The organism is Dokdonella sp., from assembly GCF_041395345.1.
Classification (GTDB): domain Bacteria; phylum Pseudomonadota; class Gammaproteobacteria; order Xanthomonadales; family Rhodanobacteraceae; genus Dokdonella.
In genome coordinates this window covers 1-57671 of the sequence record NZ_JAWLAR010000022.1, presented here as the reverse complement: position 1 = coordinate 57671, position 57671 = coordinate 1, and the positions used below count along the sequence as shown (strand labels likewise).

Genomic DNA, 57671 nt, shown 5'->3' with positions numbered 1-57671 from the left:
ACTGACCCATCAGGGACGAAACTGCTTCCATGCGACTGACTACGATAAAACTGGCCGGATTCAAGTCATTTGTCGATCCGACCACTTTGCACCTGCCCACCAACATGTCGGCCGTGGTTGGCCCGAACGGTTGCGGCAAGTCCAATATCATCGACGCAATTCGCTGGGTCATGGGTGAGAGCGCGGCCAGTCGGTTGCGCGGTGACTCACTCACCGACGTGATCTTTTCCGGTTCAAGTGCACGCAAGCCTGTCGGTCAGGCGGTTGTCGAACTCGTCTTCGACAATTCGGATGGCACGGTGACCGGTGAGTATGCGCAGTACAACGAAATATCGGTCAAGCGCCTGGTCAGTCGCGACGGACAATCGCAGTATTTCCTGAATGGCACGCGCTGCCGACGGCGCGATATTACCGATTTGTTCCTCGGGACCGGCCTGGGGCCACGCAGCTACTCCATCATTGAACAGGGCATGATCAGCCAGATCGTCGAGTCCGATCCGGAACAGCTGCGCGTACACCTGGAGGAAGCGGCCGGCATCTCGCGCTACAAGGAGCGGCGCAAGGAAACCGAGAGCCGAATCAAGGCGACGCGCGAAAATCTCGATCGCGTCACCGACGTACGCGACGAAGTCGACAAGCAGCTTGAGCACCTGAAACGGCAGGCGCGCGCGGCCGAACGCTGGCAGGCATTCCAGGCCGAGCACAAGCGCAAGGAAGCCGAGCTGAAGGCGGTCAATCTGCGCGAGGCCAGGACAGAGCTGGATTCCCAGTCCGGCAGCCTGCGTCAGGCCGAGTTGGCCATCGAGCAGAAACTGGCCGAGCAGCGTCAGCGCGAGGCGCAAATCGAGACGGGTCGCGAAGCCCATCACGCAGCCACCGAGCATCTCAATGCGGTGCAGGGAGATGTTTACAAGGTCGGCGCAGAAATCGCCCGCGTCGAGCAGCAGATACAGCACAGTAGAGTGCTTGCCGAGCAACTGCAGCGTGCGCGCGAAGAAACCGAACGTGCACACGCCGAACTGGCCGAGCACATCGCCACGGACACCAGCCAGGTCGAGTCGCTGCGATTGATCCTGAGTGACTCGGCGCCCCAGCGCGAAGCCCTTCACGAAGCGGTCGAAAAGGCGGCTGAAGTACTGAGCGTCGCCGAGGCCAGTCTGGCCGAATGGCAGGAGAAGTGGGATGCCTACGCCAGGTCCAGCTCCGAAGCGGGTCAGGCAGCCGAGGTTGAGAGAACCCGTCTCGACTATCTGGATCGCCAGTGCGCCGAAGCCGATCGCCGACGCGAAGCGCTGCTGGCCGAAAAACAGGCCGTGGACCTGACCGAGCTAGCCAGGGCACTGGAAACGCTCGATTCGGAGCAGGAGACCTTGCGCGAGCAGGTCGAGGCCCTGGCTGCGACACTCGATGAGCGCCGGCTCTCCCACGAACAAATCGTCGAAAGCGAGCAAGGCTTGCAGACCTTGCTGAGCACGAGTCGCGGAGAACTTGAAAAATCACGCGGCAGGCTGGCCTCGCTTGAAGCGCTTCAGCATGCCGCGCTGGGCGAAGGCGATGATTCCGCCCACGCGTGGCTTGAGCGTGTGGGCCTGTCCGGCTCGCGCCGTCTCGGTGAAGTGCTTGAGGTGGACAATGGCTGGGAGGCTGCGGTCGAGACCGTGCTCCAGGGCTGGCTCGATGCCGTGCTGGTCGATTCGCCCGGAAGTCTCGTGCAGGAACTTGCAGGGCTGGTCGAGGCAGACCTGACCTTGCTGGCTGCGGCTACCTCCGACTCCGGTTCTGCCGACGGAACACTGGCGGCGCATGTTCGCGGACCGAAGCCCATCCAGGACATGCTGGCGAGGATCCGCACGGCGGATTCGATGGACGACTTGCGCGCGGTTTCCGCGGATTTGCCGGTCGGCCATTCGGTCATCACGGCGCAGGGCGACTGGATGGGTGCCGGGTTTGCGCGCATCGCACGCGCCCAGGGTTCCCAGGTCGGTGTGCTCGCCCGCGAACGTGAGATCACCCATCTCGGCAAGCGTATCGAGGAGCTCGAAGCCGCCATCGAAGAGCATGCGGCCCGGCTTGAGCAGTCGCGGCTTGCCCGGATCGAAGCGGAGCGCGCGCGCGACGAAGCACAGCGCGAGGCGCACGCTGCCCACCGTCGACTGGCCGAGAATTCCGGTCAGCTGCAAAGCCATCGAGGACGCATGGACAGCGCTCGCGAGCGCCTGGTCCGGATCGACGGCGAGCTTGAAGAATTGATCACCCGCCTGGATACGGAGCACGGCCAGATACGCGAGGCACGCGGCCGCCTCGACAAGGCTGTCGAGCGCATGGGAGAACTGGAGCAGCAGCGCCAGCAACTGGACGCGGGACGTCGACAGTTGCTGGAGTCGCGCGAAGAGGCACGCATGAATGCGCGCGAAGCGCGCGACGTTGCGCACCAGGCCGCACTGTCGATCGAGTCGAAACGATCCGCACTGACATCACTCGAGCAATCGCTGCAGCGCATGCAGTCGCAGTTGGCCCAGCTTGAGTCGCGTCGTGGCGAGATTGCGGAACAGCTTTCCTCCAGCGACGATCCGCTGATCGCGCTGGAGTCGGAGCGGCAATCCTGCCTGAATCAGAGATTGCTCGTCGACAAGCAGCTCGTGGAAGCGCGCAAGGCGCTCGAGGAGCGCGACGCAGAAATGCGCAGGTACGAAGTCGAACGCAACGTGATCGCGGAAGCGCTGACCGAACGCCGCGAGGCGCTGGCGAATCTTCGCCTGAACGCGCAGGAGCGACGCCTGCATGCCGAAGCGCTTGCCGAGGCGATCGTCGAGGCCGGCTTCGAGGTTGACCGGTTGATCTCGGAGTTGCCGGAAGACATCGAAGCCGAACGCTGGAAGAGCGAACTGGAAGGTCTTGAGCAGAAGATCCGGCGTCTGGAGCCTGTCAATCTGGCCGCAATTCAGGAATATGAAGAGCAATCCCAGCGCAAGGTCTATCTCGATGCGCAGTTGACCGATCTGAGCACGGCGCTGGAAACCCTCGAGGGTGCCATCCGCAAAATCGATCGCGAAACGCGCCAGCGATTCAAGGACACGTTTGACCGCGTCAATGCAGGCGTACAGGAGCTCTTTCCGCGCCTGTTCGGTGGAGGTCAGGCCTATCTGGAACTGACCGGAGAAGATCTGCTGTCCACCGGCGTGTCGATCATGGCGCGGCCGCCTGGCAAGCGGGTCACCTCGATATCGCTGCTCTCGGGTGGCGAAAAGGCCATGACGGCCGTCGCCCTGGTGTTCTCGATCTTTCGTCTGAACCCGGCTCCATTCTGCCTTCTCGACGAGGTTGATGCGCCGCTGGACGAAGCCAACGTGGGGCGCTTCTCGGCGCTGGTGACCGAAATGAGCGAGAACGTGCAGTTCATTTTTGTTACCCACAACAAGTCGACGATGGAAGCGGCGAAACAGCTCTGCGGCGTGACCATGCGCGAGCCGGGCGTTTCGCGTCTGGTTCTCGTGGATCTCGCCGAGGCGGCCAAACTGGCAGGGGCGGCTTAACGGGCCGGCAACAGCACACCCATCCGGCAGCCGGGGGATATCATGCAATATCGGTTTCAGGAGTAGACATGGAGCAGCAAGCATTGAGCGCCACCGAGATGCGGGTGATCATTTTCGTGATCGGCTTGATCGTGCTTGCCCTGATCTACTTCTTCGGTCGGCCCAGAAAGCCGGGGCAGGGCAAGCGAACCCTGTTCCAGGGCAGGAAGGGGCAGCGAGTCGAGCCGACCCTGAGCGAAAGCAGCGATTTCGAGGAACCAGGTGAATTCGCCGACGCTCCGACGGGCGAGCAGTTCGACCTGCTTGGATCGACCCCGTCTGAAGTGGACGACGCATCGTCAGCGCCGCGCAAGAATGCCCGATCCCGGCGATCTGCCAAGCCACCCGTCGGGGCCCGACCCAGCGGCCCCATCGAGCACATTGTCACGTTGTTTGTGAGTGCTCGCGATGGAGCCACGATTTCCGGTAGCGACCTCGTCGTGGCGGCCGAGAAGGCGGGCCTGGAGTTCGGTGATCGCGGCATCTTTCACCGGATGGTGACTGGCCGCAACGAAGCCGGACCCGTCTTCAGCATGGCCAACATGCTCAAGCCCGGAAATTTCGACATGGCCCGCATCGAGACGCTGGATACGCCGGGACTCACATTGTTCATGGCCTTGCCGGGCCCGTTGCCAGCCCTTGATGCCTGGGACGCCATGTTGCCGACGGCACAGCGTCTGGCCGAGTTGCTGGACGCCAACCTGCAGGATGAAAAACACGGTGCGCTCGGACGCCAGGGAATCGCGCACATTCGCGACCAGCTGCGCGCCTGGGACCGAAAGCACGAAGGCGAATCGTTCCGCGCCAACTGGTAGGCGCGTTCGGCGGCTGGCGAATCCCGTCCCTGAATGCCGCCGTTGCCTGATCCTTGTGTAGTGTGAATGCTCGACTGCAAGCGGGGATGATGAGTCCATCGCCGGACTCTGGCGAATTCCAACCCCATGAGGAGAGGCATTGTGAGCAAGCAAATCAAGGTCAGAAAGCCTGCAAAGGCCAAGGTTGCAACGAATGCGGACAAGGCTGAGAAGCTTTGGCTTGCCGGCCTGGGTGCGGTCTCCGTCGCCCAGAAGATGGGCGCCGAGCTGGCTGAAAACATGATCAGCGAAGGCAAGGCCTTCCAGGTCCGCAGCGAAAAGTTCGCACGCAAGGTTTCGACCGATCTGCGCAAGAAGATCGAGAGCCGCGTGAAGCCGGTCAAGGCGCGTCTGCTGGAAACCCGCAAGAGCGCTGAAGCGACATTCGAGAAGGGGCTGGGTCGTGTGCTGTCGTACGCCGGCATTCCCTCCAAGGCTGACGTTGACGCACTGATCACGCGCGTCGATCGCCTGTCCAGGCAGCTGCGCGCGGCCAAGTAAGTACGACTCTCCAGCGTGCCATTGAAAACGGTCGCCTTGTGCGACCGTTTTTTTTTGCGTGTGGCTTGCTGCCCTGGAATTCGGCTAACGCAAGTAGGCGGCTGCGAGGGTATTCAGATGCAGACGCTCGGAATCGCGCAGGAACGGTGCGATCAGCATCATGACCTGATGGATGCCGCGGCCGACATCGGGCTGGCCTGATTCGCTCTTGCCGTGGCGAACGGCGTCGAAGTTGAGCCAGAACGTTGCGACCAGCACGATGTTTTCGGCGGTGGCGCGTATTTCGTCGGCACTTGCGCGAAATATCCCTGCAGCAGCCAGTCCTCGCATTACGCCCGCGGCATTTTCGGACGCGCGTTTGAGGATGCGCGAGAAATGCATGCGCAGCTTGCGGTTGCGGGAGAGAATGTCGACGAGATCGCGATAGACAAAACGAAAATCCCACATGCATTCGAAGATCTGGTGCAGCTGCAACCAGACATCTTCAAGCGTGGGCAGCCGATCGTCGGGCACCACAAGCGCTTCGTCGATGCGCTGCTCGTAGCGCGCGAACAGGTGACCTATGATGTCGTCCTTGTTGCGGTAGTGGTAGTAGAGGTTGCCCGGACTGATGCCCAGCTCGTCCGCGATGTGATTGGTCGTCACATTGGGCTCACCCTGCGTATTGAACATGGCCAGGGCGGTTTCGAGAATGAGCTCGCGAGTTTGACGCGCCATCGGGTGTCCCGTGCGGTTTGTCGCGATGGTCAGGCGCGCAGCTTTGCGACCAGATCGACATACTTCTGCTTGGCTTCGTCCTGATCGGTGCCCTTGAGCTTGGCCCAGGCCTCGTACTTGGCCGTACCGACAAAATCGAAGAATCCGGGTTTCGGCCCCGAGACATCGCCATCAGCCCCCTGCTTGTAGAGGGCATACAGCTTCAACAAGGTGTCGTTGTCTGGGCGGTCTGGCAGCTTCTTGATGTCTTCCGCGGCGTTTTCAAAGCTGGTCTGAAGCTTGGACATGTGAATTGGCCTGATTGGACGCGCCCCCTGCGCCGGAACTTTCTATCATGCACCCGGAGGGTGGTCAACGCGATTCAATCGTTCGTGGAAAGCTTGTCGACGGGCGACTATGCTGTATGCCGCCGGTGATCGTAGCCCTCGCTCCTGATGGGGTTGTCTGGGCATCCTGAAATTGGATTGGAGTGGGGATATGACATATTTCGTGACGGGCGCGACCGGATTCATCGGCCGCCATCTGCTCGAGAAGCTGCTGCTGCGCAAAGGCAAGATCTACTGTCTCGTACGCAAGGAGTCGATTCCGAAGTTCGAGGAACTGCGTGACCGCCTCGGCGCCGACAAGGAACGCATGATTGCGGTCACCGGAGATCTCGCCAGGACCCGTCTGGGGGTAACCCCGACCGCGCTGAAGAACATGAGCGGCAAGATCACGCATTTCTTCCATCTTGCCGCGCTGTATGACCTTTCTGCCGACGAAGCGGCCCAGGTCAAGGCCAATATCGAAGGCACCCGTCACGCATTGCAGCTTGCCGAAAGCCTGAAGGCCGGTTGTTTCCACCACACCAGTTCGATTGCGGCCGCCGGACTCTATCCGGGCGTCTTCCGCGAGGACATGTTTGACGAAGCGGAAGGCCTGGACAATCCCTATTTCAAGACCAAGCACGATTCGGAAGGTCTGGTCAGGGCGGAGTGCAAGCGGCCGTTCCGCATCTATCGTCCGGGCATCGTGATCGGCAACTCCCAGACCGGAGAAATGGACAAGATCGACGGTCCCTACTATTTTTTCCGCCTGATAAAGAAGATGCGCGAAGTGTTACCTCCGTGGATGCCGACAGTCGGCCTGGAGGGCGGTCGCCTCAACCTGGTCCCGGTTGACTGGGTCGCGGCGTGCATGGACCACATCGCTCATGTCCCCAAGCTGGATGGCCAGTGCTTCCACCTGACCGACCCTGCTCCGCGCAGGATTGGCGAGGTTCTCAATATCTTTGCTCACGCCGGCCATGCGCCAAAGATGACGATGCGGCTCGATGCGCGCATGTTCGCGTTTGTGCCCGCTGCCGTGCGCCACGCCCTGGGCAACCTGCCACCGGTACGGCGCATGCTCAACTCGTTCCTGCATGATTTCGGCATTCCCGCCGAAGTGATGCGCTTCATCAACTACCCGACGCGTTTCGATTCACGGGAAACCGAGCGCGCGCTGCGGGGTTCGAAGATCAAGCTGCCCAAGCTGCAGACCTATGCCTGGCGCTTGTGGGACTACTGGGAACGTCATCTGGATCCAGCGCTTTTCATCGACCATTCCCTGTCTGGCAAGGTTAAGCGCAAGGTGGTTGTCGTCACCGGGGGCTCCTCCGGCATTGGCAAGGCCGTTGCCCTGAAAGTGGCTGCCGCGGGGGCCAAAGTGGTCATCTGTGCGCGCGGAGAAGAAGAGCTCGCTGCGGCGAAAGTCGAAATCGAAGCAGCCGGAGGATCCTGCCACAGCTACGTGGTCGATCTGGCCGATCTGGCCTCCTGCGACGCCTTCGTCAAGCAGGTCACGGCGGATCACGGTGGCGTCGACATCCTCATCAACAATGCAGGACGCTCCATTCGCCGCGCGATCGCGTCGAGCTACGACCGCTTCCACGATTTCGAGCGAACGATGCAATTGAACTATTTTGGTTCGCTGCGTCTGATCCTGGGTTTCCTGCCGAAGATGACCGAGCGTCGTCGCGGCCATATCATCAACATTTCCTCGATTGGCGTGCTGACCAACGCACCCCGGTTTTCGGCCTATGTTTCGTCCAAGGCGGCCCTCGACGCATTCTCACGCTGCGCCCAGGCGGAGTTTTCCGATCTTGGAATCAACTTCACGACAATCAACATGCCGCTGGTCAAGACGCCCATGATCGCGCCGACGAAGATGTACGATTCCGTGCCGACCCTGAGCCCGGAAGAGGCCGCGGATCTGGTTGTGGGTGCGATCATCGAGCGTCCGGTCCGGGTCGCGACGCGCACCGGAATCTTCGCCCAGCTGTTCTACTCGGTATCGCCCCGAGCCTACGAAATCGTCATGAACACGGCGTTCCGCCTGTTCCCTGATTCCTCGGCGGCCAAGGGCATCAAGGGTGTACGTGAGGAGAAGCAGCAAGGGCCGTCCTCGGAGCAGGTTGCGTTTGCAGCCCTGATGCGCGGCGTTCACTGGTAGCGGGAACTCCCGGCCTGTGAACCGGACACGCTCGCTGTTTATTGGGCTTGTTTCAGTTTCGGTGTTGCCAATAGCCAAAAAGAAAGCCCCTCTCCGCCAGCGGAGAGGGGCTCTTTTTTAAACAGGGCGGGCCTTCAGGGCTGGCTACTTCGCGCTTTTCTTCCTGGCCGCGGCTTTCTTTGCCGCCGGCTTTTTCCTTGCCGCCGGCTTCTTTGCTGCTGCCTTTTTTGCGCTGCTGGCGCTGCGCTTCGCGCCTGCCTGCTTGAGCTGGGCGGACTCGAGCTCACGCGCTACATCGGCCAGTTCGTCCTTGACCCGGGAAATGGATCGGGTGGCGCCACTTCTTGCCGCAGCGCTGCGGTCGGCGGACTTGGCTCCGGACTTGCTATTGAGCTTGCTTACCTCGCGGCCGAGTTCCTCGACGCGCTTGGTCAGCTTGTTGAGCTCGGTGCTGCCGGGAACGCCAAGGCGGTTCAGGGCGCGGGATACGCGGCTCTCGAACACTTTCTCAAGCTTGTCCCAGGTTTCCTGGCTGCGTTCCTTGACCTGGCCAACAGCAGCCTCGACGGCACCGCGCGCCTCATCGGCCTTGCCTGCGGTGAGCTTGCGGGTCTTTTGCTCGAGGGAGACTCCCTCGCGCACCAGTGCCTCGAACAGGCGGGTACCCTCGTCCTGAGCCTTGGCGAATGCGCCGAGGCCGGCGAGCCAGATGTGTTGTGCGGATTCAACGATCGACTTGCCGCCTGCGCGAGCCGTGGGCTTGCTGGTCGCTGGCGCGGCTTTGGATTTCAGCTTGGGCTTGGTCATGTCATTTCCTTCGAAGGGTCAAGGGCAGCTGCCCCGATTGGCGGGAATAATAGTAGAGATCAATAGAGCAAGTAGTCGATGCCCCGCAGGCAGGTCAGGAGTGCGCCGAGGGCGAGCGCGCAGACCTGCTTTTCGGGCGCGCCGGCGCGCGGGTTCGTTTTGGCGACTTTGCGATGGTGCGTCCGCGTTCCAGGGCGCGATCAAGATCGTCCAGCGTGCGGTGCAGCTGCGAGGTGGCCTGGGATCGCCGTGCGGGCTTGCGCTCGAGTCCACTCAGCAAAGTGCGTCCCGGCTCATCCAGGATCTCATCGCGCAAGCTCAGTCCGTGGCGCCTGAGCAACGGGCCCAGTGAATTGCGATGCTTGCGCAGGTCGCTGATGGTGGACTGGTAGGCATGCTCGGCGAGTCGCTTGCGGTGGGCGAAACTGAAGACATTGGTGAAGAACATGTCGGTGTCGTCGTCGCCGGGTTCGATGATCAGCAAATCCGAGCCGGCATACTTGCCTTCATATTTCGGAATGCTCGCCTGCATCCTGGACTGCAGCAAGGTGCGGAACATCTGCGACAGCACCGAAGGCAAGCCGCCTTCGATCAGGCTTGCCGGAGAAATCTTGCCCATCGCACTTGCGTTGGTCGTGTCGATAGGAACCAGCGGATTGATGGCAAACACCAGATCGGCTCCCGCTTCCAGCGCGACCGAGGCATGGACCGTATAGCGCAGGGCGCCATCCACGTAGTATTTCCCGTTGATGTTCACCGGCGGATAGAGGCCGGGCAGGGCCGCGCTGGCTTCGATGGCGCGCGAAATGGGTACGTCGTCGTGGCCTTCTGTTCCAAACCGGACGGCTTGTCCGGTATCGAGTTCCACGGCAACGATATAGAGCTTGCGCGCAAGCTCACGGAAGTCATTGCTGCGCCCGTGTGCGGTGAACGCCGTGCGCAGGAAGCGTTCAATGGCTTCGTTGTCGAAGATGCCGGTGGGGAGAATGCTGCCGAGTCGCAGCAGGCTGTCGGATACATTGAGCTCCAGCGGGTGCTTCGCAAATTCGGCAAGTCCGGCCAGCAACATGCGCGGCACGCCGGCGAGGCGACTGAGGTACTCGAAAATGGCCGGGCGGATGAAGTCCTCGGGTCGAAAGCGAAACTGGTCGGAGTCTCCGGTGATGAAGATCCTGCACATTTCGGCTGTGCTCAGCCGATTGGCCAGGCTCGCTGCCACGAACGCGCCGGAACTGACACCGACATAGGTGTCCAGTGCATTCAGATCGAGACCCTCGATGGCGTCATCGAGGGCGCGAACGGCGCCAATCTCGAAAATGCCGCCGATCGGGCCGCCACCGGCAACAGCCAGCGCGATGCTCGGATGTCTGCCCTTGCGACGCGGTTTCCGGGCTGCCTTGATTGCCAGCATCAGCCGATCTGCTCGTCGAGATGTCGGTGAATCTCCTGCTCGATCATGGGTTTCATGACGCCCATCAGGAAACCGAGCTGTGCATAGACGTGGACCTCGCCTTTCTCCAGGGCGATGTGGCCATCGACGCCGCTGCGGGAAAAGGCCAGCGTGTTGCCCTCCCAGCCGCAATCAAGGTCGAACTCCTTGGCAATCGACTTGGCCAGCTTGTTGACCGCCTTTTTTGCTTCAGTCGTGGAAAGGTTGTGTTTTCGGCGGATATCAATGCTCGCCATCCAGTTTCTCCGGTTTCGCCAACATGAGGACGTTGCGCGACAGACACTATGATGCCCCAGGAGCCATGTCGGCAGAAGCCTTGGGCGGAACGAAGGTTCCAGTTTCCGGCCGCGGAACAGCTCGCCCCACCCGGCAGGAACCGGGAATCGGGACAATGGGGGAAGGTCATGCCGGTGCGCCCGCTATCAAGCCGGAGTCGCCTGCCGCTCATGGCGACCTCGGTGAACCGCCGCGGGGGCAGGTGCCAGTCCTGTCGCATCCTGCTAGAGTGCCGACAATTCCGACAACCCGTGAACCGATGCGTCTGAGCTTTTCCAACGGGGAACATGCCGATGTGCTCGTCGATAGCGGAGTCACCGGTATCGGGTCGGCGCAGGGCAATACAGTCATTCTTGACGCGGGCGGCGTGAAGCCGTGGCATGCGCGTCTGCTGGTCGACCAGCGAGGCATGATTCTCGAGGTCCTCGACGCGCAGGCGCGAACCCACGTGAACGCCCGTCCTGTGGTCGAAAAGGCTCTGCTCAGGCTGGGTGACGTGATCAATTTCGACGCCGTCGCCGCTGTTCTGAAACCCGATCACGACGAGATCATCGACACGCGCGTACCTGCCAGTACGCCGCGGGGCACTACTGCTGCCGTCTCGCGGGTGGTTCTGCGCGGCGTATCGGGTGCGCAGTTCGGCAAGACCATCAGCATCGGCGAGCAGCTTGTGATCGGCAACGGCAGCAGCGGACTCGATCTGGACGAGCCCGGCATGTCGGAGCGTCATGTATCGATCAGCGTCTGCGACGACGCCATCTATCTTCGTGATCTCGACTCCAGCCAGGGAACCGAAATCAACGGCGTGCGGGTGAAGAGTGCCGTCCTCCATCCCGGCGATCAGCTTTCTTTCGGCCGCAATCGTTTCGTGCTCGAGGCACCCGGGTATCCCGCAAGGGGTCAAAGTCTGCCGACCCCTGCAGAGATGGCGCCTGCCATCACGCAAACCCTGGATGCCATCCAGATCGACGATCCCGTCGTGGCAGACGAAAAGGAAGACGACAGTTCCGGGGTCTGGTGGCTGATTGCGGCCGCAGCCCTGATTGGACTGGGAATTGCCGGCTTGCTGTGGTTCGGCAACTACTGACCGGCATCCGCCAGAGGACAGGGCAAGTCTGCGGCAACCAGACCCGCGATCTTGCAGCCGGGAGCGCTGATGGCCTTCCCGGCAAGGCCTTGCTCGCGGGGTAGCGCTTGCGGTAATGCTGCAATGCGCCATATTGTTGCGACATTGGCTGATCGCCGTGGATCGGCCCCGAACAAGGAAAACGTCGTGACTCGTGGCTGCAATTTCAGCGCCGGACCCGCCGCGCTGCCCGAAGAAGTGCTGAGGCAGGCCCAGTCCGAACTGCTTGAATGGGGAAGCGCGCGGGCCTCCGTGATGGAGATCAGCCACCGCAGTCGCGCCTTCATGGACCTGGCCGAGGAATCCGAGCAGGACCTGCGCGACCTGATGTCGATACCCGACAACTATCGGGTGCTGTTCCTGCAGGGTGGGGCGACCCAGCACTTTGCCCAGATCCCGATGAATCTCGCGCGTCCCGACCAGTCTGCGGACTACATCGTCACCGGCGCCTGGGGAGAAAAGGCGGTCCGCGAAGGATCGCCTTATGTGCAGGCGCGCATCGCAGCCAGTTCCATCGATAGCCACTACACGCGGATACCTGCACGCAGTGCATGGGATCTCGATCCGGATGCGTGCTACCTGCACTACACGCCGAACGAAACGATCCATGGCGTCGAATTCCAGGACGTCCCCGAAGTGGGCAACGTACCGCTGATTGCCGACATGTCCTCGGACATCCTGTCGCGTCCGATCGACGTTTCGCGTTTCGGGCTGATCTATGCCGGCGCGCAAAAGAACATCGGTGCCTCCGGTCTCGTCATCCTGATCATTCGTGACGATCTGCTTGAGCGATGTCCCGACTCGATGGCGCGCATTTTCAGTTATGCCGAACACGCGGCTGGACGTTCGCTGTTCAACACGCCGAACACGTACGGCTGGTACCTGGCTTCGCTGGTCTTCAAGTGGCTCAAGGCCCAGGGCGGTGTGGTCGCCATGGGTGAGCGCAACAAGTCGAAAGCGGAATTGCTGTATTCGACCATTGATCAGTCGGACTTCTATTCGAATCCGGTTGAAGCCTCGGCGCGGTCCTGGATGAACGTGCCGTTTTTCCTGGGGCGCCCCGAACTCGATGCAGCCTTTCTCGCCGAGGCCGATGCAGCCGGGTTGATCGGACTCAAGGGCCATCGCGTGCTCGGCGGCATGCGCGCATCGATCTACAACGCGATCAGCCTGGACCAGGTGCGCACGCTGGTCGACTTCATGCGCGATTTCGCCAGCCGTCATGGGTAGGCCGCCTTCACCAGAGAACCTCTGTCCGTTTTCGGCGTCGCTTCAACGATTCCGTTCGGACCGCGAGACCGGGATGTCGGCCGTGAGACTCCACCAGGAACATATGCCATGAGCAACGAAGAGCAGCGCCCGACCACTTCGCCAGATCTCGGTGAGGTGCGTCAGCGCATCGACGGGATCGATCGTGCGATCCAGGATCTGATTGCCGAGCGCGCCAGATTTGCGCACCAGGTCGGCCTGGCCAAGGGGCCGCTGGCTGCAGCTGTCGACTACTATCGTCCCGAGCGCGAGGCACAAGTGCTGCGCATGGTCGTCGACCGCAACGAGGGGCCGCTCAGCGATGAAGTGCTGGTGCACGTGTTTCGTGAAATCATGTCGGCCTGCCTTGCGCAACAGGAGCCCCTGAAGATCGGTTTCCTCGGTCCGGAAGGAACCTTCAGCCAGCAGGCGGTACTCAAGCATTTCGGCCGTTCGGCTCATGGCCTGCCGTTGGCCAGCATTGAGGAGGTGTTTCAGGAGGTGGCCAATGGAGGCGCCGATTTTGGAGTCGTGCCGGTCGAGAATTCGGGGCAAGGTACGATCCAGATCACCCTGGACATGTTCCTCACCTCCGACATCAAGATCTGCGGCGAAGTCGAATTGCGCGTACACCAGTATCTGCTTTCGCGCAGCGGCCGCATCGAGGATATCGAGCGCATCTATTCCCACCCTCAATCCTTTGCCCAGACTCAGGGCTGGTTGCGCAGCAATCTTCCCGATGTCGAAAAGCTGCCGGTCAGCAGCAACGCCGAAGGTGCGCGCCGCGCACGCAATGCCGACGATGCCGCAGCCATCGCCGGGGAGTCTGCCGGGCTGGTCTACGGCCTCAAGAAGGTCATCATGCGACCTATCGAAGACCACGCCGACAACACCACGCGATTCCTGGTCCTCGGTCGACAGATCTTCCCACCGTCTGGTCATGACCGCACTTCAGTGCTGGTCTTCATCAAGGACCAGCCGGGTGCGTTGTTCAACGTGCTGAGTCCGTTTGCCCGGCACGGCATCTCGATGAATCGCATCGAGTCGCGCCCCTCGCATCAAGCCAAATGGGAGTACGCGTTCTTCATCGATCTTGCCGGTCACGTTGAAGACGAGCAGATGCAGAAGGCACTGGCCGAGCTTTCCGCGTTCGCCGCACAGATCAAGATACTGGGCTCCTACCCGGTCGCCGTGCCGTGAATTTCGACGCCGCGGCCCTGGCCAACGCCACCACGCAGGGACTGCGTGCCTATGATCCAGGCCATGATTTGCCAGCCCTGCGTGTCAGGTTCGGTCAACAGCTGGCTGAGCTGGGCTCGAACGAGAACGTGCTCGGGCCAAGCCCGTTGGCACTCGCGGCCATGCGCGATTCCCTGGCGGAGGTATTTCGATATCCCGACCCGCAGGGTGGCGCGCTCAAGCTGGCACTGGCCAGGAGACTGGGGACAGACACAAGCCGCATCCTGCTCGGCAATGGTTCGCACGAACTGTTGATGCTGCTGGCCCAGTGTTTTGCGGATGCCAGCACATCGGTGGTGTTCTCCGAATTCGGATTCGCGGTGTTTCCGATTGCCACGGCGGCTGCCGGCGCACGGGCGATTCGCGTGCCGGCGTTGCCCGGTGACCATGCCACTGCACCGCTGGGCCACGATCTGGCGGCCCTGGCTGCCGCGGTACGCGCCGATACGCGACTCCTGTATCTGGCCAATCCGAACAATCCGACCGGAACCTGGTTTGACGACGGCCAGCTCGAGGCGCTGCTCAAGCACGTTCCGCTGACCACCCTTGTGGTGGTCGACGAGGCCTATTACGAGTATGTGGATGCACCCGGGCTGAGCACCGCACTCAGGTTTGCCGGGCAGTATCCAAACCTCGTCGTAACCCGCACGTTTTCCAAGGCATACGCGCTGGCCGGTCTTCGCGTCGGCTATCTGGTTGCCGACCCGGGCGTCGTGGGCGTCCTTGATCGCCTGCGTGAGTCATTCAATGTCAACGGTCTGGCCCTTGCCGCGGCCGAGGCGGCGCTGTCGGATCAGGCCCACCTTGAGACTGTGCTGAGCTGGACCCGGGATGAGCGCGAATGGCTGCGCACCGAGTTGGCGCAGCGGGGCTATCGGGCGCTGCCGTCGCAGACGAATTTCCTGATGGTCGATCTAGGCGTCGATGCCAGTACCCTGCAGGCCCGGCTGTTCGAGCACGGCGTGATCGTGCGGCCAATGCAGGGCTACGGGCTCGGCAACACGATACGCATCAGCCTCGGCAGCCGCTTCGAGAACGAACGCCTGCTGGCGGCCCTGCCGTGAGCGCGAGGCTGGACTGGGCCAGTACCCGAGCCGGCCCCATCCGCGGTGAACTTCGGGTGCCCGGAGACAAGTCGGTTTCGCATCGCGCGATCATGCTGGCTGGCCTGGCCGAGGGCGTTTCCGAGATCGAAGGTTTTCTGGAAGGCGAAGACACGCTTGCGACGGCAGCGGCATTCGCCAGCATGGGCGTGCACATCGAAACCCCTTCGCCCGGGCGTCGAAGGGTGCACGGTGTAGGGTTGCACGGGCTCGCCGTGCCCGCGGGGCCGATCGATTGCGGCAATGCCGGTACCGGCATGCGTCTGCTTGCGGGCTTGCTCGCCGGACAGGCGTTTGACACCACCCTGATCGGCGACGCCTCGCTGTCGGCGCGACCCATGGGTCGAGTCATCGAACCGCTGCGTGCCATGGGCGCCAGCATCGAGGCGCAACCGGGAGGTTTCCCGCCGCTGCTGGTTCACGGCGGGAGGGCGATGCGTGGTCTGGTGCATGCGCCGCAGGTGGCCAGCGCACAGGTGAAATCGGCAATCCTGCTGGCGGGACTCTACGCCCGCGGAACAACCGAAGTACGTGAAGCGCATCCGACGCGGGACTACAGCGAGCGCATGCTGGCCGCGTTTGGCTGGCCGGTGGAATTTTCGCCCGGCCGGGTCCGGCTCGAGGGCGGGCATCGGCTCGACGCGACCGATGTCGTGATTCCGGCGGATTTCTCATCGGCGGCGTTCTTTATCGTCGCTGCCAGCCTGGTGCCTGGATCGGATTTGCTCCTGCGCTCGGTGGGCGTGAATCCCCGACGTACCGGCCTGCTTGCAGCACTGCGCATGATGGGCGCCGATATCACCGAGCAGAATCCGCACGAGCAGGGCGGGGAGAGGTTGGCCGATCTGCGCATCCGGCATGCCCCCTTGCACGGCATCGATGTGCCGCAAGCCCTGGTCGCGGACATGATCGACGAGTTTCCGATCCTGTTCGTGGCGGCGGCTGCCGCGTCCGGCAGCACCCGCATCAGCGGGGCGAGCGAGCTCCGGGTCAAGGAGTCCGACCGCATTGCCAGCATGGCGCGCGGACTGGCCGCATTGGGCGTGGAAGTCAGCGAACAGGCCGATGGCGCACTTATCCGCGGGGGCACCATCGGTTCCGGACGCATCGAAGCGGCCGGAGATCATCGCGTGGCCATGAGTTTCGCCGTGGCCGGGCTTGTCGCCGACGGGGAAGTGGAAGTGGGTGATTGCGCCAATGTGGCCACCTCGTTTCCGGGCTTTTTCGATCTGGCCAATGGCAGCGGCTTTTCGATCCGGGCGGTTTGAGTGCGTCGTCCCCGTTCGACCGGGAGATGATGCAATTCCTCAGCAACATCGGCGATGCCACGACGTTACAATCAGCACCAGATTCCAATTCCTGACCGGCATGCCGAACAAACCTGTTCCCGTTTTGACCATTGACGGCCCTTCGGGCTCGGGCAAGGGCACGATCAGTCAACTGGTGGCCGAGCAACTGGGCTGGCACCTGCTGGACTCCGGTGCCCTGTACCGGGCAGTCGGCTACGCCGCAGGTGCCGAGGGGCTGGACCTGTCGGACGAAGACGCCGTCAGCCGCTGTGCCGAGACGACGAAGATCCGCTTTCGGGTCCCCGCCGAAGGGGGGGAGACGAGGGTCATCGTCAACGGCCATGACGCGACCGATGAATTGCGAACCGAAACGGCAGGCGCCGCAGCCTCCGCCATTGCCGCCTTTCCGGGCGTTCGGCGCGCCCTTTTCGAGAAGCAGAGAGGCTTTCGCAAGGCTCCTGGCCTGGTCGCGGACGGACGCGACATGGGTACCGTGATATTCCCGGATGCCGGGCACAAGGTATTCCTTACCGCGAGTGCCGAGGAAAGGGCGCGAAGGCGCTATAAGCAGTTGAAGGATAAGGGGTTGAATGTTACCCTTGCCGCCCTTTTGCGCGAGATACAGGCGCGCGACGAGCGCGATGCCTCCAGAACGGTGGCTCCGCTCAGACCTGCAGTGGATGCTCTGACGATCGATACCACAGGTATTCCGGTCGCTGGCGTAGTCGCTGCGGTGCTCTCGGTGGTTCGTCCAGCCTGAAGGCGTGCAAAAGGGAAACGGTCCGGCATTCGTGCCGGTAATTCACGGTGTGCGTGTTTGCACGCCCTCGACAGGTGGGTCGAAATCGACGTTGCGTGAGCCAGAGTGCCACGCCTTGATTGCGGCCTGTTGTCTCCTCTGGATAACTACATGAACGCAAGTGTTGCCGAAACCGCGATGACCGAAAGCTTTGCCGAGATGTTCGAGCAGAGCCAGTCGATCGCCAACCTCAAGCCGGGATCGATCGTTCTTGGCACTGTTGTGGAAATTCGTTCCGACGTCGTCGTCATCAATGCCGGTCTCAAGTCCGAAGGCATTGTTCCGATCGAGCAGTTCCGCAACGAAGAAGGTGAGCTGGAAATTGAAGTGGGTGACGAGGTCAAGGTCGCCCTCGACTCCATCGAAAACGGATTCGGCGAGACCATGCTCTCGCGCGAGAAGGCCAAGCGCTCTCTCGTCTGGGACGAACTGGAAGAAACGCATACTGCCAACGAGAGCGTCATCGGTCGCATCTCCGGCAAGGTCAAGGGCGGTTTCACCGTCGACATCAAGGACGTCCGCGCATTCCTGCCCGGTTCCCTGGTCGACGTGCGTCCGGTCCGCGATCCTTCCTACCTGGAAGGCAAGGAGCTCGAGTTCAAGATCATCAAGCTTGATCGCAAGCGCAACAACGTCGTGGTCTCGCGCCGCGCTGTTGTCGAAAGCGAATTCAGCGTCGAGCGCGAACAGCTGCTCGATCGCCTGCAGGAAAATGCCGTCGTCAAGGGCGTCGTCAAGAACCTCACCGACTACGGCGCATTCGTCGACCTCGGTGGTATCGACGGCCTGTTGCATATCACCGACATGGCCTGGAAGCGCGTGCGTCATCCGAGCGAAGTCGTCAATGTCGGCGACGAGCTGGACGTCCGCGTGCTCAAGTTCGATCGCGAGCGCAATCGCGTCAGCCTCGGCCTCAAGCAGCTCGGCGAAGATCCCTGGGTCGCCATCAGCCGCCGTTACCCGAGCGGCACCAAGGCCGTCGGCAAGGTTTCCAACGTGACCGATTACGGCTGCTTTGTCGAACTCGAAGCCGGCGTCGAAGGCCTGGTCCACGTTTCCGAAATGGACTGGACCAACAAGAACGTCAACCCGGCCAAGGTCGTGCAGGTAGGCGACGACGTTGAAGTCATGGTCCTCGACGTCGATGAAGAGCGTCGTCGCATCTCGCTCGGCATCAAGCAGACCCGCGCCAATCCGTGGGAAGCCTTTGCCGCCATCTTCAAGAAGGGCGACAAGGTGTCGGGTCAGATCAAGTCGATCACCGATTTCGGTATCTTCATCGGTCTCGATGGCGGCATCGATGGCCTGGTCCACCTGTCCGACATCTCCTGGGCAGCGGCTGGCGAAGACCTCGTGCGCAACTTCAAGAAGGGCGACGATATCGAGGCGGTCGTTCTCGCCGTCGATCCGGAGCGCGAGCGCATTTCGCTGGGCATCAAGCAGCTCGAGCAGGATCCGTTCGGTCAGTTCATGGCCAACAATCCGCGCGGCAGCATCCTCAACGGAACCGTCAGGGAAGTGGATGCCAAGGGAGTCACCGTGGATATCGGTGAAGGCATCGAAGGCTATCTGCGCGCCAACGACATCGCCAAGGAGCGCGTTGACGACGCGACCCTGCATTTCAAAGTGGGTGATCCGGTTGAAGCCAAGTTCATCGGCATGGATCGCAAGGGCCGTGTATTGCAACTGTCGATTCGCGCCAAGGACGAGGAAGAGTTGCAATCCGTACTTGACGACTATCAGGGTTCGACCGGTGCGACCACACAGCTCGGTGCCTTGCTCAAAGAGAAGTTCAACCGCGAGTAATAGCGGGATGGCAGAATCGTTGCATTGGATCTGTCATTGAATCCATGGTGCCCACCACGGAGGTGGTGGGCACTTCTTTGTTCCGACAACTGTGCGACCAGCGATGACCAAATCCGAACTGATCGAGGCACTTTCCGCGCGCCAGCAACATCTGGCGGCCAATGATGTCGAGTTGGCTGTGAAGAGCATGCTGGAACAGATGACGCACGCACTGTCCAATGGCGATCGTATCGAAATTCGCGGATTTGGCAGCTTTTCATTGCACTTTCGACCACCGCGCATGGGACGAAATCCGAAGACCGGCGACGCGGTCGCCTTGCCCGGCAAACATGTGCCACACTTCAAGCCCGGCAAGGAATTGCGTGAGCGCGTAAACGGCGGCAAGCGCCACGTTTCCACGGACAACGCCCACTGATTTTCCTCGGTACACCCTTGCAGGCTGTTGTAGTGCGCTCAGACGACCGCGAAGCAGGGCAGAAGGAGTGGAAAAGCGCAATTTGCATGCGGTAGACGAGCAGCTGAGGCTCCTTTCGCCGCCGCATCGCGCCGACTGATTGGAATTTCAGCAGCCTGATAGACTCGCCGATTGGCGAATCTCCCCTGGAGACGTTGGTCATGCGACTTGGCGTGGTGGTGATGATCCTGATTTCGGTCGCTTTTGGCGCGACCTTTGGTGCCCTGAACTCCGAGCGTATCCAGTTCGATTTCTATCTGGCCGAGCTGCAGCTGCCCAAGGGTGCGGCACTGCTGGCGGCCCTGCTGCTGGGCTGGGTGCTTGGCGGCTTGCTGGTCTGGTTCTTGCGGGTGCGGCGGCTGCGAAGCGAATTGCGTCGTTGCAAGCGCATGCTTGGCGAATCCAGGGCCGAACTGTCTACCGGCGGCAATCCTGTTGGCGACGCATGAGCGAACTCTCCCTGCTTTTCCTGTTGCTGCCTGTTGCCGCTTTCTCCGGCTGGTACGTGGCCCGGCGTGGAAGTGAGCGCACCTCGGGCGCGCGTGTCAGCGAGCTTTCCAGCAACTACTTCCGCGGCCTGAACTACCTGCTCAACGAGCAGCAGGACAAGGCCATCGAAGTCTTCCTGAAGCTCGCCGAGTACAACCGCGATACGGTTGAAACGCATCTTGCACTGGGTAACCTGTTCCGACGCCGGGGCGAGGTCGACCGGGCCATCCGCGTGCACCAGAATCTCATCGCACGGCCAAGCCTGAGTGACGAAGAAAAGACAGTGGCTCTGCTCGAGCTTGGCGAAGACTACATGCGCGCCGGCCTGCTTGATCGAGCCGAGACCCTGTTTACCGATCTGGTTTCGATGAACGCGCTTGCGCCTTCCGCATTGACCCATCTGGTGTCGATTTACCAGCATGAACGTGACTGGAACAAGGCCATCGAAAACGCCACCCGGCTGGAGGCGGCCACCGGCGAGTCCTGTGGCGCCATGATCGCCCAGTTCCATTGCGAGCTTGCCGAGCAGGCGCGCGCAGCCCGCGACTGGAAGCGCGCCAAGGAATGCCTTGCAGCAGCCCTCGATGCCGAGCCTGATTGCGTACGGGCGAGCATGATTCGTGGTCATATCGAAGCTGCCAATGACAATCTCGACGCTGCCATCAAGGCCTTCGAGCATGTCGCCGACCTCGATGTCGACTATGTGCCGGAAATCCTGTCGCCGTTGCTCGATTGCTATGCCAAGGCCCAATGCATGCAGCGAGCGGAAGAATTCCTGCTCAACATGACCGAGCGCTATCAGGGCGTTTCGCCGGTGCTGGCACTGGCCAGTCTCTACAGCAGGACCCAGGGCGAGAAGGCTGCCGTCGAATTCCTGACCCGCCAGTTGCACCAGCGTCCGTCTGTGCGAGCCCTGGTCGCCCTGATCGACGCCAATCTTCACACCGCCCGCGACGAGGCCCGGGAAAGTCTGCTGATCCAGCGCGACCTGACCCGGAAGTTGCTGGAGGGGCAGGCCATGTACCGCTGCACGCGTTGCGGTTTCGGTGCCAAGGCGCATCACTGGCAGTGTCCGAGCTGCAAGAACTGGAGCACGGTCAGGCCCATCCACAGCGTGGTTGGCGAGTAGTCGAATGCAGGGCATCGATGCTGCCTGGTTCGCCCTGCTACCGGCTTTCGTTCTGCTTTCGGCCTGTCTGACCGGGTTGAGCATCGGCTACGCACACCGTCGTCAACTGATCGATCATCCTGGCCGGAGGCGATCGCATGACCTGCCGACGCCGAGGGGTGGGGGCATCGGGATCGTGATTTCGGTAGTGGCGGGACTGGTACTCCAGGGATTTGCGCTGGACGGTTCCCTGAACTGGGGCGAGAGCCAGGTCCATTGGGGTCCCTCAGCGTTATTGATGTTGATTGCAGCGATCTCGCTGGTCGCGATCGTTGGCTGGATCGATGACCACCGTGGCCTCGGTGCGGGATTGCGCCTGGGCGCGCATTGGGCGGCCGCGGTCCTGCTCGGCTTGCCGGCACTCCTCCTGCTTGCTGCAGAATGGGCGGCGAATCCGGCCGCTGGCTGGATGGCGGCCGCCATGCTGGTTTGTTGCGTGGCCGTCGTCTGGTCGATCAACCTGCACAATTTCATGGACGGCATCAATGGCCTGCTGGCCTGCCAGGCGGTGTTCGTCCTTGTCGTGCTGGCCTGGATCTGCGCGCAGGCGGGCCGCGGTGACGCTGCATGGACGATCGCCCTGTTTGCGGCGGCCACGCTCGGATTTCTTCCTTTCAATTTCCCGCATGCGCGAATCTTCATGGGCGATGTCGGCAGCGGCGTCGTCGGACTGCTGGTCGCCGTCGCCATCGGCTGGCAAATCGCGGCCACACCCGCACTCTGGATGGCGGGACTGATAGCGGTTTCGGCCTTCATGGTCGACAGCACCTGCACGCTGCTTTCACGGATGCTCAGTGGCCGACGTTGGTATAGTGCGCACCGCGAACACCTTTATCAGTGGCTGGTGCGTTCCGGATTCAGCCACAAGGGCACGGTTGGCCTGTATATGGGCTGGAATCTGCTGGTTGTATTGCCAGCCTTGTACTGGTGTGGCGCACTGAATGCGCATGCCGGAAACTTGAGCGGGAAGGTTCAGGGAAGCCAGGCCATGCTGGCCGTCTATGCACTTGCGGTCGTGGCCTGGATTTTCGGCAAGCGCTACTGTCTCGGAAAACGACGGATCAACGGATCGTGATCAACAAAGTCATCGCCAAGATCCATCCCCGCCTCGCCGTGGTCGTCCACGATCTGACGATGGTCTGGCTGACCTGGACCGCCATCACGTCATTTCGGTGGTCGTTCGAGGCGGAGCGCCCGGAACTCGGCCTGTTCGGTCCCGAGGTCTGGCTGGTGCTGGCTGCTCAAGGTTCGATCTTCTGGATGACTGGTCTGTACAAGGGGTTGTGGCGGTTCGCCAGCCTGCCAGACCTGTGGAACATCCTTCGCGCGGCGACCCTCGGTGCGCTGGCCATCGCCATCACCCTGTTTCTCTATAATCGCCTGGCCACCGTGCCGCGTACGGTTCTGCTGGTGTATCCGCCGGTTCTCGCGGTCCTGCTGGGACTGCCGCGACTGGCCTATCGCTACTGGAAGGACAGCCGGCTCGATTTTCTCTCGCGTTCGCCGGCGATGCGCGTTCTTGTGCTCGGTGCAGGTCGCGCCGGAGACACGCTGGTGCGTGGCCTCGTACGCGAGAATCGATACCGCCTGGTGGGCATCCTCGACGACAACCAGCAGATCCGCGGCGCACGCATCCATGGTGTGCCGGTGCTGGGCAATCTCGAACAGTTGCCCGAGCTCTCGCGCGAAACCGCAGCGCAGATGCTGCTTATCGCCATGCCCTCGGCGACCAGCCCGCAGATGCAGCGCGTGGTGGGCTTGTGCGAGCAGACCGGCCTGCCATTCCGGACCATGCCCCGACTGGCTGATGTCGTGGCCGGACGCTCGAGTTTCGGTGAACTGAAGGAAGTGGCCATCGAGGACCTGCTTGGGCGCGAGCAGGTGCAGCTCGACTGGACATCGATTCGGACCGGGATCTCCGGCAAGCGCGTCCTGGTGACTGGCGGCGGAGGTTCGATCGGATCGGAATTGTGCCGTCAGGTCGCCCGCCTCGGTGCATCGGCGTTGACCATTCTTGAGTTGTCCGAATACAACCTCTATCGAATCGAGCAGGAACTGCGGCGGGAATTTCCCGATCTGCTGCTTGACGCGCGGATTGGTGACTGTGGAGACCAGCCTGGCTGCGAGCGGGTCTTCGCGGTGGCGCGGCCCCAGGTGGTCTTTCACGCCGCTGCCTACAAGCATGTCCCCTTGCTGCAGGAGCAGCTGCGCGAAGCGTTCCGCAACAACGTGCTGGGTACGCAAGTGGTCGCGCAGGCCGCCGATCGCCACGGTGCTGAAAGCGTCGTGCTGATTTCCACCGACAAGGCCGTCAATCCGAGCAGCATCATGGGTGCCTGCAAGCGCGCAGCGGAAATCTATTGCCAGAACCTTGCAACCCAGTCGAACACCCGGTTCATCACGGTAAGATTCGGAAACGTGCTTGATTCTGCCGGCTCCGTGGTTCCGCTGTTTCGCGAGCAGATACGCAAGGGCGGGCCGGTCACGGTGACTCACCCTGAGATCACGCGCTACTTCATGACCATTCCCGAAGCCTGTCAGCTGATCCTGCAGGCCAGCGTGCTCGGCAAGGGCGGCGAGATCTTCGCCCTCGACATGGGCGAGCCGGTCAAGATTTCGTACCTGGCCGAACAGATGATCCTGCTTGCCGGCAAGCAGCCCGGCCGTGACATCGAGATCGCCTATACGGGTTTGCGTGCTGGCGAGAAACTGTTCGAAGAGCTGTTCCACCCGCTCGAGAACTACCAGGCAACGACCCACGCGAAAATCTACCTGGCGCAGCCGCGCCTGATGGCGTGGAGCCTGCTCGCGATGCAGATGCAGCAAGCCGAACTCGCGGTTCGCGAATTCGATGAGCCGCAGTTGCGCCGGATACTTGATTCTCTTCTGCCGGAATTCGAGGTGCGTGACATCGAGAGTTCAGCAGAGGTCCTTCCGTTTGCAGCGCGTCCTTCCTGATTCCGGTCCTGGAGATTGATTCGATGAGTAGCGGGCGCTTGCGCAAAGTGGTCTTTCCGGTAGCCGGGTTGGGTACACGATTCCTGCCAGCAACGAAAACGGTTGCCAAGGAGATGTTGCCCGTGCTGGACCGGCCACTGATCCAGTACGCAGTCGACGAGGCCGTGGATGCCGGCGCCGACACCCTGATTTTCGTGACCAATCGCTACAAGCATGCCATCGCCGACTATTTCGACAAGGCCTACGAGCTTGAAAGCAAGCTGGCCAGATCGGGCAAGGAAGATCTGCTTGCGCTGGTGCAGGGCACCCTGCCGAGGCATGTCCGCTGCGTCTTCGTTACCCAACCGGAAGCCCTGGGCCTCGGTCATGCCGTGCTCTGTGCAAGGCCGGTTGTGGGCGACGAACCTTTCGGTGTCGTTCTTGCCGACGATCTGATCTGGAACGGAAACCCCGGATCCGGTCGCCCCGGCGCACTGCGACAGATGTCGGAAGTGGCCGCGAGGGAAGACGCGGGTGTTCTTGCGGTCGAGGAAGTGCCGCACGCGGACACGCGCAAATACGGCATTGTCGATGCGGAGCCGATCTCGGAACGTGCCGCGCGTATTCGGCTGGTCGTGGAAAAGCCGGATCCTGCGGCGGCGCCGTCCAACCTGGCCATCGTCGGACGCTACGTACTCCCGTCGAACATATTCGGATTGCTTGAGAACACCCGGCCGGGTGCCGGTGGAGAAATCCAGTTGACCGATGCCATCGAGGCGCTGCTGCACGAAAAGCCGGTTCTGGCCTACCGCTTCGAAGGCACCCGGTTCGACTGTGGCAACAAACTGGGACTGGTCCAGGCGACTTTGCACATGGCCTTGCGCGACGCCCAGATAGGCGAGGAGACCGCCAGGCTTGTAAGGAGCCTGGCGCAGTGAAAGCCGTATTGGTCGTGATCCTGCTCAGCCTGGCTCGGGCCGTGTCGGCCGACTCGAACAGTGCGCAGGCCTTCGAGCAGCTGAAGAGTATTGTCGGCCAGTGGCAAGGCGTGACCGAGCGTGGTCGCAGCCTGAGAATCGACTATGCGACAAGTGCGCGCGGCTCGGTTCTTGTCGAGACCTGGCAGCCGGGCGCATCGGGCGAGACGATTTCGGTCGTGCATCTGGATGGCAGCAGGCTCATGGCTACCCACTACTGCGGCCAGGGCAATCAGCCGCGACTCGTCATGGGTTCAAGTGACGGCAAGCGATTCGTGTTCGAGTATCTGGATGCCAGCAACCTGGCCGACCCCGATGCCTCGCATCTGCACCGGCTCGAATTTGTCCGGCAGCCCGATGGCAGCCTCGAACGCATCGAGACCTACCTCAGCGGTGCGCACTCCGAGATCAGCAAGGTCAGACTGACCCGGCTCGAACGCATCGGCGACGAGGATATCCATGGACCTTAGCTACATCCTCAACCACCTCGGCGAGGAGCGCGAGAAATATCACGGAGCGGTGGTCCCGCCGATCACCCAGTCGTCCATCTTCGCCTTCCCGAGCGTGGCCGACATGCGAACAGGGTTCTCGGATGAATTTGCCGAGCACATGTACACGCGCGGCAACAATCCCACCGTCGCGATCCTGCGCAAGAAGGTGGCGGCACTGGAGGGCGCCGAGGACTGTCTTGCATTCGGCAGCGGTGCCGCTGCGATTGCCGCGGCTGTATTTGCCAGCGTGCGCAGTGGAGACCACGTCGTCTGTGTGGCCCGACCCTACAGCTGGACGCGCAGTCTGCTGCGTGACCTGTTGCCGCGATTTGGCGTAGCCACCACCTTCGTGGATGGCACCGATACCGGCAACTTCGAGCGCGCTCTCGAGTCCGCGACGCGGCTCATCGTTCTCGAGAGTCCGAACTCGATGACCTACGAACAGCAGGATCTGGCTGCCGTCGCCGCACTGGCTCGCGAACGCGGTATCCGGACTCTCTGCGACAACAGTTACGCAACACCGCTCAACCAGTCGCCGCTTGCCGACGGTATTGATCTCGTCGTGCATTCGGCAACCAAGTATCTCAATGGCCACAGCGATGTCGTGGCCGGGATGCTGTGCGGCAGCCGGGCGATCCTGCGCGATGTGTTCAAGGGCCCGTACATGACCTTCGGGGCCATTCTTTCGCCGCACGATGCATGGCTTCTGTTGCGCGGCATGCGCACCCTGGCTGTGCGCATGGAGCGCATTGCCGCGACAACCGCGAAGGTACTGGCTTTTGCCGAGGGGCACCCCAAAATCCGGCAGGTCTACCATCCGCAAGCCTCATCGAATCCGCAACTCGGCCTGTCCGAGCGCCAGCTCCGCGGCTCCAGCGGTCTGTTGACCATCGAGCTGGATGCCGAGGACGTTGCCGGCGTGGAGCGCTTCTGCGATGCCTTGCAGCGATTCCTCATGACCGTGTCCTGGGGTGGCTACGAATCACTGGCGTTTCCGGTTTGTGCGGTGTTTCCGCCCAACGCGCCGCTGCATTCGGCATCGCCGGTATCGCTGGATCTGGTCCGACTCTCGGTGGGTCTGGAAGAGGCGGACGTGCTGATTGCCGATCTCGACCAGGCACTGTCCCGAATCTGAGCCGGTCCCTGCTGTCTCCATCCCTTCATGACTTCGACAAGGAACTCCATGTCCAGTTTTCAGCCACCCGACGTCCTCCTGCTGGGACCGGGTCCTTCACCCGTATCTTCTCGCGTGCTTGATGCCATTGCGCGTCCGACCATTGGCCACCTCGACCCCCGCTTCATCGGCATGATGGAAGAGCTGAAGGAGTTGCTGCGCTACGCGTTCCAGACCCGCAACGCGCTGACCGTTCCGATTTCTGCCCCGGGTTCGGCGGGCATGGAAGCGGCATTCGTCAACCTGATCGAACCCGGCGACAAGGTGGTCGTCTGCCAGAACGGCGTCTTTGGCGCTCGCATGCGTGAAAACGTCGTGCGCATCGGAGCGACGCCGATCATGGTCAGTGATCCTTTCGGCAAGCCGATTGACCTTGAAAAGGCGGAAGCCGCACTCAAGGCCAATCCGGGCGTCAAGGCGCTCGCCTTCGTGCATGCGGAAACCTCGACGGGTGTCGAATCGGATGCCGCGGTGCTGTGCGCGCTGGCCCGGGAGCATGGAGCCCTGAGCATTGTCGACGCGGTCACCAGCCTGGGCGGCATCCCCTTGCTTGCCGACGAATGGGGCGCGGACGCCATCTATTCCGGGTCTCAGAAGTGCTTGTCCGCCCCGCCGGGGCTGTCGCCGGTAACATTCAGCGAACGGGCGGTAGAGGCCCTGAAATCCCGGCGCACACCGGTGCAGAGCTGGTTCCTCGATCTGAGCCTGATCATGGGTTACTGGCAAGGTGGCGGCGCGCGCGCCTACCACCATACCGCTCCGATCAACATGTTGTACGGGCTGCATGAAGCCCTGCTGATCCTGCGCGAAGAGGGACTTGACGCTGCATTTGCCAGACATCGTCACAATCATCTGAGACTCAGGAAGGGTCTGGATGCCATGGGCCTCGAGTTGTTGGTCGCCGAAGAGTCGCGCTTGCCCCAGCTGAATGCAGTCGTGGTTCCCGAAGGCGTCAGCGAGATGGAAGTACGCAAGCGTCTGCTCGACGAATTCTCGATCGAGATCGGTGCAGGTCTCGGCGAACTGGCCGGCAAGATCTGGCGGATTGGCCTGATGGGCGCAGGTAGCAACGAACGAAGCGTTGATCGCGTCCTCGAGGCACTGGCCGTCTGCACTGGACGCAAGGCCGCTTGAGTGCAGCAGCGTTTGCCTGCGCCTGGCATCGGTTCGTGGGCGAATCTGCCGGCATTGCCTTAAGATCACCGGCATGAGCACTCCGGTTTCCCCTGGTCCTCCTGAAGAACAGGTCTCCACGCAGAAGCTTGTCGTGGCGATTTCTTCGCGGGCGCTGTTTGACCTTGGCGACAGCCATGAGTTGTTCGAGCGCCAGGGACTGGATGCCTACGCGCGCTACCAGATCGCGCATGAAGACGAGTTGCTCGCGCCCGGCATCGCCTTTCCGCTGGTGCAGAAGCTGTTGCGACTGAACTCGCTGGCTCCGGAGGCCCCGAGGGTCGAAGTCATCCTGCTCTCGAGAAACTCTGCCGATACGGGACTGCGCATCTTCAATGCCATCGAGCACTACGGGCTTGATATCGTCCGCGCCGCTTTCACCAACGGCGCCCCCACTGCGGCCTATGCGCACCCTTTCGGCGCCAACCTTTTCCTTTCCGCGAATGTCGATGATGTGCGGCGTGCGCTAACGGCGGGAGTGGCGGCGGCAACCATTCTTCCATCCAAGGCGCCAGAACTGCCCTCGGAACAGTTGCGTATCGCGTTTGATGGCGATGCGGTGATCTTTGGCGACGATTCCGAGCGCGTCTCCCGGGATGAAGGACTGGAAGCCTTTCATCGCAACGAGACCGAACGGGTCAATGAGCCTCTGGCAGTCGGACCCTTCCGCAGCTTTCTCGAGTTGCTGCACAGTATCCAGGCCGCCTTCCCGATAGAGAATTCTCCGATTCGCACCGCGCTTGTCACGGCGCGGTCGGCACCGGCGCACAAGCGCGTCATCCTTACCCTGCGAAACTGGGGCGTGCGCCTGGACGAGGCGCTGTTTCTCGGCGGCCGTTCGAAAGGGCCGTTCCTTGAAGCCTTTGGTGCAGACATCTTCTTCGACGACTCCATGCTCAATGTCGATTCGGCACGACAGCACGTGGCTACCGGCCACGTTCCGCATGGCGTTCACAACAGACCGGATCAGTAGGAGGTTTGTTGAAATGAGCAACATCGACGACTTCATCATCATCAACGAGGCCGAACAGGGGCCGGCATTCGCGACGGAACTGTTCCAGCGCAAATACAAGCTGCCGGTTCCGGAATTTCCGCATCATGTGGTCGCCTGTTTCCGCGAGCCTGATGGCAGGTTTTCAGTGGCCTGCTACATCCACTTCACGGATTGCGGCGACATCCTGCTGGGTGGCGGCGCCTGTGTGGATGATCGCGTCCTGCGCAGGATGAGCGCCGAGCAACGCGACTGCGTCCGGGCTTCCGGCGGGCTGTACCAGCACACGCTTGGCTGGGCCCTGCGTCACTTTGGCCCGCGTTATTCGGCTGTATTCGGTTACTGCGGCGACGCCCTGGCCGAGCGCGTGGATCGCGCGGTCGGGTTTGAGTCGACCCGCCACGATCGTCTGCTCGTCTACTGGACGCGAGAAGTCGAGCGGAGGCTGCAGGACCAGATGATAGCCAAGGCACACTCCTTTGAACCGTTCTAGTGAGCACGATCATGCATAGCGGAGAACACTTCGATGCGCGCGAAGGCCTGCCGGAAAGCCTGCGCGAATTCATCACCATCACCGAGATTGACCACGGCGACTTCCTGGTCAGCGACTTGTTCAAGCGCAAGTTCGGCCATCCGCCGCCTGGCCAACCGCGACATCTCGTGGGCCTGTATCGGGATGCCGAGGGCAGCCTGCATCTGGCCGGTTATTCGCACATGATGCCGTTTGGTGATGTCTATCTGTCCGGAGGCTCATGCACCAACGGCGATACGGTGCGGCGCATGACAGAGGCGCAGCGAAGCGCACTGCGCGATGCGGGTGGTCTCTGGTTCCACATCGTGAAGTACGCATTTCGCAAGTATGCCGATTGCTGTGATGCCTTCTTCGGCCATTGCGGGGACCCCCGCGCGCTTGAGGTTTCTCTAGCCGCCGGCTTCATCAAGACCGAACATCCGCATGTCATCGTCAACTGGCACAAGCCATTGCATCCGAATATCCAGCGCGCCCTGATCGCCAAGGTGCATGCGCTCGGAGCATTCTGAGCCGCGCTTCCGGTTAGCCCGCAAGGATGTCGCGCAGCGCCTCGGGTGTTTTCCAGTGCCAGCCACAGATGTAGCGGGGCAGGTTCCAGCGGTCACTGTCCAGCGTAACCGGCACGGCACCATCGCCCATCGCGGCAAGCATTCCGTGTTCATCAGCAAATCGCGGGAAATACTCGGCTCGGAGGTATTCGGGCACATGGCTGAACGGATAGCAGAAGATTTGCGTGCGTGAAGGCGCGATGCGCTCATTGATGTAGTCGGTTGCCGCTGCAATTTCTGCCCTGGCGCGAGGGAGACTGTCCACTTCCAGGAACGAGCCGCGCTGCATGCCCTCGAGGCCGGGCAGCTTCACGGCCGGGTGGTTGTGATCCCAGCTGTGGTTTTCTATGCCGATCAGTCCGGAGCGTTGGGCGTCCTTCCACCATGCTTCGCTCATCCAGCCGCGGCCGGCGAGGCAGCCGCGGTCGATATGTTCGCGTGCTTCGGGCGATGCGATGACAAAGCAGGTCAGATGCAGATCGGGCTGCGCATCGACACCGAATTCGGCTTCAAAATCGAGAAGGCAGTTGTACAGACTGCGCTGGGGTCCGTGAATCGGATGGTCGAGATCATTGAAGTCGAAGTTCGAGCCATCGTCGCAGGTGAGGGCGACGCAACCTTCCAGATCGCGATTGCCGCTGCCAACGACCTGCTCGACAACCCACTGCAAGGGCACGATGCGCAGGCCGAGTTCATGGATCAGGCGGAGGTCGGCGGCAAACGCCAGCGGATCGTTGCTGGCGTAGTCGTTGCCGGCAATATTGACGGCGTGGTAGGCAAGAACGGGTACGCGCATGGGTCAGGGAGCATGGAACGGGCGGCCAGCATAGAGGTCGATGCAGTCATCGCCAATAGCAGCGATTCTCGCTGATGTGCAGGTTTGTCGCACAGACGGCAGTGTTCCCGCCTCGCCGCGCCGTTTACAATAGCCTGCTTTGCCACCCCCGGATCCCAGCCATGGCCGCTACACCGCTCAATCCCGTCGATCTCTACGATGTCCGTTCGCTGCTCACCGAAGAAGAGCAGGCCGTACAGGACACGGTGGCCCGCTTTACCGACGAGCGCGTGATTCCCATCATCGGCGACTGTTTCGACAAGGCCGTGTTTCCGCACGAACTCGTTCCTGAAATGGCCGAGCTGGGTCTTCTCGGTTGCAGCTTGCCGACGGAATACGGTTGCGCCGGCCTGAACTCTGTCAGCTACGGGCTGATCTGCCAGGAACTTGAGCGCGGCGATTCCGGCATCCGCAGTTTCGCCTCGGTGCAGTCGTCCCTGTGCATGTACCCGATTTTCGCCTACGGGACCGAGGAGCAGCGCCAGCGCTGGCTGCCCGACATGGCCGCCGGAAAGGTCATCGGCTGTTTCGGGTTGACCGAACCGCAAGGCGGGTCCGATCCGGGCAGCATGAAGACCACGGCGAAAAAGGATGGCGCCGACTGGATCCTGAACGGATCGAAGATGTGGATAACCAACGGCAACCTGGCCCATATCGCCATTGTCTGGGCGCAGACCGAGGACGGCATCCAGGGCTTTGTGGTCGAGAAGGATTTCCCCGGCTTCAAGGCCCAGGAAATTCACAAGAAGATGAGCTTGCGCGCATCGGTCACCTCGGCCCTGTTCTTCGACAACGTGCGTGTCCCCGAAGCCAACCGCCTGCCGAACGTCAAGGGCCTCAAGGGTCCGCTGGGCTGCCTGACCCAGGCGCGCTACGGCATCACCTGGGGCCCGATCGGTGCCGCTATCGCGTGCTTTACCGAAGTGCTGGACTATTCCAAGAATCGCATCCTGTTCAAGCAGCCGATTGCCTCGCGCCAGGCGGTCCAGCTCAAGCTGGCCGACATGGCCCGGCGTATCACCACGGCCCAATTGCTCTCGTTGCAACTGGGCCGGCTCAAGGATGCCGGCACGATGCAGCCAACCCAGGTTTCGCTGGCAAAATGGAACAACTGCCGCATGGCGATCGACATCGCCCGCGAAGCACGCGATATCCTTGGTGGTGCCGGAATCACCACGGAGCACTGCCCGATTCGGCACGCGCTGAACCTGGAGTCGGTGATTACCTATGAAGGCACCGAGACCGTGCACCAGCTCGTGGTCGGAAGAGAGGTAACCGGCATCAATGCGTTCTGATGGCCGGATGATGTTGCGGCGATGCCCACAGTGGAGAATGGAATGCGTCAGGCGATAACGACGTTCGTTGCGGCCCTGCTCGGTGTGCTGGTTGCCCAGTTCGCATTTCATTTCTACGAGCGCTACGAGGATGAGCGCGCGGAAGCCGCCCTTGATGCCGAACTGCAGGCCAGGGTCGAACAGGGCAGGCAGTTGGCGGAGCAGACCTTGGCCGAACAGCGTGCTGCACAGGCGATCCGGGAAGCCCTGATCGCGGCTTCCGGGGCCAAGGTTTCCGTTTCCGAGTACTACATGACGACCGGGCAAATGCCGGCCAGCAATGCCGAAGTGGGTCTCGGGGAACCCGACTCCTATCGGGGGCAAAGTCTGCTTTCAATGCAGGTAGCCGACGGCGGAAGAATCGTGCTTGCCTTCGATGCGGCTTCCGGAGTCGAAGGCGGAACGATCGAGTTGACGCCCGATCTGGCCGGGCATGAATCAATGGGGGTGCAATGGCTGTGCACCACGAACGATTTTGTCAACGTGGCTCGAGCCTGGCCCGGCTCGGGCTGCGAATACACCGGACAACAAGGAAGCGGTGCCGCTTCAAGCCAGTAGAACTGTCGATGGACGCGTCGCGCAATCGCATTGAAACCGAACGCCTGATCCTGCGTCCGCCGGAAGCGCAGGATTTCGAGCCCTGGGCAGCGTTCGCGGCCGATGCCGAGGTCATGCGTCACATGGGTGGCGCACAGCCGCGCTCGTCCGCGTGGCGCGGTTTCATGACCATGGCAGGCGCCTGGCAAATGCAGGGGTTTGCGATGTTCTCGGTGATCGACAAATCATCCGGCAAATGGATCGGTCGCCTCGGCCCCTGGATGCCCGACGGCTGGCCCGGCAGCGAAGTCGGCTGGGGAATCGCTCGCGAATACTGGGGCAAGGGGTTGGCGAGGGAAGGCTCGATTGCGGCCATGGACTGGTCGTTCGAAACGCTGGGCTGGAGCGAAGTGATCCATACGATTTCGTCCGACAACACGGCGTCGAAGGCGCTCGCCAAGCGACTGGGGTCGAACTACAGGGGCATCGGGCATCTGCCGCCACCGATCGACATGGACATTGAAATCTGGGGCCAGACGCGCGCCGAGTGGCAGGCCCGAAAGTGGGCGGGAGAACGCGAATGATGACCGTGTATGGCATGAAGGTCTCGGGCAATTGCTACAAGCTGCAACTGCTGTTGGCGCGCCTGCAGAGGCGCTATCGCTGGGTCGAGGTCGACAGTGCACGTGGCGAGACCCGAAGCGCCGAATTCCTGGCTCGCAATCCGAACGGCAAGGTTCCGGTACTGGAGCTGGAAGATGGTCGGGTCCTGACCGAGTCCAATGCCATTCTGTGCTTCCTGGCCGAGGGCAGTACGCTTATGCCGGAGGATCGCTGGCAGCGCGCACTCGTCCTGCAGTGGCTGTTCTTCGAGCAGTACAGCCACGAACCGTATATTGCCGTGGCGCGCTTCATCCGCTTGTTTCTGCCCGCGGATCACCCTCGCCGGGGCGAATTGCCGCGCCTGCTCGAGCGCGGGCACCAGGCACTGGCGGTCATGGAGCAGCACCTTGCCGAGAGTCGAACCTTCTTCGTCGGAGACTCGCCGACCATCGCCGACATTGCCCTGTTCGCCTACACCCATTGCGCTGCCGAAGGCGGATTCGACCTGTCGGGCTACCCGGCCATTCTGACCTGGCTGGCATCGGTGCGGGCGCAGCCCGATTTCATCGCCATGGCCAGCGCCTGAACGTGGCCTCGGCCGATGCGGCGTCTTCATTGCCTGCATCGGCAACGGCTGCCAAGCCGGCTACAATAGTCGACTCACCGAATCCCGAATCCTCACCCATGGCTGTCGTTACTCCGGTTCCGCGTCCCGTCATCGCTGCGCGCCATCGCGGCCTCAACCGCGCCGATATCTGCGATCAGAACTTCATCGAGTTCGTACGCGACTGGGATGGTCCGGTCGGAGCCAGGCCTTCCACGCGAGCGGCTGTTGTTCCCGGCAGCGCCTGCACGGCAGCCGACTTCCTTGATCTGTTCGAATCACAACTGATTTCGCGCCACCTGGATCTGATGGCGCGCGTGCTGAGGGTGCGCAATCGCGTCTTCTACACGATCGGTTCGAGCGGGCACGAGGGCAACGCCATGGTCGCCCGGCTCAGCCGGCATACCGATCCGGCCTTCCTGCATTACCGCTCGGGTGCGTTCATGGCCGAGCGCTTTCGCAAGCTGCCGGGCATGGATCCAATCATGGATTCAGCCCTGTCGTTTGCGGCGAGCAAGGACGATCCGGCATCCGGTGGCCGCCACAAGGTCTGGGGTTCCAAGCCGCTATGGGTATTGCCGCAGACCTCGACGATTGCCTCGCACCTGCCCAAGGCACTGGGTACGGCATTGGCGATCGAGCAGGCCGGACGCATTGGCCACGCCCTGCCGATTCCCGACGACTCCATTGTCATCTGTTCCTTTGGTGATGCGTCCTCCAACCATGCCACTGCGCAAACGGCGTTCAACGCCGCAGGCTGGACGGCCTACCAGAAATTGCCGGCACCCGTGCTGTTCGTCTGCGAGGACAATGGCATCGGCATCTCGGTGAAAACACCGGGCGGCTGGATTGAACGCAACTTCAGCGAGCGCCGCGACCTCGACTACTTCTACGCCGATGGTCTGGACCTCGCCACGGGCTACGCCGATGTCGCAAGAGCGATCGAGCACTGCCGCCGCACGCGCCGGCCGACCTTCCTGCATCTGCGCACCACACGCATCATGGGTCACGCCGGTACCGACTTCGAGATCGAGTGGCGCAGCGTGGAAGAACTGGTCCAGGTCGAGGCCAGCGATCCGCTCCTGCGTTCGGCGGCGATTGCTCTCGAATCGGGCTTGCTCGACAAGGATGAGCTGCTGGCCCGCTATGAGACGGTCCGCGCCCGCTGCTTTGCCGCGGCAGACGAGGCCGACCGCAGGCCCAAGCTGTCCCAGCTCGCGGAAATCGTCGCTCCGCTTGCACCCTACACACCACACGCAGTCAAGGCCGAAGCCGATCGCAGCGACTATCAGGACAGGCGTCTCGACATCTTTGGCGGTGAACAGAAGCTGCCGGAAAACCAGCCGCCGCGCCATCTGGCCATCCAGATCAACCAGGCCCTGCACGACCTGTTCTGCAAGTATCCCGAGGCGCTGATGTTTGGCGAAGACATCGCCCAGAAGGGCGGTGTCTACACGGTGACGAAGGGACTGCACAAGGCGTTCAAGAACAAGCGCGTTTTCAACACGCTGCTGGATGAGACCATTATCCTGGGCCTGGCTCAGGGCTACGCCAACATGGGCATGCTGCCGATACCGGAAATCCAGTACCTGGCTTATTTCCACAATGCCTGCGACCAGATTCGCGGAGAAGCGGCCTCCCTGCAATTCTTCTCCAACGACCAGTACCGCAACCCGATGGTCGTGCGCATTGCCGGTCTGGGCTACCAGAAGGGCTTTGGCGGGCATTTCCACAACGACAATTCGCTGACTGCCCTGCGCGATATTCCGGGCCTGGTGGTGGGCTGTCCGAGTCGCGGCGACGATGCTGCGCTGATGCTGCGTACGCTCGCCGCACTGGCCAAGGTGGACGGTCGGGTCAGCGTATTCCTCGAGCCTATTGCCCTGTACATGACCAAGGACCTCCATGAGGCCGGCGACGGGAAATGGCTGTTTTCCTATCCTGCGTCGAATCAGTCGATGACTTTGGGCGAGGGCAGGGTGTATGCCGCCGAAGCAACGGATCTGGTCATATTCAGCTACGGAAACGGCGTGCCCATGAGCCTGCGCGCGGCCCGCGAGATCGAATCCCGGCGAGGCTGGAAAGTGCGCGTCGTCGACCTGCGCTGGCTTGTTCCGCTGAATGAAGCCTTTATTGCCGAACAGGCTCGCGATGCCCGTTGCATACTCGTGGTCGACGAAGGCCGCCACTCGGCCGGAGTGGGAGAGGGCGTCATCACCGCCATTGTCGAGGCCGGATTTGGCGCCACACCACTACAGCGCGTGGTCGGCGCGGATACCTATACCCCGCTGGCCGGAGCCGCCCTGGCAGTGCTTCCGGCTGACGCGGATATCGTAGCGGCGGCTGATGTTCTGGAGCCGCTTCACTGAATGCCCTATCATCGGATGCAATGAGCGCAAGTTCCACGCTGACAATACTGTTTGCCGACGTGTCGGGCAGCACCAAGCTGTTCGAGCTGCGCGGCAACGTGGCTGCGCGCGACATTATCGCCGCGGTGCTTGAAGCCCTGACGGAAGTCGCCAACCGACATGGGGGCAAGCTGATCAAGACGATCGGCGACGAGATCATGTGCACCTTTCCCAGTGCAGTGCAGGGCTTGCTGGCTGCAACCGACATGCAGCGCCGGATGAAGTCCGATGAAGCCTTTGTCCAGGACAATATCGGCATTCGAATCGGCCTGCACCATGGCGAAGCCCTGGTCGAAGAGACCGACGTCTTCGGCGATGCCGTGAACGTGGCTGCGCGCATGGCGGCGCTGGCCAAGCGCGACCAGATCGTGGCCACGGCAAGTACGGCCCTGAACATCACCAACGCCGCTGGCGTGCGTGTGCGTTCGATAGGAACGGCCCGGGTCGCCGGAAAACTCCTGCCGATCGAGATCGTCGATGTCATGTGGCAGGAAGACGTGTCCCATGTCACCACCGTGCAGCGCGTCGTCCAGTTTGCCAAGGCCAAGCGCGTCGTATTGACCCTGCGCTACCTCGACCGGGAATTCCAGATCGATGAACTGGCCGATCCGTTCACGCTCGGGCGCGAGGAAAGCCATAGCCTGACCATCGAATCGGACTGGGTTTCGCGCGATCACGCCATGATCGAGTGGAAGCGCGGCCACTTCATCCTTTCCGACCGTTCCACCAATGGCACCTGGGTCAAGATCGGCAACGAGGAACTCCTCGTCCACCGGGACGCCTTCCACCTGCGCCGCAGCGGCACCATCAGCCTCGGCCAGGCCCACGCCGCCGGAGACGGCAACCTGCTGCATTTCGAGTGTGGAGAGGCTTAGGAGCCGGGATTGGGGATTGGGGATAAGTGATTCGGTAGAGGCTGGCTAGCCGACTTCTGACGAACTCCGCCAATGGCGCGCATCCACGTTGAACAACACAGTTGTCAAGGCGACGGCCATAACGTCGACCACCGATACGCTTACTCAGAGTTCGATTGGTGCAACAAGGGGAATCGATTCGGCACACGTGATCATTGCCAAAATCCCGGCAGCGAATACGAGAAGCGCGCGGACGGTCCTAAAGAAGATGAATTGCCTCTCCATGAACTCCTGAGCCTCCCATTCAACTCGGCATCTGATGAGCACGTGATGGCTGGGTGTGTGACAGGGTAGGCCGAAGCTGCTTTCCGAATCCCGAATCCCGAATTCCGACTCCCGGCTCTCAATCAAATCCACTCGCAAACAGCGTGTCGAAATTCGTCGGCGGCAGATCGGCGCCCTGGAAGATTCCCATGGGCGTGTAGCCGGAGTAGCCGGGGAAGACGTAATAGATGTTGGGGTTGGCCATGCGCCGGATCAGGGCTTCCGAGATGATGCGCCGGTAGTCCGTGGTGACGGCGACATCGGTGCCCTGGTAGAGGTTGGCATTGTCCAGGCCGGGGAATGTGCCGTAGACCTGCCCGCCGTTGACCGAGGCGCCCAAGGCCATCATCACGTTGCCATAGCCGTGATCGGTGCCACCGTCGGCGTTTTCCTGTACCCGCCGCCCGAACTCGCTGACCACGATCACGCTGGTCTTCTGCATGAGGTTGCCCGAGGCGCTGCTGGCCAGGTCCGTGTAGAAGGCGCTCAATCCCTTCGAAAGGCTCTCGACCTGGTTGCCGAAGTAGTCATAGGTATTGGCGGGATTGCCCTGGCCTACGTGCGTGTCCCAGCCACCGAGGTCGATGGTCGCGACGCGCATGCCGAGATTGGTCTTGATCAGTTGGGCGACATTGCGCAACTGATTGCCGAAATCCTGGTTGCTGGCCAGGCTGTAATCGGCGCCACCGCTGGGCTGGTAGCCACCCGGGTTGCTGGTCGCGTTGTAGAGACCGAAGTTGATCGGGCGCAGCAGGTCCAGCGAGGCGAGGGTCTCTACACCTGCGGCCTCGAGCTGGGTCGCGCTGCCATTCCAGAGCGCATGCATGCGTGATACCGCGCCGACCAGGCCGGCACCGGCATCGTCCTCATCCCACGACCAGTGAAACCCGTCGATGCGGAAATCCGACGCACTGTTCATCGTGATGGCGTCGGACGAACCGAGCAGGCTGCTGGCCGTGATATTGCCGAGCGAGGTCGCTGGCAGCGGCACGACAGCGGGAAGGCCGCCGCTGGCGAGATGCCGGGTCAGCCAGCCGATCTCGTTGCCAGTGCCGCCGCCAAAGCCGAATTCGAGATTGGCCTGCGCGTCGAAGTGACTGCGGATGACGGGAATTGGCTGGGATTGTCCTGCCGCGACAACAAAAGCCAGATGATTCTGGTTGAACAGGGTGCGCAGTCCGGTGGCGCGCGGATGCAGCGCCCATTGCGTTCCATTCAGGCTCAATGCCGCGCCCGTGCCGGTAGTGGGAATGCGTGTCGAATTGCGGGCGGCCTCGTAGGCTGCACGGTACGGGCTGCTGGCGCCGGGTGGCAGCAGGCTCAGGCCATCCATCGCGCCACGCAGGAATACGATGACGAGCGTGTCGTCGGTTGCCGTCGCCGGTGCTACATCCGGTGGGCCGAAATAGGCCAGGGCGCGGCTGCTGCTGCCACCGGCAATCGCGGCTACAGCACAGCCCTTGAGGAAATCGCGTCGGTCGAGTCTGGTCATGTCGGTGCTCCTCAGCGGCGCAGGAATTCGGGGCTGCACAGGATCAGGCCGATTGCGGTGCGTAGGCGGGCGATCGTGTAGTGCTGCGAGAGATTGCCGAGATTCCAGGTCCCGGTATTGGCCGGGTGGCCGTTGTCGGTGCCATCGGTGACCAGGTCGAGAACGGCCGAAGCGGCGACGTTCTGGCGCAGGAAATCAACGGCTACGGTATGCGTGGGCTCGGGCCGGTAGCCAAGGATGCGGTCGCACCAGTAGCCGATGATATTGGCTGCGGTGCGCTGGTTGGGCGCAAAAGCGCCGAGTGTCTGAGCGTGGACGTTGATCAGGAACGGATAGGCACCGTTGTAGCTTTCGGTCTGGTGCATCTCGAGAAGGCGGGGCAGCATTTTCAGGGTCATGCCCAGGGTACCGGTGCTTGACCAGGCGATCGGATCATCCGGATAGCCATTCGGCGCAGGCCAGTAGAACAGGCGTTGTCCGGCGGCCTGCAGGCGGCCCATGAATTCCTCGGTGGGCGTGTAGATGCTGCCGTTGTTGTCCGGCACCGGGGTGAAGTCGGCGCCGGTGGACCGCAGGGCGCTGACGGCACTCATGGCGGGACGCTTCATCGCGGTTCCCCAGCCACTCTTGAATTCGGCCGATTGCAGGATCACCTGCAGCACCTGCGCAATCTGGTTGCTGGCCTGCCAGTTCTGCATGAACACCGTTGTCGCACTGTCGACAAGGCCGGTTGACGGCGAGCTGCCGACAAAGCGCTTGCAGATCTTGGTCGCGACATGGCGGGCGGTGCGCGGGTGACGGGCCAGCATGTCAAACAGGTTGATACCGTCGGCCTGACCCTGCGAGGCAGGGAAGTAGCGCGCCAGAATCCGCTTTATGCCCTGGTCGTGTGCACTCGAGTCGTACACGAACTGTCCGAGTGGCACACCGTTGACCGGATCGTAGGGCCAGTTCGCGCCGGATATGGACCAGCCGGTCAGGGCGCGGGCGGTCTCGTAGACGTCATCGTCGACATACTTCAGTCGCTCGAATTCGCCGTCCGGCGCCTGGTAGTTGCCGAGCAGGGCCATGTTGGCCGGGCTGTCGGGATTCTGCACGATCCCGCCGTAGTTCTCCGCACCCATGGTGTGCAGTTCGAACAGCTCGCGCGCGTAATTCTCGTTCGGATGCGCGGCGTCGCTCGAGTAAAGATCGAGCATGTACATCATCGAGGCGGATTCGCCGACAGCCTGCAGCATCGTGCGGAAATTGCCGAACACGTGCGGTCGGATGGCAACCCGGTCGAACTCGGGGAACATCGGGCCGCCGTCGTAATCCCAGCCGAACACGCTGAAATGGTCATGCCAGAAGTCGACCATCACTTCCTTGAGCTGTCGTGCACTGTAGATCTGCCGGATGATGCTCATGCATTCCGCTTCGCGAATCGGCAGCATGCGCAGGTAGTAGTTGTTGGTGATCGAGTGGTGGTCGTTCCAGAGCTGGTTGCCTGTCTTGTTGAGCGTGATGAACCCGCCACTCGCTACACGCGCGTCGCACGCTGAATCCGGAATCGCCGCGGGATTCAGTTGCTGGTTGACCCAGGCAGTCCAGCGCGCGTCGTCGTTGCCGCCCAGCGCGAGAAAATCGACGTGATCCTGGATCGTATAGCCGAAGGTGCAGCGGGTCAGCCAGCGCACCGATTGCGGCGGGAAGCTCAGTGCAGCCGGGCCTTGTGGCAAGTCCTTTGGCAGGATGCCATTGCGACCGGGCCGGCGCCTGGCAAGGCTGACATCGACATCGACATCGACATCGTCAACGCCGGCACTGGAAAACAGGGCGCTGAACAGGCGTCTGCGCGAGGCAACGAAGGCGGCGCTGGCGGGGGCTGCGGCCATGGGACTCACTCCGGATTGTTGCGCTGGGCATTGGCGTGCCAGAGCCAGCGGAATTGACGAACGCACGCAATGCGCGCCGCATGGCATTGAAGCACGTTGGTAGTTGCGTCACTGTGACCCATCTCGCGCTGGAGCGCCCTGGCCGGCGCACGAAACCGGGCCTGCGAGGCAGTCGAAGTCGTTTCAGGCGCAGGCCTCTTCATCGCTTCGGCGGCAGGGAGCGTACAAACGCAAGGCTGCGCTGAATCCAGTCATTCAACGCACCGTCCTCTTCCAGACCGGCCTGATCAACGAAAACGTAGCCGCGCATCGGCTTGCCGGTGAAGTCCATGAGGCGCACATGGGGCCGCGCAAGCGCTGTCTCGTAGTCATCGGGCCCGACCCTCACCATCAGGGCGTCCCTGGCCAGGCCGATGAACATGTGCCCGTCGGCCAGAAAGGCGAGTCCGCCAAACATTCGCTTTTCGGTGATGCCGTGCCGGGGTTCGAGCTGCTCGCGGATTCGCTCGGCGAGCCCGTCATCGATTGCCATGTGTCTTCTCCTTCCGCAATGCGGCCTCGACAGAGGGTGACTCCCGATGTGCTATAGAACGAGTGGCTCGGGCTCCAGCAGAACTTCAAATCGTTCTTGCACTCCATCGCGGACGTGCTCGGCAAGTGCCCAGATCTGGCTGCCGGTGGCCTGACCAAGATTCACCAGGACCAGGGCGTGTTGTTCAGAAACCGCTGCATGTTCCTGCTTCAAGCCCTTGAAACCACAGGATTCTATCATCCAGGCTGCAGACAGCTTGAACTGTCCTTCGCCTGCTTCCCAGGCCGGCAACTGAGGATATCGCTTGCGCAGTTCCGAGACCTTGGACGCCTCTACCATCGGATTCTTGAAGAAGCTGCCCGCATTGCCGATGAGGGCCGGATTCGGGAGCTTGCGGGTGCGGATGCGCGCAATGGCTTCGGCGACGCCGGATGGTGTGGGCGAGTCCATGCCGAGTGCCGCAAGTTCCTCACGCACACCGGCGTAGTCCATCTGCAACGGGCGCCATTTCGGCAATTCGAAGTCCACCGCCGTGATGATGAAGCGATCACGTTGATGCTTGAATACGGAATCGCGGTAGCCGAACCGGCAGTCGGCATTCGACAGCGTCGTGAGACGACTGGAATCGCGATCCCAGGCTTCGACACTCGTGATGAACTCGCGCACTTCGACACCATAGGCGCCGATGTTCTGGATCGGTGCGGCACCGATCGTGCCCGGAATCAGGACCAGGTTTTCCAGCCCGCTGTAGCCGCGTGCCAGCGACCAGTGGACGAAGTTGTTCCAGTTCTCGCCCGCGCCGACGCGCACGCGGACGTTGTGCGAGCCTTCTTCGACCACCGTGATGCCGAGCGCGGCGATTGAAAGAACGACGCCGGGCCAGTCGCGGGTAAACAGGATGTTGCTGCCTTCGCCCAGCACGAGCAGGGGCCGTGTCTTCAACGCGGCGTAGCCAAACAGTTCGGCCAGCGCTTCAGGCCGACGCACGTCGATGAGCAGGTCGGCGCGGGCAGGGACACGAAACGTGTTGCGTCCTTCCAGCGAGGCGTTCTCGACGATCGTGTAGCCGACGCCTTCAGATATCGCCGCGGGTACCTGATAGCGCTTTTCGCTCACGCGGTGGCCCTGCTGCGCAGAGCCCGGATCGCTTCGACGCTGTCGCCTATCAGGGCAGGCCCTTTGTAGACCATGCCCGTGTAGAACTGTACGAGGCTTGCGCCGGCATCAATCTTTGTCGCCGCGTCGCTTCCGATGCAAATTCCGCCTACGCCGATCAGCGGCAGTCGTCCATCGAGCCGGTCGGCCATTCCGCGGAGCACGGCGGTCGATTTTTCGAATACCGGCTTGCCCGAAAGGCCACCCGCTTCGCCGGCATGTCGATGGCCCGCCACCAGTGCCCGCTCCGTGGTCGTATTGGTGCAGATCAGGCCATCGATGGAACTGGCCAGCAGGACTTCGGCTATCGAATCGAGTTCGAGCTCGCTCAGGTCGGGAGCGATCTTGAGCAGGATCGGCGTGCGTTTGCCATGCCTGGATGCGTGCGCTTCGCCAGCTTCGCAAATTCCGCCGATGAGTCGACGCAGCGTCTCTTCTTCCTGCAGGTCGCGCAGGCCCTGGGTATTGGGTGAAGAGATATTGACCGTGATGTAGCCGGCCAGCGCATGGACGCGTTCGAGACAGAAAAGGTAGTCGTCGATCGCGTTCTCGTTCGGGGTGTCCTTGTTCTTGCCGATATTGATGCCGAGGACACCCTTGAAGCGCGAGCGCTCGACATTGGCGACCAGCGCGTCCACGCCACCGTTATTGAATCCGAGGCGATTGATCACGGCCTGGTGTTCAGGCAACCGGAACATGCGTGGCTTCGGATTGCCTGGCTGCGCGCGCGGCGTGGTCGTTCCGACTTCGATAAAGCCGAAACCCAATGCGCCCAGCGCATCGATGTGCGCGGCATTCTTGTCGAGGCCGGCGGCAAGCCCCACGGGGTTATCAAACTTGATGCCAAAGACATTCGTAGGTAAAGCCCTTGGTCGTGTCGCGACGAGCGGATTGAGGCCGGTGCGATAGGCCGTCTCGATGGCCTTCAGCGACAGATCGTGCGCGCGTTCGGCATCCAGGCAGAACAGCAGTGAGCGAGCGAGTCCGTACATGAATCAATGCCATCCGCTGACGCCGAGGCCCAGCATCAGTATGCCGACGAAAATCAGGATGCCGATCAGGAACATGCCGAGCTGCAAGTAGCCAAGTATCAGTCCGGCGATGGCCAGGCCATCGCCCTCTACCGATCCTGCAGGTGCTCGCCGGATTTCGCCGCGTGCAATATGCCCGCAGATGACCGCGATAAGGGCGCCTATGAAGGGCAGGCCTACCCAGCAGATGATGCCTAGAACAAGACTCGTGATGGCGGTGCCGCTGGTTCGAACGGGTTGGTTCATGAAATCCTCCGGAGCCGTAGTCTAACGGTTGCCCGATGCCGGGGGCAGGGCGACGCCCTTGGTCGGACGCGATAGATGAGCAAAAAAAAGAACCGGCCGCCATTGCGACCGGTTCCGTGTTGCGGACTCGCTTGCCTGCTGGATCAGAATTCGAACTTGATGCCCTGGGCCAGCGGCAGCTCATCGGAATAGTTGATCGTGTTGGTCTGGCGGCGCATGTAGACCTTCCAGGCATCCGATCCGGACTCGCGCCCGCCGCCGGTTTCCTTCTCGCCACCGAAGGCGCCACCAATCTCCGCACCCGAGGTGCCGATGTTGACGTTGGCGATGCCGCAATCCGAACCGATCGAGGAGAGATAGCGCTCTGCGTGCTTGACGTTCTGCGTGAAGATCGCCGACGACAGACCCTGTGGTACGTCGTTCTGCATGGCGATGGCTTCATCGAGCGTCTTGAACTTCATTACGTAGAGGATCGGTGCGAAAGTTTCTGTCTGCACGACTTCGTCGTTGTTCCTGAGGCCGGTCACGACGGTCGGCAGGACGAAATTGCCCTTGCCGTCCTTTCGTGTGCCGCCGGTGGCGATGGTGCCGCCAGCCGCCTTCGCCTTCTCGATCGCAGCAAGGAAGTTTTCCACTGCATCCGGGCTGTTGAGCGGACCCATCAGTGTCCTGGCATCGGTCGGGTCACCGATCTTGCCTTCGACCTGCTTGTACGCCTTGACCACCGAAGCGACCACTTCATCGTGGATCGATTCGTGCACGAACAGGCGGCGCGTCGACGTGCAACGCTGGCCGCAGGTGCCGACCGCGCCGAAAACGATGGCCGGCAAGGCCAGTTTCAGATCCGCCGTTTCGTCGACGATCATCGCGTTGTTGCCGCCGAGCTCGAGCAGGCTGCGGCCCATGCGCTGGGCGACACGCTCGCCTACGGCACGGCCGACCTTGGTCGAACCGGTGAAACTGATCAGCGGAATGCGGCGGTCGTCGACAAACGCCTTGGCCAGATCGGTGCCGGCATCGTTGAACAGGAAGAACAGATCCGGGTAACCGGCATCCTTCAAGGCATCGTTGCAGATCTTCAGCGTTGCGATCGAGGTCAGCGGCGTCTTCGGCGACGGCTTCCAGATGCAGATGTCGCCGCAGATCGCGGCAAGCATGGCATTCCAGGCCCATACGGCCACCGGAAAGTTGAACGCGCTGATGATGCCGACGATACCGAGCGGATGCCACTGGTCGTACATGCGATGACCGGGACGCTCGGAGTGCATCGTGTAGCCGTAAAGCATGCGCGACTGACCGACCGCGAAATCGGCGATGTCGATCATTTCCTGCACTTCGCCATCACCTTCCGGCTTGATCTTGCCCATTTCCAGCGAGACCAGTGAGCCCAACGCATCCTTGTGCTTGCGCAAGGCTTCACCGCACAGGCGAACGGCTTCGCCACGCAGTGGCGCCGGTGTCGTGCGCCAGATCTCGAAGGCAGCCTGCGCACGCTTCATGATCAGGTCATAATCGGCCTTGCTCGAAGCATGCACTTCGGCGATCACCTCATTGGTTGCCGGATTGATCGACTGGATCACCCCGGCATCCGTGGTCTTCGACCATTCGCCCTGGCCGAGGTAGGTACCGGAATTGGTCTTGTCGAGGCCGTTGGCCTTGAGAATGTCAATGGACATGGAATCTCCAGAGTTGGGTTGAGCGATGTGCGCGCCGTGCAGTCGCGACAGGATTGGGGTGAAATGGGCATCCTCAAGGGAGCGGGTCCTGACTGGCGGCTGGCGTGCCCGGAACGCGCTATCACTCTCGAAGAAATGATTGGCGCGTAAATCAGGTCGAATCTCATCGATGCAGCCGCACAGTCTATCGGAAACTGGTTCCAACTGAAACCAATTGGGCTTGGTCTGGCGGGACCGGCAGGTTCAGATCGAGGCCAGCCACCGAACCCGGGAAATATTCGTGCGGCATGCGACAGTCCGGCATTTCAAGCGATGCCAGGTGCGATCCAGCCACAGGACACCGGCCTCCGATTCATTCCCCCCTCGAGTCTGATCAGTCATGACCGAAACCCTGCCAATCTCAGTCCCTCCGGCCCCGTGCGAAAGCGAGCGCCTCTCCGAACTGCTGCGAGCGATCCGCGCGTGCCAGCATTGCGCAGTTCATCTCCCACACGGCCCTCGGCCCATCGTTCAAGCCGGAGTCAGGGCTCGCCTGCTGATCATCGGCCAGGCTCCCGGGGCTCGTGTCCATGCCAGCGGCATCCCCTGGGATGACCCCAGCGGCGAACGCCTGCGGAGCTGGCTGGATATCGACAAGGACACTTTCTATAATCCTCAACAAGTCGCCATCGTTCCGATGGGCTATTGCTATCCGGGCAAGGGTCCCAGTGGCGATTTGCCGCCACGCCGGGAATGCGCCGAACTGTGGCTGGATCGCCTGCTCGCCTGCCTCCCGAGCATTGGCCTGACTCTACTCATTGGCCAGTACGCGCAGCGGCATTTCCTCGGCAAGTCCGCCGCAGGCGGAGTCGGCAAGACCGTTGCAGCGCACGCGCAATTCGCACCCGACATCGTCCCACTGCCGCATCCCTCGCCGCGTAATATCGCCTGGTTCCTGCGCAATCCCTGGTTTGACGCCGAGCTGTTGCCGAAATTGCGGAGCAGGGTACAGGCTGCGATTGCTTCAGAGGTGTCGATTTGAAGGGGCGGTCGATAGTCTGGTCTGGACAGCCACAACGTCTGTTCATTCCGATTGCATTGTCATTCTGCCAATAGGCACTCACCTTCAGGCGCCTTGCTATCGAGTTGGTGCAGCACTGCATTCCAATAGTCCAGGCAGTTGCTTTCGATTTGATTGATCACCTCCTTGCGGTCCTCACTGTCGATCTTGAGACGTGGCTTTTGCCGGTACTGGTCGACCAGTGCCTGCAGGCGATCGGCGAGCTCCGGCTTGACCCGCTGCATGCAGGGCAGCACGTTCTCGGCTATCCGACGCACTTCGGCATTGCATGCAGGCGCCTCTGAATAGGTCGTATCGACCAGTGCCTGCAGTGGGAGGTTGTCAACAACCGGACTTGCTGTTGAAGTCGTTGCATGGGTCACGCGGGAAGAGTCGTCAGATTCGGATTGGCTCGAGTTTTCTGTCGCGGACCGGCAAGCGCAGACGCCGAGGAGCATGCCGGTTGCAACAACGCGCAGAAGCATCGAAATTCGAGGGGAGTTGGGGACAAAGCGCATGGACATCATTCCTGGCCTGCTCATGGGTTCGATTCGTGCCGATATTAGGCGGCGAAGTCTGCGGCAAATCGGGCGACATCGATACCTGTGGGCGGGATTTGGCAGCGCTCACGCGGCGGCATGAGAAATGGATGCCGTGCGACAGGAGGCAAGCGCTGGACTTGGGACGGGCAGGGACGTCGTGCAGACCCGCCAGCATCAGCCATGAGACCCGCGAACGAGTCCTTGGCAATCCATCAGCACCAGATTCTTCGGAATGGCGTAGGATTGTTTCATGCCGTTGAAGTCGTTTGATTCCGCAAAGCTACCGCCGTGGAAACGCAAGCCACCGGCTGGAAAGTCGCAGCCCTTGAGCGCCACGCAGAAAGCGGCAGCGCGTGCACGTGCCGAGCAGGCGGGCCGCCGATATCCCAATCTGGTGGACAACATGTGGGCAGCGCGTCACGTTGCTCGCGGTGACGACTGATGGTGCACTATTCTCCGCAACTCCTGTCCGGCTTGGTTCGGCCGTCGTCGTCAAACCTGATTCAAGTCTGATGTGGAGAGCAGGCGGCTCCTGGCAGGCCATTCGACATGCTCAGGACGAACGGGTTTGGCAGGTGGGAGTGTCCTGGGTGAGCCGTAGTGGCCGGCGGGATTGCTCCTTGACTGGCTCGGAGCGGACGGCAGTGGCAGTCTGGATCGTCGTTCGAATGGATAGGGGCAAACGGCACAGGTAGGTAAGAGTTCCCAGCATGCGAACCTTTGTACTGCGAGCGCGAGCCGCACCGACCGACAGCAAGATGCTGCTGGCTTCCGTTGGCAAGGAAGCGCATCCGGAAATTCTGGCCCACACCCTGATGAACGCGATTTTCGTGGCGCAGTCGCATCGGGCGGATGTGGCCGTATTTCTGGTGCTGGAAAGTACACGGGACTATTCCCGAACCATTCACTTCGACGCCAAAGCCATGCACGACATCGGTGGCTTTCACGAGCAGGCGCTGCTTGCCAAGATTGCGAAGGCGCTCGATGTATCCATTGGCATGGGCAAGGAAGAGCTGCGCCCTGTCGAGTCCGGGGTGTCCGTCCGCACCATCAGTTTTGAACGCCTGGTGCAGGAACTGGCGACGGATCATCAACTGTTCGTGATGGACAGGAAAGGCAAGCCAATCGCCGAACAGATCTTCGAGGGCAAGCCTTGCTTCCTGCTGACCGACCACATACCGATGCCGAAGAAGACATTCCACAGCCTGGAGCGACTTGGCGCCACGAAAATCACGCTGGGATCGAAAATGCTGTTCGCCTCGCAATGCGTCGTCCTGATCCACCATGCCCTGGACCAGCAATAGCGCGGCCAGACGAGGCCGATTTTTTGCAGGCCAAGTCGGCAATGGAACAGCAATACCGGTCCAGGACGCGCTATCGGATCTGGGCTGGCCAGTTGAACCGCGCAGGCAAAAGGCGGCCGTCAGACTCGCGCAAAGACCAGGCTCGCATTGGTGCCTCCAAAGCCGAAGCTGTTCGACATCACCGTGTCGAGTCGGGCATGGCGTGTCTCGCGCACGATGGGAAATCCTTCGGCGCGCGGATCGAGCGTGGTGATGTTGGCCGATCCGGCGATGAATCCATCCTTCAGCATGAGCAGGCTGTAGATGGCCTCGTGAACACTGGCAGCTCCGAGCGAGTGGCCGCTCAGCGCCTTGGTCGACGAAAGCGCGGGCACGTCCGCGCCAAATGCTTCGCGCACGGCAGCCAGTTCGATGATGTCGCCCAGTGGTGTCGAGGTGCCGTGGGTGTTGAGGTAATCGATCGGCGCACGCAGCCCTTCAAGGGCCAGGCGCATGCATCGCGTTGCTCCCTCGCCATTCGGAGCGACCATGTCGGCGCCGTCGGAGGTAACGCCATAGCCGACCAGTTCGGCGTGGATCGTGGCGCCCCTGGCCCTGGCATGCTCGTATTCCTCGAGCACGAGGATGCCGCCGCCGCCGGCGATCACGAAACCGTCGCGATCGATATCGTAGGGACGCGAGGCTATTTGTGGCGTTTCATTGAAGCCACAGGACAATGCGCCCATGGCGTCGAACTGCGCCGTCATGCCCCAGTGCACTTCGTCGCCCCCGCCGGCAAACATCACGTCCTGGGCACCATGACGAATGAGATCGGCCGCAGCGCCGATGCAGTGTGCCGAAGTCGCGCAGGCCGCCGCGATCGAATAGCTGAGTCCGAGAATGCCGAATGCCGTGGCCAGGGTTGCCGAAACCGTGGAGCACATCGTGCGCGGCACCATGTAGGGCCCGACCCGGCGCACGCCCTTTTCGCGCAACAACTCACCCGTTTCGATCTGCCACTGGGCGGATCCGCCTCCGGAGCCGGCAATCACGCCGGTGCGCGGGTGGCACACTTTTTCAAGCGCCAGTCCGGCGTCGGCAATGGCGTCGCGCATTGCAATATAAGTGTAGGCAGCGGCGTCGCCCATGAAGCGCTTCAGCTTGCGGTCGATCAGCGCGGTCAGGTCCAGTTGCGGCACGCCGGCGATCTGACTGCGTAGCCCGTGGCTCGACTGTTCGGGTGCAGCCCTGATTCCGCTGATTCCGTCGCGCAATGCCTGAGAGACTTCTCCGACTGCGTTGCCCAGGCAGGAAACGATGCCAGTGCCGGTGACGACTACCCGGCGCATGTCAAAACCCCTCGGTTGACTGGAAGAGGCCTACGCGAAGGTCCCTGGCGACATAGATCTCGCGATCATCGACGAAGGTGTGGCCGTCAGCGATGACCAGGGCCAGCTTGGCTCGCATGACCCGACGAACGTGGATTTCGTAGCGGACCAGTCTTGCTTCAGGCAGCACCTGGCCGGTGAACTTGACCTCACCGACACCGAGCGCGCGACCGCGCCCCGGTTCACCGAGCCAGGGCAGGAAAAACCCGGCCAGCTGCCACATGGCGTCCAGGCCAAGACAGCCAGGCATCACCGGGTCACCGATGAAGTGGCAGTCGAAAAACCAGAGATCAGGCTTGATATCGAGCTCCGCGCAGAGCAGGCCCTTGCCGTATCGACCGCTCGTGTCGTCGACCTGGGTAATGCGGTCGAACATCAGCATCGGTGGTGCCGGGAGGCGCGCATTGCCTTCGCCGAACAGCCCACCGCGTGCGCACACCAGAAGCTGGTCGCGATCGTAGCTACCAAGTCGTGTCATCAAGTTTCCAGGGGAAAAAACAGGCTTGTCTGGTTGAGGATAGTCCGGGTACACCCCGCTGCAGGTCAAGCTGATCCGACCATGCGATGGCGTATGTTGCATTTGCAGGGAACTGACTGCAGCCATGAATCCGATCCAGGCGGACACGACGATCGGCGTGGATGGAGCAACTGCATGCCAATCCCCGAAATCAGGTATCTCGCAAGACACATCGTTGTGATGTGGCCGAGCGCATCCCTGCAAGAGAGCAGTCGTGCGGCCAAACGACGCAATACCCGGAGGTCGGGCGTCGGTGCAGAATGGCCACCGCTTCTCGGCGTGGCCAGGGCAGTGGCAAGTCGGCACGCTAGAATTGTCGTTGTCGCGTACACCGAATTCGGACGGCGACTGGATCGGTTACGGTAAGCCTGAGCCATCTCGGGCACTCAGGTATGGAGTAGAAGATGTCGGTCATGGCGCAGCACCCGGATCAGCAAACAGTCGATCGCGCGCGCCCGCGCGCTGTCGGTTGGTGGCTGCTGAGCTGTTGCGCCGTGCTGCTGGCTCTGGTCATGGTGGGTGGTGCCACGCGTCTTACCGAGTCGGGCTTGTCCATCGTCGACTGGAAGCCGGTAACCGGCATATTGCCTCCCATTGGCGAATCGGAATGGCAGGCCGAATTCGGCCGCTATCAGGAGAGCCCGCAGTACTCCGCGGTGAACCACGGCATGGACCTGGGCGAATTCAAGACGATCTTCTGGTTCGAGTACGTTCACCGTTTGCTGGCCCGCGTGCTCGGCCTCTGGTTCGCCTTGCCGCTGGCCTGGTTCTGGCTTCGGGGTGCGATACCCGGAAACTTGCGCTGGCCGCTGCTCGGAATACTCGTGCTCGGTGGTGCGCAGGGTTATCTGGGCTGGTACATGGTCAAGAGTGGCCTGGTCGACGTCCCGCGCGTCAGTCCGTATCGACTGGCAGCGCATCTGGGTCTTGCCCTGATCGTTTACGCACTGATGCTGCGGATAGCTCTGGGCTTGCTGCTGGCAAGGACACGGGCAGCCGTCGAAAATGCCGAGAGTGCCTGGCCGGGCGGCATTCTGCTCACCCTGGTGGCCCTGACCATCGTCTTCGGCGCCTTCGTTGCCGGTTTGCGCGCTGGTCTCATGTACAACACCTTTCCGCTCATGGCCGGGCAATGGGTGCCACCCAACCTGCTGGCCCTGCAACCGGCTTGGACCAACTTCTTCGAGAACCCGGTGACGGTGCAATTCGTGCACAGGCTGCTGGCCCTGACCACGCTGGCGACAACCCTGTGGATCTGGTGGCGGCTGCGCGGCAGGGCGCAGGATTGCGCGCAAGCCCGTTCGCGCCATGCCCTCCTGGCCATGGCTCTGCTCCAGGTCACGCTCGGAATCTGCACCCTGCTCTGGTTCGTCCCGGTCTGGCTTGGAACCCTGCATCAGGGCGGGGCGGTTCTCCTGCTCAGCAGTGTGCTGGTGGCCGGCTATTGCTGGACTTCCCGACCCGCACGAAAGATGTAGGCAAGGGGTTGCAGCCTGTCTGCGACAGAAACTTCGCCATCCCTACGCGGAATGCGCGATGAAGGATCCAAAGGAGTGGGCGTTGCGCCGGCGTTGACAAACGCTCCGGTGCAGCCGGTGGTTGATGCGTTCCGAGCCGAAATCGACGCGAGCTCTGTTGTCCTCTCGATTCGGGGCAATCAGGAGCGCCAACCGAGCGCGGATCCGTAGTACAGGAAAATGGAAGCCCGATGTGCAGGGATGCTGCGCTGATGTGATTTCGCGATTTGTCAGGATGATGTCACAAATTGTGATCAGATTGCTTGATATTATTTGGCAAATATGTTGGCGAGTAGCGCCCAAGCTGATAAGGTGCATACACATTCTGGCGGGCACCTAGAGTGGCTCCGCCCTCGGGGAGGAGAACGTCATGCGTCCTATCATGGGCACGGCTCCAGTTTGCGACAGCTTGCAGCTCAGGCACGAAGTGTTCTCGCTGCATTCCGGAAAGCGCGGCTTTGCATCGATCCTCGTGGCATCACTACTGTTCCTGAGCCTGGTTGCAAGCGGCGACTTGCTGGCGGGAACTCCGCCGATAGGGGCGATTGATACCAATCTTGTTCCCAACGCATCATTTCAGGGAGTTTCCGGATCGCCCGGCGGCACCGGCACAGTCAATGGGGACGTCCCTACGCTCTGGAGGGCGTTCTCGCAAGGTACGGGCGTACTCAACCTTGAGCGCCTCGACCTGGCCGCAAACACGTTGTTCCCGGGCAGCCCGCCGACACAGGCGGTCAAGATATCGGTCGCAACGTTTGGCACGGATCAGGCACTTGACAGCATTTTCGGACTGTTCCCGATTCAGCCCGGCCTCAACTACGACGCAAAGGTCTATGCACGAAGTGGCAATGCCGACAATTCGTCGCAGGGTTTCACCATGTCCATTCTTGCCTACGATGCCACCGTCACCTTCACCGGCAACGCTCAGAACGTGGTTGGCAATGCAACTTCCACCTGGACACAGTTCAGCGCCTCGCAGCTTACCGGCGGTGCTCCGGACCGTTTCGGGAAACTGATATTCCGGTTTACTGATGATGCAGGTGAGGATTCCGTCATCCTTGCCTTCCCTGAAGTGCAGGGGCCACCCGCTTCCAATACCGTACCGAACCCGGGCTTTGTTGGAAACAGTGGAGGTATTCAGGGCACGGTAACCGGCACCGTACCTGACAACTGGCGTGCATTTTCCGTCGGTGCAGGAACGATCAACCTGACCACGGTTCCGCTCGCAGCGAATGAACTCTTCAGTGGAAGTCCACCAACCAACGCCATGCGTGTCCAGGTCACCGGTGGTGACGGCAACGAAGGGTTTGATCACGAGTTGGTCCGGGCAGCCTTGCATGCCGGCTATTTCTACCGCGGCGAGGTCTACATGCGCTCCGGAAATGCCGGAATGGCACCGCAGGATGTCTCGATAGGCATGCCGATCTTTGATGCATCGGGCAACTTTACCGGACTTGCGCCAGGAACCATCAACACGACAGTCGGGCCGGAATGGTCTTTATTGGCAAGCAATCAGTTCGGTGCCTCGACGGGCCAAACCACGAATCTGGCATTCCGTCCGGGTACCACCGGAGACAGCGTATTTCTGATCGCAGCGCCGCGCATCGTTGATCCTACTGGTTTGATCTTCACCAGCAGTTTCGACTGATGTCCACCTTTGCGCAGGGTTCGTAAACAGGTTCGATAGCGGTCACTGTGCGATAGGTGCGCCAAGTGTCGAATGCGTTCCCGACGGCGACTTCACTGCGGACAGGTCCATCATTCCAGCAAGACTGACACGGGATCGGGAGTGTCCTCGTTGTCACCCGCGAATCCAGCAGCAGCGGGTGTACCGGAATGGCGATCGCGATATTCGGCTTTTCCCGGCACCTGTCCAGATCCGTCCGTCTCGAACGTCATGCCAGTGGTAGCCCGGGCTGCCTGACGTGCCGGTCAAGGAGACGAACAATGCATTGCCTCTTCGTTCTGTGGACCCATGAAGATGGCCGGGACGCACTCAGTGCTGAAGAGCAGGAGCAGGGTGCAGCAGCGTGTACCGCTTTCAGCGAGGCTTTGGACAAGGCCGGTGCTATCAGTTGCGAGAAGCGTGACAAAAACTGAAGGGCTTCCAGCGAAGAAGCGACATGCCAGCTTTCCGCACATTCGAATACCGTTGCCGATCAGGGCGCGTGTCGTGCGCGTGGGTGCCTGATTTTTTTAACCTCGATGCGAGCGTTGGACTATCATGCAGTTCGTCTTCCGGATCCGGATTTCGGCGACGGTCGTGGATTGACGTGTAGCACAGCCCAGTCGAGGAGAGCTCTGGTGTCTTTGAATGTCATCGGTGTTGGTGTTGGACGTACCGGTACCTATTCGCTGAAGCTTGCGATCAACCAGCTGGGTCTGGGGCCGTGCTTTCACATGGAAGAGGTTCTCAAGAACATGGCGGTACAGGTTCCGCTCTGGTCAGAGGCCCTGCAGGGACGCGCGGACTGGGAAACGATCTACAAGGGCTTTACTGGTGCCGTGGACTGGCCGACTGCCGGCTTCTTCCGCGAGCTGCTCAAGAAATATCCGACAGCGAAATTTGTGCTGACAGAGCGCAGTCCGGAGAGCTGGGCGGACAGTTTCGGATCGACCATCTTCAAGCTGGTTGCGGGCAAGGACAAGGCGCCACCGGAAATGCGAGCCTGGCTCGACATGGCTGAAGCGGTCATCGCCTGGACGGGATTTCCTCCCGATCTGGACAGAGAGGGCTTGATGGAGGCGTTCGTTGCGCACAATAGAGCTGTCAGGGAGTGCATTCCGTCCAATCAGCTGCTCGTGTTCGAGGTCAGGCAGGGCTGGGAACCCCTCTGCGACTTTCTGGGCACGCCAATACCGGCCGAGGAGTTCCCGCGATCCAATGATCGCGGAGAATTCTGGGATCTGGTCAACGCAGGCGCCTGAAGCTGATCGATGCAAACGGAGAAACTGAAGCAATTGATGAGCAAGGCCATCCGGCTCCATAAGGCCGGGGAACTGGAAGCGGCGAAGAACCTCTATGCCAGTATCCTCGGATTTCAGCCCCGGAATCCCGATGCCCTCCACCTGTACGGATTGGCCTGTCACCAGTTGGGCGATCACGCTACGGCGGTAGCGTACATCCGGCAGGCAGTGGATCTGGTTCCCGACCAGCCCGTGCTGCGGAACAACCTCGGCGATGCCCTGCACAAGTCTGGTGATCTGGCCGCTGCAGCAGAGCACCTTCGAGAGGCCTTGGCGCTGCGTCCGGACTATGCCGGTGCGCACATGAACCTGGGCTCGGTTCTGGCCGATTCGGGTGATCATGATGCCGCGCTAGAGCACACTCGCGAATCCACGAGACTGGATCCCGGGCGCGCCGAGGCCTGGTTCAACCTCGGCATGCAGCTGCTCGATCATGTCGAACTTGAGGAATCCATAGCCTCTTTCCGGAGAGCCCTCGCGCTTCGAGCGGCTTATCCCGCTGCAGCCAATAGCCTGCTCTACGTACTCAATCTCCTGCCCGATGCGGATCCCGTAGAGGTGGCCGACGAGCATCGCCGTGTCGCCTCGGACTTGTTCGGCAACGCTGAAATTCGGTCCAATCGGGCTGATCGTTCGGAAAAAATCCGCATCGGCTATGTCTCGGGTGATTTCTGCGCCCATGCGGTCAACTATTTTTTTGAACCGATCCTGGAACACCATGACAGGACGAAGTTCGAGATCTACTGCTACTCCGATGTGGCGAGACCCGACCGCGTGACGCAGCGCCTTCAATCGCATGCGGATCATTGGCGCGAAATTTCGGGTGCGTCCGATGATGACGTCGCGAAACTGATCCGGTCGGACAGGATCGACGTGTTGTTCGACCTCGCCGGTTATACCGAACACGGGCGACTGGCCGTTTTCTCTCGCAAGCCCGCTCCGGTCCAGGTCAGCTGTCTCGGCTATCCCAATACCACCGGTCTCGGTGCCATGGACTACCGGATCGTGGATCAATTCACGGCACCCGCGGATGAAGCGATGCCCGGAACCGAATCCCTGCTGCGCTTGCCCGATGCGTTCGCGTGTTTTCGTCCGCCTGGTCATGCGCCTGACGTTCGGGCAGCTCCGCTCGAGAAGAATGGCTTCGTCACGTTTGGCAGCCTGCACAAGCTGGAAAAACTCAATGCCACGGTAGTCGAGGCGTGGGCGAAAATTCTTCTGCAGAATCCGACGGCACGCCTGCTCATCGCGCGCGACCAGCTCGATGCCTGGCATCAACGCCGGCTGCATGAACGTTTCACCGCGCTGGATGTTGGGCCGGAACGCATCGAAATGGTGCACCTGTCCGATCCGGCACAGAGTTTCTTCGATGTGTTTTCCCGAATCGATGTCCTGCTCGATGTGTTTCCGTGGAGCGGACACACGATCGCCTGCTGCGCGCTCTGGATGGGAGTGCCCGTTGTCACCTTGCGCGGCAATTCCCACGCCGGTCGAATGGTCGGCAGCGTGCTCGCCGGCTTGGGCTTGAACGAATGGATCGCTGCTGATGTGGACGCCTATATCCGCATGGCTGGGGACATTGGCCGTGACCCTGCGCGGATTTCCGAACTGCGCGCCAGCCTGCGCAACCGCATGGAAGCGTCGCCACTTCGCGATGAAGCCGGATTCACGAGGGGGCTGGAGTCGAAGCTTGTATCCCTGCTGGGGCACGGTTTTGCATCATCGATTTGATTTCCCGATGACCACCGGCACTCAGGATGCCTTGCCGGCCCTGTACATGTCCCGTTCCAGGGCGATGGCAGCGCCAACGCATGGGCGCGCCACGACACGTTCACAGTAGGCTGTGAGAGCAGGCCAGGAACCGAGTTCGACACCCGCTGCCTGAATCAGCAGCAGCGCCCAGATCAGATAGGCATCGGCCACGGTGAATCGATTGCAGATCAGGTAGTCGCCGGTCTTGTCGAGTCGGCTTGCGGCGAACGAAAGAGGCAGGACCAGTTGTTCGCGTACCCAGGCCTTGACTGTATCCGGCGTGCCCTTCGCGAAAGTGGGGAACAGGAAACCCTTGTGCAACTCCGTGGCGACGAAGCTCAGCCATTGCTGCAGTTCGTAGCGGGCGGGGTCAAGCGCGGAGGGAGCCAGTCCTGACCCCGGGTTCAGATCTGCGATGACCTGCAGTACGGCCGCGTTTTCGGTAAGGATGCCGCCATCGTCGAGTACCAGCACGGGAACCTTTCCCAACGCCGATATCGCGCTGAGGCTGCCGGCTTCTCCAACGAGTGATTTGTCGCCGAACAATTCGACGCGGTGATAGTTCAGTTCGATGCCTGCCTCAAGCGCGGCAATCCGGCTCGCCAGCGAACACGCCATCGGGAAGAAGTAGAGATCAGCCATGGTATCTCCTGCACGGGCGAAGTTCCTTCGCCGAATCGGACGAAATGGGAAAAGCGTTGCTCAGGCGGCGCGGTCGGGCCATTCCAGGGTCAGGCCGGCGAAAGGCGGGGTCGAGTCGAGCAGATCCCGTGCACTGGTCCTTTCGAAGAAATCCACCGCTTGCTGAGCCGAACGCGGGGCTTCGGCGGGCGAGGTTCCCGAAAGTGGTGGCGCAGGGTAGTACTCGATGCCGAACTGGATGGCCTGCGCAATGGACTCGCCACCGATCAACTGGGCAAAGTGGAGTGCAGTGTCGATGCTGGCCGACACGCCTGCACCGGTCAGGT

The 57671-nt window shown here is 61.6% G+C and carries 54 protein-coding genes and 1 pseudogene (1 of these 55 running past the window's edge); 37 read left to right on the top strand and 18 right to left on the bottom strand.

Annotated elements, in window-relative coordinates; genetic code table 11:
- The 4 genes from R3F00_RS16815 to R3F00_RS16800 form a co-directional block, all read left to right on the top strand.
- Positions 1-5, top strand: partial view of a peptidyl-prolyl cis-trans isomerase gene (locus R3F00_RS16815; protein ID WP_371282885.1) — the 3' portion only. 862 nt of this gene lie to the left of the window's left edge; only the last 5 of its 867 coding nucleotides appear in the window; its start codon lies beyond the left edge, outside the window; it ends in the stop codon at positions 3-5.
- Positions 6-29: 24 nt separating this feature from the next.
- Positions 30-3533: a chromosome segregation protein SMC gene (smc, locus tag R3F00_RS16810; RefSeq protein ID WP_371282884.1), complete on the top strand. Its 3504-nt coding sequence runs from the start codon at positions 30-32 to the stop codon at positions 3531-3533.
- Between the two features lie 68 nt (positions 3534-3601).
- On the top strand, positions 3602-4387 hold the full coding sequence (gene zipA / locus R3F00_RS16805) for a cell division protein ZipA (protein ID WP_371282883.1): 786 nt from the start codon (positions 3602-3604) through the stop codon (positions 4385-4387).
- 141 nt (positions 4388-4528) lie between these two features.
- Positions 4529-4927 (top strand): phasin family protein, encoded by a 399-nt coding sequence (locus R3F00_RS16800; RefSeq protein WP_371282882.1) that lies wholly within the window; start codon positions 4529-4531, stop codon positions 4925-4927.
- A gap of 84 nt (positions 4928-5011) precedes the next feature.
- Here R3F00_RS16800 and R3F00_RS16795 read toward each other — a convergent pair whose 3' ends face one another.
- The gene (locus R3F00_RS16795) at positions 5012-5644 is read right to left on the bottom strand and encodes a TetR/AcrR family transcriptional regulator (protein WP_371282881.1); all 633 of its coding nucleotides are present in this window, start codon (positions 5642-5644) and stop codon (positions 5012-5014) included.
- A gap of 29 nt (positions 5645-5673) precedes the next feature.
- On the bottom strand, positions 5674-5931 hold the full coding sequence (locus R3F00_RS16790) for an acyl-CoA-binding protein (protein ID WP_371282880.1): 258 nt from the start codon (positions 5929-5931) through the stop codon (positions 5674-5676).
- A gap of 190 nt (positions 5932-6121) precedes the next feature.
- On the opposite strand from R3F00_RS16790, the gene R3F00_RS16785 reads away from it, so the two are divergent.
- Positions 6122-8116, top strand: a complete 1995-nt coding sequence (locus R3F00_RS16785; protein WP_371282879.1) for an SDR family oxidoreductase — start codon at positions 6122-6124, stop codon at positions 8114-8116.
- Positions 8117-8260: 144 nt separating this feature from the next.
- Here R3F00_RS16785 and R3F00_RS16780 read toward each other — a convergent pair whose 3' ends face one another.
- The 3 genes from R3F00_RS16780 to R3F00_RS16770 form a co-directional block, all read right to left on the bottom strand.
- Complete coding sequence (locus tag R3F00_RS16780; RefSeq protein WP_371281317.1) at positions 8261-8923, bottom strand: phasin family protein; 663 nt, start codon at positions 8921-8923, stop codon at positions 8261-8263.
- Between the two features lie 94 nt (positions 8924-9017).
- Complete coding sequence (locus tag R3F00_RS16775) at positions 9018-10334, bottom strand: patatin-like phospholipase family protein (RefSeq protein WP_371281316.1); 1317 nt, start codon at positions 10332-10334, stop codon at positions 9018-9020.
- Positions 10334-10609, bottom strand: coding sequence for a polyhydroxyalkanoic acid system family protein (locus tag R3F00_RS16770; RefSeq protein ID WP_371281315.1), 276 nt, complete (start codon positions 10607-10609; stop codon positions 10334-10336). Before R3F00_RS16770 ends, R3F00_RS16775 begins: the two co-directional genes overlap by 1 nt.
- Positions 10610-10908: 299 nt before the next feature.
- On the opposite strand from R3F00_RS16770, the gene R3F00_RS16765 reads away from it, so the two are divergent.
- From R3F00_RS16765 to R3F00_RS16675, 19 genes are all read left to right on the top strand, one after another.
- Positions 10909-11736, top strand: coding sequence for an FHA domain-containing protein (locus tag R3F00_RS16765; RefSeq protein WP_371281314.1), 828 nt, complete (start codon positions 10909-10911; stop codon positions 11734-11736).
- A 186-nt stretch (positions 11737-11922) separates the two neighbouring features.
- Positions 11923-13005: a 3-phosphoserine/phosphohydroxythreonine transaminase gene (gene serC / locus R3F00_RS16760; RefSeq protein ID WP_371281359.1), complete on the top strand. Its 1083-nt coding sequence runs from the start codon at positions 11923-11925 to the stop codon at positions 13003-13005.
- Between the two features lie 108 nt (positions 13006-13113).
- The gene (pheA, locus tag R3F00_RS16755) at positions 13114-14223 is read left to right on the top strand and encodes a prephenate dehydratase (RefSeq protein ID WP_371281313.1); all 1110 of its coding nucleotides are present in this window, start codon (positions 13114-13116) and stop codon (positions 14221-14223) included.
- Positions 14220-15326, top strand: coding sequence for a histidinol-phosphate transaminase (hisC, locus tag R3F00_RS16750; RefSeq protein WP_371281312.1), 1107 nt, complete (start codon positions 14220-14222; stop codon positions 15324-15326). The genes pheA and hisC overlap by 4 nt, the downstream gene beginning before the upstream one ends.
- Positions 15323-16633, top strand: a complete 1311-nt coding sequence (aroA, locus tag R3F00_RS16745; RefSeq protein WP_371281311.1) for a 3-phosphoshikimate 1-carboxyvinyltransferase — start codon at positions 15323-15325, stop codon at positions 16631-16633. The genes hisC and aroA overlap by 4 nt, the downstream gene beginning before the upstream one ends.
- 100 nt (positions 16634-16733) lie before the next feature.
- Complete coding sequence (gene cmk, locus R3F00_RS16740; protein WP_371281310.1) at positions 16734-17414, top strand: (d)CMP kinase; 681 nt, start codon at positions 16734-16736, stop codon at positions 17412-17414.
- A gap of 177 nt (positions 17415-17591) precedes the next feature.
- Positions 17592-19259, top strand: coding sequence for a 30S ribosomal protein S1 (gene rpsA / locus R3F00_RS16735; RefSeq protein ID WP_371281358.1), 1668 nt, complete (start codon positions 17592-17594; stop codon positions 19257-19259).
- Positions 19260-19350: 91 nt separating this feature from the next.
- Positions 19351-19674 (top strand): integration host factor subunit beta, encoded by a 324-nt coding sequence (locus R3F00_RS16730; protein ID WP_371281309.1) that lies wholly within the window; start codon positions 19351-19353, stop codon positions 19672-19674.
- Positions 19675-19874: 200 nt separating this feature from the next.
- The gene (locus tag R3F00_RS16725; RefSeq protein ID WP_371281308.1) at positions 19875-20162 is read left to right on the top strand and encodes a lipopolysaccharide assembly protein LapA domain-containing protein; all 288 of its coding nucleotides are present in this window, start codon (positions 19875-19877) and stop codon (positions 20160-20162) included.
- On the top strand, positions 20159-21331 hold the full coding sequence (lapB, locus tag R3F00_RS16720; RefSeq protein ID WP_371281307.1) for a lipopolysaccharide assembly protein LapB: 1173 nt from the start codon (positions 20159-20161) through the stop codon (positions 21329-21331). Before R3F00_RS16725 ends, lapB begins: the two co-directional genes overlap by 4 nt.
- 4 nt (positions 21332-21335) lie before the next feature.
- Entirely contained in the window at positions 21336-22445 is a 1110-nt protein-coding gene (locus R3F00_RS16715; RefSeq protein ID WP_371281306.1) for a glycosyltransferase family 4 protein, read from the top strand.
- Positions 22446-22504: 59 nt separating this feature from the next.
- Entirely contained in the window at positions 22505-24328 is a 1824-nt protein-coding gene (locus R3F00_RS16710) for a polysaccharide biosynthesis protein (RefSeq protein ID WP_371281357.1), read from the top strand.
- A 23-nt stretch (positions 24329-24351) separates the two neighbouring features.
- Positions 24352-25245, top strand: a complete 894-nt coding sequence (gene galU / locus R3F00_RS16705) for a UTP--glucose-1-phosphate uridylyltransferase GalU (protein ID WP_371281305.1) — start codon at positions 24352-24354, stop codon at positions 25243-25245.
- Positions 25242-25754 (top strand): hypothetical protein, encoded by a 513-nt coding sequence (locus R3F00_RS16700; RefSeq protein WP_371281304.1) that lies wholly within the window; start codon positions 25242-25244, stop codon positions 25752-25754. The genes galU and R3F00_RS16700 overlap by 4 nt, the downstream gene beginning before the upstream one ends.
- On the top strand, positions 25744-26910 hold the full coding sequence (locus R3F00_RS16695; RefSeq protein WP_371282878.1) for a PLP-dependent aspartate aminotransferase family protein: 1167 nt from the start codon (positions 25744-25746) through the stop codon (positions 26908-26910). Before R3F00_RS16700 ends, R3F00_RS16695 begins: the two co-directional genes overlap by 11 nt.
- Before the next feature lie 48 nt (positions 26911-26958).
- Positions 26959-28083, top strand: a complete 1125-nt coding sequence (locus tag R3F00_RS16690) for an alanine--glyoxylate aminotransferase family protein (protein ID WP_371281302.1) — start codon at positions 26959-26961, stop codon at positions 28081-28083.
- A gap of 73 nt (positions 28084-28156) precedes the next feature.
- Positions 28157-29095 (top strand): 5'-nucleotidase, encoded by a 939-nt coding sequence (locus tag R3F00_RS16685; protein ID WP_371281301.1) that lies wholly within the window; start codon positions 28157-28159, stop codon positions 29093-29095.
- Between the two features lie 13 nt (positions 29096-29108).
- On the top strand, positions 29109-29606 hold the full coding sequence (locus R3F00_RS16680) for a hypothetical protein (protein ID WP_371281300.1): 498 nt from the start codon (positions 29109-29111) through the stop codon (positions 29604-29606).
- Positions 29606-30154 carry a hypothetical protein gene (locus R3F00_RS16675; protein WP_371281299.1) on the top strand — a complete coding sequence of 183 codons (549 nt, stop codon included), beginning with the start codon at positions 29606-29608 and terminating at the stop codon, positions 30152-30154. The genes R3F00_RS16680 and R3F00_RS16675 overlap by 1 nt, the downstream gene beginning before the upstream one ends.
- A gap of 13 nt (positions 30155-30167) precedes the next feature.
- On the opposite strand, the gene R3F00_RS16670 is transcribed toward R3F00_RS16675, so the two are convergent.
- Entirely contained in the window at positions 30168-30989 is an 822-nt protein-coding gene (locus R3F00_RS16670; RefSeq protein ID WP_371281298.1) for a polysaccharide deacetylase family protein, read from the bottom strand.
- Between the two features lie 161 nt (positions 30990-31150).
- Between R3F00_RS16670 and R3F00_RS16665 the strand changes: the two genes are divergently transcribed.
- From R3F00_RS16665 to R3F00_RS16640, 6 genes are all read left to right on the top strand, one after another.
- The gene (locus tag R3F00_RS16665; protein WP_371281297.1) at positions 31151-32323 is read left to right on the top strand and encodes an acyl-CoA dehydrogenase family protein; all 1173 of its coding nucleotides are present in this window, start codon (positions 31151-31153) and stop codon (positions 32321-32323) included.
- A gap of 42 nt (positions 32324-32365) precedes the next feature.
- Positions 32366-32920: a pilin gene (locus tag R3F00_RS16660; RefSeq protein WP_371281296.1), complete on the top strand. Its 555-nt coding sequence runs from the start codon at positions 32366-32368 to the stop codon at positions 32918-32920.
- A gap of 8 nt (positions 32921-32928) precedes the next feature.
- Positions 32929-33483 carry a GNAT family N-acetyltransferase gene (locus tag R3F00_RS16655; protein ID WP_371281295.1) on the top strand — a complete coding sequence of 185 codons (555 nt, stop codon included), beginning with the start codon at positions 32929-32931 and terminating at the stop codon, positions 33481-33483.
- Positions 33480-34088: a glutathione S-transferase family protein gene (locus tag R3F00_RS16650; protein WP_371281294.1), complete on the top strand. Its 609-nt coding sequence runs from the start codon at positions 33480-33482 to the stop codon at positions 34086-34088. Before R3F00_RS16655 ends, R3F00_RS16650 begins: the two co-directional genes overlap by 4 nt.
- 98 nt (positions 34089-34186) lie before the next feature.
- Positions 34187-36475 carry a thiamine pyrophosphate-dependent enzyme gene (locus R3F00_RS16645; RefSeq protein ID WP_371281293.1) on the top strand — a complete coding sequence of 763 codons (2289 nt, stop codon included), beginning with the start codon at positions 34187-34189 and terminating at the stop codon, positions 36473-36475.
- A 20-nt stretch (positions 36476-36495) separates the two neighbouring features.
- Positions 36496-37389, top strand: coding sequence for an adenylate/guanylate cyclase domain-containing protein (locus R3F00_RS16640; RefSeq protein ID WP_371281292.1), 894 nt, complete (start codon positions 36496-36498; stop codon positions 37387-37389).
- 382 nt (positions 37390-37771) lie between these two features.
- On the opposite strand, the gene R3F00_RS16635 is transcribed toward R3F00_RS16640, so the two are convergent.
- The 7 genes from R3F00_RS16635 to R3F00_RS16605 all read right to left on the bottom strand — a co-directional run bounded on the left by R3F00_RS16635 (position 37772) and on the right by R3F00_RS16605 (position 45698).
- Positions 37772-39184, bottom strand: a complete 1413-nt coding sequence (locus R3F00_RS16635) for a DUF1501 domain-containing protein (RefSeq protein ID WP_371282877.1) — start codon at positions 39182-39184, stop codon at positions 37772-37774.
- A gap of 11 nt (positions 39185-39195) precedes the next feature.
- Positions 39196-41058, bottom strand: a complete 1863-nt coding sequence (locus R3F00_RS16630) for a DUF1800 domain-containing protein (protein WP_371281289.1) — start codon at positions 41056-41058, stop codon at positions 39196-39198.
- A 199-nt stretch (positions 41059-41257) separates the two neighbouring features.
- Complete coding sequence (locus tag R3F00_RS16625; protein ID WP_371281288.1) at positions 41258-41590, bottom strand: TfoX/Sxy family protein; 333 nt, start codon at positions 41588-41590, stop codon at positions 41258-41260.
- 51 nt (positions 41591-41641) lie between these two features.
- The gene (murB, locus tag R3F00_RS16620; RefSeq protein WP_371281287.1) at positions 41642-42706 is read right to left on the bottom strand and encodes a UDP-N-acetylmuramate dehydrogenase; all 1065 of its coding nucleotides are present in this window, start codon (positions 42704-42706) and stop codon (positions 41642-41644) included.
- On the bottom strand, positions 42703-43737 hold the full coding sequence (locus tag R3F00_RS16615; RefSeq protein ID WP_371281286.1) for a quinone-dependent dihydroorotate dehydrogenase: 1035 nt from the start codon (positions 43735-43737) through the stop codon (positions 42703-42705). The genes murB and R3F00_RS16615 overlap by 4 nt, the downstream gene beginning before the upstream one ends.
- A gap of 3 nt (positions 43738-43740) precedes the next feature.
- Complete coding sequence (locus R3F00_RS16610; RefSeq protein ID WP_371281285.1) at positions 43741-44022, bottom strand: DUF4190 domain-containing protein; 282 nt, start codon at positions 44020-44022, stop codon at positions 43741-43743.
- Positions 44023-44165: 143 nt separating this feature from the next.
- On the bottom strand, positions 44166-45698 hold the full coding sequence (locus R3F00_RS16605; RefSeq protein ID WP_371281284.1) for an aldehyde dehydrogenase family protein: 1533 nt from the start codon (positions 45696-45698) through the stop codon (positions 44166-44168).
- A gap of 379 nt (positions 45699-46077) precedes the next feature.
- Here R3F00_RS16605 and R3F00_RS16600 point away from each other — a divergent pair, with 379 nt between their 5' ends.
- Entirely contained in the window at positions 46078-46719 is a 642-nt protein-coding gene (locus tag R3F00_RS16600) for a uracil-DNA glycosylase family protein (protein WP_371281283.1), read from the top strand.
- 59 nt (positions 46720-46778) lie between these two features.
- Here the strand turns inward: R3F00_RS16600 and R3F00_RS16595 are convergent, their stop codons facing one another.
- Entirely contained in the window at positions 46779-47120 is a 342-nt protein-coding gene (locus R3F00_RS16595; protein ID WP_371281282.1) for a hypothetical protein, read from the bottom strand.
- A gap of 409 nt (positions 47121-47529) precedes the next feature.
- Between R3F00_RS16595 and R3F00_RS16590 the strand changes: the two genes are divergently transcribed.
- Positions 47530-47721, top strand: coding sequence for a hypothetical protein (locus R3F00_RS16590; protein WP_371281281.1), 192 nt, complete (start codon positions 47530-47532; stop codon positions 47719-47721).
- A gap of 268 nt (positions 47722-47989) precedes the next feature.
- A complete protein-coding gene (gene trmY, locus R3F00_RS16585) occupies positions 47990-48583 on the top strand; it encodes a tRNA (pseudouridine(54)-N(1))-methyltransferase TrmY (protein ID WP_371281280.1) in 594 nt (197 codons plus the stop codon).
- Positions 48584-48702: 119 nt separating this feature from the next.
- On the opposite strand, the gene fabB is transcribed toward trmY, so the two are convergent.
- Together fabB and fabA are read right to left on the bottom strand one after the other, a co-directional pair.
- Positions 48703-49911 (bottom strand): beta-ketoacyl-ACP synthase I, encoded by a 1209-nt coding sequence (fabB, locus tag R3F00_RS16580; RefSeq protein ID WP_371281279.1) that lies wholly within the window; start codon positions 49909-49911, stop codon positions 48703-48705.
- Position 49912: 1 nt separating this feature from the next.
- Positions 49913-50428: a 3-hydroxyacyl-[acyl-carrier-protein] dehydratase FabA gene (fabA, locus tag R3F00_RS16575; protein ID WP_371281278.1), complete on the bottom strand. Its 516-nt coding sequence runs from the start codon at positions 50426-50428 to the stop codon at positions 49913-49915.
- Between the two features lie 443 nt (positions 50429-50871).
- Here fabA and R3F00_RS16570 point away from each other — a divergent pair, with 443 nt between their 5' ends.
- The 4 genes from R3F00_RS16570 to R3F00_RS16555 all read left to right on the top strand — a co-directional run bounded on the left by R3F00_RS16570 (position 50872) and on the right by R3F00_RS16555 (position 56682).
- A complete protein-coding gene (locus tag R3F00_RS16570; RefSeq protein WP_371282876.1) occupies positions 50872-51945 on the top strand; it encodes a COX15/CtaA family protein in 1074 nt (357 codons plus the stop codon).
- 409 nt (positions 51946-52354) lie between these two features.
- On the top strand, positions 52355-53632 hold the full coding sequence (locus R3F00_RS16565; protein WP_371281276.1) for a hypothetical protein: 1278 nt from the start codon (positions 52355-52357) through the stop codon (positions 53630-53632).
- A 656-nt stretch (positions 53633-54288) separates the two neighbouring features.
- Positions 54289-54912 (top strand): sulfotransferase family protein, encoded by a 624-nt coding sequence (locus R3F00_RS16560; protein WP_371281275.1) that lies wholly within the window; start codon positions 54289-54291, stop codon positions 54910-54912.
- A 36-nt stretch (positions 54913-54948) separates the two neighbouring features.
- The gene (locus tag R3F00_RS16555) at positions 54949-56682 is read left to right on the top strand and encodes a tetratricopeptide repeat protein (protein WP_371282875.1); all 1734 of its coding nucleotides are present in this window, start codon (positions 54949-54951) and stop codon (positions 56680-56682) included.
- Positions 56683-56703: 21 nt separating this feature from the next.
- Here R3F00_RS16555 and R3F00_RS16550 read toward each other — a convergent pair whose 3' ends face one another.
- Both R3F00_RS16550 and R3F00_RS16545 read right to left on the bottom strand, forming a co-directional pair.
- Positions 56704-57345, bottom strand: a complete 642-nt coding sequence (locus tag R3F00_RS16550; RefSeq protein ID WP_371281273.1) for a glutathione binding-like protein — start codon at positions 57343-57345, stop codon at positions 56704-56706.
- Between the two features lie 60 nt (positions 57346-57405).
- Positions 57406-57671, bottom strand: a pseudogene (locus R3F00_RS16545) (hypothetical protein); the annotation flags it as partial.

Coding starts and splice junctions, on each gene's coding strand:
- rpsA (WP_371281358.1), top strand. CDS start 17,592: ATGACCGAAAGCTTTGCCGAGATGTTCGAGCAGAGCCAGTCGATCGCC.
- R3F00_RS16645 (WP_371281293.1), top strand. CDS start 34,187: ATGGCTGTCGTTACTCCGGTTCCGCGTCCCGTCATCGCTGCGCGCCAT.
- galU (WP_371281305.1), top strand. CDS start 24,352: ATGAGTAGCGGGCGCTTGCGCAAAGTGGTCTTTCCGGTAGCCGGGTTG.
- R3F00_RS16665 (WP_371281297.1), top strand. CDS start 31,151: ATGGCCGCTACACCGCTCAATCCCGTCGATCTCTACGATGTCCGTTCG.
- R3F00_RS16680 (WP_371281300.1), top strand. CDS start 29,109: ATGAGCAACATCGACGACTTCATCATCATCAACGAGGCCGAACAGGGG.
- R3F00_RS16650 (WP_371281294.1), top strand. CDS start 33,480: ATGATGACCGTGTATGGCATGAAGGTCTCGGGCAATTGCTACAAGCTG.
- R3F00_RS16770 (WP_371281315.1), bottom strand. CDS start 10,609: ATGGCGAGCATTGATATCCGCCGAAAACACAACCTTTCCACGACTGAA.
- R3F00_RS16655 (WP_371281295.1), top strand. CDS start 32,929: ATGGACGCGTCGCGCAATCGCATTGAAACCGAACGCCTGATCCTGCGT.
- R3F00_RS16795 (WP_371282881.1), bottom strand. CDS start 5,644: ATGGCGCGTCAAACTCGCGAGCTCATTCTCGAAACCGCCCTGGCCATG.
- R3F00_RS16670 (WP_371281298.1), bottom strand. CDS start 30,989: ATGCGCGTACCCGTTCTTGCCTACCACGCCGTCAATATTGCCGGCAAC.
- fabB (WP_371281279.1), bottom strand. CDS start 49,911: ATGCGCCGGGTAGTCGTCACCGGCACTGGCATCGTTTCCTGCCTGGGC.
- R3F00_RS16765 (WP_371281314.1), top strand. CDS start 10,909: ATGCGTCTGAGCTTTTCCAACGGGGAACATGCCGATGTGCTCGTCGAT.
- smc (WP_371282884.1), top strand. CDS start 30: ATGCGACTGACTACGATAAAACTGGCCGGATTCAAGTCATTTGTCGAT.
- R3F00_RS16605 (WP_371281284.1), bottom strand. CDS start 45,698: ATGTCCATTGACATTCTCAAGGCCAACGGCCTCGACAAGACCAATTCC.
- R3F00_RS16565 (WP_371281276.1), top strand. CDS start 52,355: ATGCGTCCTATCATGGGCACGGCTCCAGTTTGCGACAGCTTGCAGCTC.
- R3F00_RS16590 (WP_371281281.1), top strand. CDS start 47,530: ATGCCGTTGAAGTCGTTTGATTCCGCAAAGCTACCGCCGTGGAAACGC.
- R3F00_RS16635 (WP_371282877.1), bottom strand. CDS start 39,184: ATGACCAGACTCGACCGACGCGATTTCCTCAAGGGCTGTGCTGTAGCC.
- R3F00_RS16785 (WP_371282879.1), top strand. CDS start 6,122: ATGACATATTTCGTGACGGGCGCGACCGGATTCATCGGCCGCCATCTG.
- cmk (WP_371281310.1), top strand. CDS start 16,734: ATGCCGAACAAACCTGTTCCCGTTTTGACCATTGACGGCCCTTCGGGC.
- R3F00_RS16715 (WP_371281306.1), top strand. CDS start 21,336: ATGCAGGGCATCGATGCTGCCTGGTTCGCCCTGCTACCGGCTTTCGTT.
- R3F00_RS16710 (WP_371281357.1), top strand. CDS start 22,505: ATGGTCTGGCTGACCTGGACCGCCATCACGTCATTTCGGTGGTCGTTC.
- trmY (WP_371281280.1), top strand. CDS start 47,990: ATGCGAACCTTTGTACTGCGAGCGCGAGCCGCACCGACCGACAGCAAG.
- R3F00_RS16555 (WP_371282875.1), top strand. CDS start 54,949: ATGAGCAAGGCCATCCGGCTCCATAAGGCCGGGGAACTGGAAGCGGCG.
- R3F00_RS16615 (WP_371281286.1), bottom strand. CDS start 43,737: ATGTACGGACTCGCTCGCTCACTGCTGTTCTGCCTGGATGCCGAACGC.
- fabA (WP_371281278.1), bottom strand. CDS start 50,428: ATGACACGACTTGGTAGCTACGATCGCGACCAGCTTCTGGTGTGCGCA.
- R3F00_RS16610 (WP_371281285.1), bottom strand. CDS start 44,022: ATGAACCAACCCGTTCGAACCAGCGGCACCGCCATCACGAGTCTTGTT.
- R3F00_RS16660 (WP_371281296.1), top strand. CDS start 32,366: ATGCGTCAGGCGATAACGACGTTCGTTGCGGCCCTGCTCGGTGTGCTG.
- R3F00_RS16695 (WP_371282878.1), top strand. CDS start 25,744: ATGGACCTTAGCTACATCCTCAACCACCTCGGCGAGGAGCGCGAGAAA.
- R3F00_RS16690 (WP_371281302.1), top strand. CDS start 26,959: ATGTCCAGTTTTCAGCCACCCGACGTCCTCCTGCTGGGACCGGGTCCT.
- pheA (WP_371281313.1), top strand. CDS start 13,114: ATGAGCAACGAAGAGCAGCGCCCGACCACTTCGCCAGATCTCGGTGAG.
- lapB (WP_371281307.1), top strand. CDS start 20,159: ATGAGCGAACTCTCCCTGCTTTTCCTGTTGCTGCCTGTTGCCGCTTTC.
- R3F00_RS16630 (WP_371281289.1), bottom strand. CDS start 41,058: ATGGCCGCAGCCCCCGCCAGCGCCGCCTTCGTTGCCTCGCGCAGACGC.
- R3F00_RS16685 (WP_371281301.1), top strand. CDS start 28,157: ATGAGCACTCCGGTTTCCCCTGGTCCTCCTGAAGAACAGGTCTCCACG.
- R3F00_RS16570 (WP_371282876.1), top strand. CDS start 50,872: ATGTCGGTCATGGCGCAGCACCCGGATCAGCAAACAGTCGATCGCGCG.
- R3F00_RS16600 (WP_371281283.1), top strand. CDS start 46,078: ATGACCGAAACCCTGCCAATCTCAGTCCCTCCGGCCCCGTGCGAAAGC.
- R3F00_RS16780 (WP_371281317.1), bottom strand. CDS start 8,923: ATGACCAAGCCCAAGCTGAAATCCAAAGCCGCGCCAGCGACCAGCAAG.
- R3F00_RS16550 (WP_371281273.1), bottom strand. CDS start 57,345: ATGGCTGATCTCTACTTCTTCCCGATGGCGTGTTCGCTGGCGAGCCGG.
- R3F00_RS16725 (WP_371281308.1), top strand. CDS start 19,875: ATGCGACTTGGCGTGGTGGTGATGATCCTGATTTCGGTCGCTTTTGGC.
- R3F00_RS16640 (WP_371281292.1), top strand. CDS start 36,496: ATGAGCGCAAGTTCCACGCTGACAATACTGTTTGCCGACGTGTCGGGC.
- R3F00_RS16775 (WP_371281316.1), bottom strand. CDS start 10,334: ATGCTGGCAATCAAGGCAGCCCGGAAACCGCGTCGCAAGGGCAGACAT.
- zipA (WP_371282883.1), top strand. CDS start 3,602: ATGGAGCAGCAAGCATTGAGCGCCACCGAGATGCGGGTGATCATTTTC.
- R3F00_RS16625 (WP_371281288.1), bottom strand. CDS start 41,590: ATGGCAATCGATGACGGGCTCGCCGAGCGAATCCGCGAGCAGCTCGAA.
- R3F00_RS16790 (WP_371282880.1), bottom strand. CDS start 5,931: ATGTCCAAGCTTCAGACCAGCTTTGAAAACGCCGCGGAAGACATCAAG.